The organism is Dokdonella sp. (assembly GCF_019634845.1).
Classification (GTDB): domain Bacteria; phylum Pseudomonadota; class Gammaproteobacteria; order Xanthomonadales; family Rhodanobacteraceae; genus Dokdonella_A.
On record NZ_JAHCAQ010000004.1, the window covers coordinates 114444 to 172114 of the forward strand.

48 protein-coding genes and 1 riboswitch (2 of these 49 cut by a window edge) are annotated in these 57671 nt (G+C 69.6%); of the genes, 18 read left to right on the forward strand and 30 right to left on the reverse strand.

The genetic code is table 11. From position 1 onward, the window contains the following. On the reverse strand, positions 1-1202 hold the 5' portion of the coding sequence (locus KF903_RS04255) for a prolyl oligopeptidase family serine peptidase (protein ID WP_291211723.1). It extends 883 nt beyond the left edge of the window; 1202 of the gene's 2085 nt are visible here — the first part of the coding sequence; its start codon is at positions 1200-1202; its stop codon lies beyond the left edge, outside the window. 322 nt (positions 1203-1524) lie between these two features. Here KF903_RS04255 and KF903_RS04260 point away from each other — a divergent pair, with 322 nt between their 5' ends. From KF903_RS04260 to KF903_RS04285, 6 genes are all read left to right on the forward strand, one after another. After that, positions 1525-1914 carry a BlaI/MecI/CopY family transcriptional regulator gene (locus KF903_RS04260; RefSeq protein WP_291211435.1) on the forward strand — a complete coding sequence of 130 codons (390 nt, stop codon included), beginning with the start codon at positions 1525-1527 and terminating at the stop codon, positions 1912-1914. Between the two features lie 2 nt (positions 1915-1916). Continuing rightward, on the forward strand, positions 1917-3596 hold the full coding sequence (locus tag KF903_RS04265) for a M56 family metallopeptidase (RefSeq protein ID WP_291211438.1): 1680 nt from the start codon (positions 1917-1919) through the stop codon (positions 3594-3596). 560 nt (positions 3597-4156) lie between these two features. Further along, positions 4157-4843 (forward strand): response regulator transcription factor, encoded by a 687-nt coding sequence (locus KF903_RS04270; RefSeq protein ID WP_291211441.1) that lies wholly within the window; start codon positions 4157-4159, stop codon positions 4841-4843. Beyond that, positions 4827-6155: a HAMP domain-containing sensor histidine kinase gene (locus KF903_RS04275; RefSeq protein WP_291211444.1), complete on the forward strand. Its 1329-nt coding sequence runs from the start codon at positions 4827-4829 to the stop codon at positions 6153-6155. The genes KF903_RS04270 and KF903_RS04275 overlap by 17 nt, the downstream gene beginning before the upstream one ends. Positions 6156-6441: 286 nt before the next feature. Then, complete coding sequence (locus KF903_RS04280) at positions 6442-7848, forward strand: choice-of-anchor Q domain-containing protein (RefSeq protein WP_291211447.1); 1407 nt, start codon at positions 6442-6444, stop codon at positions 7846-7848. Positions 7849-8040: 192 nt separating this feature from the next. Continuing rightward, entirely contained in the window at positions 8041-9360 is a 1320-nt protein-coding gene (locus tag KF903_RS04285; RefSeq protein ID WP_291211450.1) for a thymidine phosphorylase, read from the forward strand. Positions 9361-9364: 4 nt separating this feature from the next. On the opposite strand, the gene KF903_RS04290 is transcribed toward KF903_RS04285, so the two are convergent. From KF903_RS04290 to KF903_RS04300, 3 genes are read right to left on the reverse strand one after another with little or no spacing between them, the layout of a single operon-like run. Beyond that, positions 9365-9796, reverse strand: a complete 432-nt coding sequence (locus KF903_RS04290; RefSeq protein ID WP_291211452.1) for a cytidine deaminase — start codon at positions 9794-9796, stop codon at positions 9365-9367. Continuing rightward, complete coding sequence (locus tag KF903_RS04295) at positions 9793-10710, reverse strand: branched-chain amino acid transaminase (RefSeq protein WP_291211455.1); 918 nt, start codon at positions 10708-10710, stop codon at positions 9793-9795. The genes KF903_RS04290 and KF903_RS04295 overlap by 4 nt, the downstream gene beginning before the upstream one ends. 56 nt (positions 10711-10766) lie before the next feature. Then, a complete protein-coding gene (locus tag KF903_RS04300; RefSeq protein ID WP_291211458.1) occupies positions 10767-11306 on the reverse strand; it encodes a hypothetical protein in 540 nt (179 codons plus the stop codon). A gap of 259 nt (positions 11307-11565) precedes the next feature. On the opposite strand from KF903_RS04300, the gene asnB reads away from it, so the two are divergent. Next, on the forward strand, positions 11566-13263 hold the full coding sequence (gene asnB, locus KF903_RS04305; RefSeq protein WP_291211461.1) for an asparagine synthase B: 1698 nt from the start codon (positions 11566-11568) through the stop codon (positions 13261-13263). A gap of 61 nt (positions 13264-13324) precedes the next feature. Here the strand turns inward: asnB and metF are convergent, their stop codons facing one another. From metF to KF903_RS04320, 3 genes are all read right to left on the reverse strand, one after another. After that, positions 13325-14164 carry a methylenetetrahydrofolate reductase [NAD(P)H] gene (gene metF / locus KF903_RS04310; RefSeq protein ID WP_291211464.1) on the reverse strand — a complete coding sequence of 280 codons (840 nt, stop codon included), beginning with the start codon at positions 14162-14164 and terminating at the stop codon, positions 13325-13327. An 88-nt stretch (positions 14165-14252) separates the two neighbouring features. Further along, complete coding sequence (locus tag KF903_RS04315; protein ID WP_291211467.1) at positions 14253-14441, reverse strand: hypothetical protein; 189 nt, start codon at positions 14439-14441, stop codon at positions 14253-14255. After that, positions 14438-14716, reverse strand: coding sequence for a hypothetical protein (locus KF903_RS04320; protein ID WP_291211469.1), 279 nt, complete (start codon positions 14714-14716; stop codon positions 14438-14440). Before KF903_RS04320 ends, KF903_RS04315 begins: the two co-directional genes overlap by 4 nt. 93 nt (positions 14717-14809) lie before the next feature. Between KF903_RS04320 and KF903_RS04325 the strand changes: the two genes are divergently transcribed. The 4 genes from KF903_RS04325 to KF903_RS04340 all read left to right on the forward strand — a co-directional run bounded on the left by KF903_RS04325 (position 14810) and on the right by KF903_RS04340 (position 17050). Next, positions 14810-15364: a DUF3228 family protein gene (locus KF903_RS04325; RefSeq protein ID WP_291211471.1), complete on the forward strand. Its 555-nt coding sequence runs from the start codon at positions 14810-14812 to the stop codon at positions 15362-15364. Between the two features lie 45 nt (positions 15365-15409). Then, the gene (locus KF903_RS04330; RefSeq protein ID WP_291211474.1) at positions 15410-16252 is read left to right on the forward strand and encodes an EamA family transporter; all 843 of its coding nucleotides are present in this window, start codon (positions 15410-15412) and stop codon (positions 16250-16252) included. 76 nt (positions 16253-16328) lie between these two features. Continuing rightward, positions 16329-16649: an STAS domain-containing protein gene (locus tag KF903_RS04335; RefSeq protein ID WP_291211477.1), complete on the forward strand. Its 321-nt coding sequence runs from the start codon at positions 16329-16331 to the stop codon at positions 16647-16649. After that, positions 16646-17050 carry an ATP-binding protein gene (locus tag KF903_RS04340; RefSeq protein WP_291211480.1) on the forward strand — a complete coding sequence of 135 codons (405 nt, stop codon included), beginning with the start codon at positions 16646-16648 and terminating at the stop codon, positions 17048-17050. The genes KF903_RS04335 and KF903_RS04340 overlap by 4 nt, the downstream gene beginning before the upstream one ends. Positions 17051-17056: 6 nt before the next feature. Here the strand turns inward: KF903_RS04340 and KF903_RS04345 are convergent, their stop codons facing one another. From KF903_RS04345 to KF903_RS04390, 10 genes are all read right to left on the reverse strand, one after another. Next, the gene (locus KF903_RS04345) at positions 17057-18985 is read right to left on the reverse strand and encodes a SpoIIE family protein phosphatase (RefSeq protein ID WP_291211482.1); all 1929 of its coding nucleotides are present in this window, start codon (positions 18983-18985) and stop codon (positions 17057-17059) included. Then, positions 18982-20481, reverse strand: coding sequence for a GNAT family N-acetyltransferase (locus KF903_RS04350; RefSeq protein ID WP_291211485.1), 1500 nt, complete (start codon positions 20479-20481; stop codon positions 18982-18984). Before KF903_RS04350 ends, KF903_RS04345 begins: the two co-directional genes overlap by 4 nt. Continuing rightward, entirely contained in the window at positions 20468-21745 is a 1278-nt protein-coding gene (locus KF903_RS04355; RefSeq protein ID WP_291211488.1) for a hypothetical protein, read from the reverse strand. The genes KF903_RS04350 and KF903_RS04355 overlap by 14 nt, the downstream gene beginning before the upstream one ends. Beyond that, complete coding sequence (locus tag KF903_RS04360; protein WP_291211490.1) at positions 21742-24297, reverse strand: acyl-CoA reductase; 2556 nt, start codon at positions 24295-24297, stop codon at positions 21742-21744. Before KF903_RS04360 ends, KF903_RS04355 begins: the two co-directional genes overlap by 4 nt. Beyond that, complete coding sequence (locus tag KF903_RS04365; protein ID WP_291211493.1) at positions 24294-25475, reverse strand: hypothetical protein; 1182 nt, start codon at positions 25473-25475, stop codon at positions 24294-24296. Before KF903_RS04365 ends, KF903_RS04360 begins: the two co-directional genes overlap by 4 nt. Before the next feature lie 325 nt (positions 25476-25800). Then, positions 25801-27228: an adenosylhomocysteinase gene (gene ahcY, locus KF903_RS04370; RefSeq protein ID WP_291211496.1), complete on the reverse strand. Its 1428-nt coding sequence runs from the start codon at positions 27226-27228 to the stop codon at positions 25801-25803. 56 nt (positions 27229-27284) lie between these two features. After that, positions 27285-27375, reverse strand: a riboswitch (S-adenosyl-L-homocysteine riboswitch). Between the two features lie 47 nt (positions 27376-27422). Next, complete coding sequence (locus tag KF903_RS04375) at positions 27423-28082, reverse strand: serine/threonine protein kinase (protein WP_291211499.1); 660 nt, start codon at positions 28080-28082, stop codon at positions 27423-27425. 17 nt (positions 28083-28099) lie between these two features. Further along, the gene (locus tag KF903_RS04380; protein ID WP_291211501.1) at positions 28100-28624 is read right to left on the reverse strand and encodes a sigma-70 family RNA polymerase sigma factor; all 525 of its coding nucleotides are present in this window, start codon (positions 28622-28624) and stop codon (positions 28100-28102) included. A 96-nt stretch (positions 28625-28720) separates the two neighbouring features. Further along, positions 28721-29095 carry a hypothetical protein gene (locus tag KF903_RS04385; RefSeq protein WP_291211504.1) on the reverse strand — a complete coding sequence of 125 codons (375 nt, stop codon included), beginning with the start codon at positions 29093-29095 and terminating at the stop codon, positions 28721-28723. A gap of 129 nt (positions 29096-29224) precedes the next feature. Next, positions 29225-31444 carry a patatin-like phospholipase family protein gene (locus KF903_RS04390; protein WP_291211508.1) on the reverse strand — a complete coding sequence of 740 codons (2220 nt, stop codon included), beginning with the start codon at positions 31442-31444 and terminating at the stop codon, positions 29225-29227. Between the two features lie 191 nt (positions 31445-31635). Between KF903_RS04390 and KF903_RS04395 the strand changes: the two genes are divergently transcribed. Further along, complete coding sequence (locus tag KF903_RS04395; RefSeq protein WP_291211510.1) at positions 31636-32985, forward strand: hypothetical protein; 1350 nt, start codon at positions 31636-31638, stop codon at positions 32983-32985. 94 nt (positions 32986-33079) lie between these two features. Here the strand turns inward: KF903_RS04395 and KF903_RS04400 are convergent, their stop codons facing one another. From KF903_RS04400 to pdhA, 7 genes are all read right to left on the reverse strand, one after another. Then, entirely contained in the window at positions 33080-35851 is a 2772-nt protein-coding gene (locus KF903_RS04400) for a serine/threonine-protein kinase (protein WP_291211513.1), read from the reverse strand. After that, a complete protein-coding gene (locus KF903_RS04405) occupies positions 35848-36420 on the reverse strand; it encodes an ECF-type sigma factor (RefSeq protein WP_291211515.1) in 573 nt (190 codons plus the stop codon). The genes KF903_RS04400 and KF903_RS04405 overlap by 4 nt, the downstream gene beginning before the upstream one ends. Before the next feature lie 108 nt (positions 36421-36528). Continuing rightward, positions 36529-37728 (reverse strand): methionine adenosyltransferase, encoded by a 1200-nt coding sequence (gene metK / locus KF903_RS04410; protein ID WP_291211516.1) that lies wholly within the window; start codon positions 37726-37728, stop codon positions 36529-36531. Between the two features lie 118 nt (positions 37729-37846). Then, entirely contained in the window at positions 37847-38752 is a 906-nt protein-coding gene (locus KF903_RS04415; protein WP_291211518.1) for a COX15/CtaA family protein, read from the reverse strand. Positions 38753-38866: 114 nt separating this feature from the next. Then, complete coding sequence (locus KF903_RS04420) at positions 38867-40201, reverse strand: dihydrolipoamide acetyltransferase family protein (protein ID WP_291211520.1); 1335 nt, start codon at positions 40199-40201, stop codon at positions 38867-38869. A gap of 156 nt (positions 40202-40357) precedes the next feature. Next, complete coding sequence (locus KF903_RS04425; protein ID WP_291211522.1) at positions 40358-41338, reverse strand: alpha-ketoacid dehydrogenase subunit beta; 981 nt, start codon at positions 41336-41338, stop codon at positions 40358-40360. 2 nt (positions 41339-41340) lie between these two features. Beyond that, positions 41341-42426, reverse strand: coding sequence for a pyruvate dehydrogenase (acetyl-transferring) E1 component subunit alpha (pdhA, locus tag KF903_RS04430; protein ID WP_291211525.1), 1086 nt, complete (start codon positions 42424-42426; stop codon positions 41341-41343). Between the two features lie 365 nt (positions 42427-42791). On the opposite strand from pdhA, the gene KF903_RS04435 reads away from it, so the two are divergent. Next, complete coding sequence (locus KF903_RS04435; RefSeq protein WP_291211527.1) at positions 42792-44285, forward strand: oligopeptide:H+ symporter; 1494 nt, start codon at positions 42792-42794, stop codon at positions 44283-44285. 102 nt (positions 44286-44387) lie between these two features. Here KF903_RS04435 and KF903_RS04440 read toward each other — a convergent pair whose 3' ends face one another. Continuing rightward, positions 44388-45350 (reverse strand): ROK family protein, encoded by a 963-nt coding sequence (locus KF903_RS04440; protein ID WP_291211530.1) that lies wholly within the window; start codon positions 45348-45350, stop codon positions 44388-44390. Positions 45351-45564: 214 nt separating this feature from the next. On the opposite strand from KF903_RS04440, the gene KF903_RS04445 reads away from it, so the two are divergent. Beyond that, positions 45565-46929: a Gfo/Idh/MocA family oxidoreductase gene (locus tag KF903_RS04445; protein ID WP_291211533.1), complete on the forward strand. Its 1365-nt coding sequence runs from the start codon at positions 45565-45567 to the stop codon at positions 46927-46929. A gap of 6 nt (positions 46930-46935) precedes the next feature. Here KF903_RS04445 and KF903_RS04450 read toward each other — a convergent pair whose 3' ends face one another. Further along, positions 46936-47406 (reverse strand): MarR family transcriptional regulator, encoded by a 471-nt coding sequence (locus tag KF903_RS04450; RefSeq protein ID WP_291211536.1) that lies wholly within the window; start codon positions 47404-47406, stop codon positions 46936-46938. Positions 47407-47510: 104 nt separating this feature from the next. Here KF903_RS04450 and hppD point away from each other — a divergent pair, with 104 nt between their 5' ends. The 4 genes from hppD (at position 47511) to maiA (ending at position 51747) form a co-directional block, all read left to right on the forward strand. Then, complete coding sequence (gene hppD, locus KF903_RS04455; RefSeq protein ID WP_291211725.1) at positions 47511-48584, forward strand: 4-hydroxyphenylpyruvate dioxygenase; 1074 nt, start codon at positions 47511-47513, stop codon at positions 48582-48584. A gap of 68 nt (positions 48585-48652) precedes the next feature. Then, positions 48653-49954 (forward strand): homogentisate 1,2-dioxygenase, encoded by a 1302-nt coding sequence (gene hmgA, locus KF903_RS04460; protein ID WP_291211539.1) that lies wholly within the window; start codon positions 48653-48655, stop codon positions 49952-49954. Positions 49955-50072: 118 nt separating this feature from the next. Further along, complete coding sequence (locus KF903_RS04465) at positions 50073-51062, forward strand: fumarylacetoacetate hydrolase family protein (protein ID WP_291211542.1); 990 nt, start codon at positions 50073-50075, stop codon at positions 51060-51062. A gap of 22 nt (positions 51063-51084) precedes the next feature. Next, on the forward strand, positions 51085-51747 hold the full coding sequence (maiA, locus tag KF903_RS04470) for a maleylacetoacetate isomerase (protein ID WP_291211545.1): 663 nt from the start codon (positions 51085-51087) through the stop codon (positions 51745-51747). Between the two features lie 112 nt (positions 51748-51859). Here the strand turns inward: maiA and KF903_RS04475 are convergent, their stop codons facing one another. The 4 genes from KF903_RS04475 to KF903_RS04490 all read right to left on the reverse strand — a co-directional run. After that, positions 51860-52288 carry a CBS domain-containing protein gene (locus tag KF903_RS04475; protein WP_291211548.1) on the reverse strand — a complete coding sequence of 143 codons (429 nt, stop codon included), beginning with the start codon at positions 52286-52288 and terminating at the stop codon, positions 51860-51862. Between the two features lie 81 nt (positions 52289-52369). Continuing rightward, positions 52370-53311 carry a glycosyltransferase family 2 protein gene (locus tag KF903_RS04480; RefSeq protein WP_291211551.1) on the reverse strand — a complete coding sequence of 314 codons (942 nt, stop codon included), beginning with the start codon at positions 53309-53311 and terminating at the stop codon, positions 52370-52372. Positions 53312-53378: 67 nt separating this feature from the next. Then, positions 53379-54095, reverse strand: coding sequence for a monofunctional biosynthetic peptidoglycan transglycosylase (gene mtgA, locus KF903_RS04485; RefSeq protein ID WP_291211552.1), 717 nt, complete (start codon positions 54093-54095; stop codon positions 53379-53381). Between the two features lie 64 nt (positions 54096-54159). Further along, positions 54160-57671: the 3' portion of a S8 family serine peptidase gene (locus KF903_RS04490; RefSeq protein ID WP_291211555.1), read on the reverse strand. The gene runs 37 nt beyond the window's last position; 3512 of the gene's 3549 nt are visible here — the last part of the coding sequence; the start codon falls outside the window, past its right edge; it ends in the stop codon at positions 54160-54162.

Genomic DNA, 57671 nt, shown 5'->3' on the forward strand with positions numbered 1-57671 from the left:
TCGAGGAAATTGGTGACGTGCAGGAAATAGCTGTCGTCGTCGTCGGGATCCACCGCCGTGGCCGTGGCCGTGGACAGCGGCGGCGCGCCGGCCAGCGGCGCGCGTTGCCAGTCGCCGTGCGCGTTCGGGGTGAGCACTTCCTGGCGACTGGCGACGTTGTCGAGCAGGTTGAGGATCAGGTGGTGGCGCGTCCAGCTGTAGTTCGCCAGCGACGTGGTCGCGGTGGGCGCAAACAGCACCACGAGTTCGCGCTTGCCCGCCATGAAGTCGTCGAAGCGGGCCGCGAGCAGCGCGCCTGACGGGTAGGTCGTCCCGTTCACGGTCCACGCGTCGCGCAACTGGATCGTGAGCCATTCGCGATGCGCGTCGGCATTGGCGTCGAGCGGGATGTCGAGCCTGGCGAGCGTGCCGTCCTTGCCGCGCAGGAAGGTCTGGCTGGTGTAGAAGTCGATCGTGCGCGTGACGAACTCGCGCTCGAAGCCGGGCGTGAGATCACGCACCGCGCTGACGGCGAGATCCTCGTCGCTTCCTTCGTACACGAGCGTGGCCGCGGTCAGCGGCGTGCCGCGCTGCCATAGTTTGGCGATGCGCGGGTAGCTGGAGCGGGTCATCGAACCCGGGCCGAAGTCGGTGCCGACGAAGACGTGGTCGTGGTCGACCCAGGCGATCTGCGACTTGGCCGCGGGCAACTGGAAGCCATCCTTCACGAAGGCCTTGTCGTGCAGGTCGAACTCGCGAATCACCACGGCATCGGTGCCGCCCGGCGACAGCGACACGAGGCAGCGCCGGCTGTCGGGGCGCAGGCACTGCGCCCCGTGCCACACCCAGCTCTCGTTGTCGGCCTTGCCGAGTGCATCGACGTCGATCACGGTTTCCCAGCGCGGTTGCGCCTTGCGGTATTCGGCCAGCGTGGTGCGGCGCCAGACCCCGCGCGGATGCTCCTTGTCCTTCCAGAAGTTGTAGTAGCGCTCGCCGATCTTCTCCACGCCCGGGATGCGGGCGTCCGATTCGAGGATGCCGAGCACGGCCTGGCGTGCGGCCTCGAATTCGGGCGTGGCGGCGAATGCGGCGCGGGTGCGCGCGTTCTGCGCGTCGACCCACTCCAGTGGCTTGGTGCCGTGGATGTCCTCCAGCCACAGCCAGTCATCGTCGACTGTGGCAGGCCCGGTGGGGTTGGTCGTGGTGGTGGCGGCGGTAGGCATCGGGGTCGGCTGGCTGGCGCAGGCGGTCAGCAACGTGGCGGCAATGACAAGGGCAGGCAGCGGCAACTTCATGGCGGCTTCCGGGGTGGCTGAGCCCGCCATTGGGCCGCGCACCGCGCCAATTGTCCAGCGCCTGGCCGGCCGCGCGCGCCACCGATCGTACGAAGGACGTCGTTGACAAGCCGGCGGCGGCTGCTAGGATCGCTGGCGTGCGAGCGCGTCGGGTTCCAGCCGCCCCATGTGGAGGGTGCCAGCGTTGCTCTCGGGAGCACCCTCGTTGCAGCTGGCCACATCCACCCGCCGGATCGGAGAACCCTCGACCATGACCCGCCACGATGTTCCGCCACGGCCCACCGATGCGGAGCTGGCCATCCTCAACGTGCTGTGGGACCGCGGTCCGAGCACGGTACGCGATGTCCACGAAGCGCTGTACCGCGACGAAGGCGCCGGCTACACCACGGCGCTCAAGCTGCTGCAGATCATGTACGGCAAGGGTCTGGTGCTGCGCGACGATACCGAGCGCGCGCACGTGTTCCGCGCCGCGGTCAATCGCGAGCGCACCCAGAAGCGCTTCGTCGCCGACCTCGTGCAGCGCGTGTTCAACGGTTCGTCCTCGCAGCTCGTGCTGCAGGCCCTGGGCGGCCGCGGCAAGGCCACGCGGGCCGAACTCGACGAAATCCGCGCCCTGCTGGACCGCCTCGAAGGGAACTGACGATGGACGCGCTGATGCCATGGATCGATGCAATCGGCTGGACGCTGCTGCACTTCCTGTGGCAGGGCGCGGCGATCGGAGTGGCCTACGCGGCCGCGCGCAGCCTGCTCGCGCGCGAGGCCAGCGACGCGCGCTATCTGCTCGGCCTGGGCGCACTGGCCTTGCTTGCACTGACGCCCCTGCTCACGCTGGCGCGCCTGTGGCCGGCCGCGGCCGACGTGGCGCCCGCCGGCGCCGCGTGGCTCGACGCACCGGCGGCGTCGGCTGCAGCGGCCGGCATCGATCTGGCGGCACTCGTCGGTACGCTGCTGCCATGGCTCGTCGCGGCATGGCTGCTCGGTGTCTGCGTGCTGGCGGCGCGGGCCTTGCGGGAATGGCACCGCCTCGACCGCATCCTGCGGCGTGGCGCTGCGGCCCACGCGCGCATCGACGCGATGTTGGCGGCGATCAAGCAGCGCCTGCACTTTCCCCATCGCGTGCGCGCGCTGATCAGCGCGCAGGTCGACACGCCGATGCTGGTGGGCTGGCTGCGGCCCGTGATCGTGCTGCCTGCCGCGGTGGCGCTGGGCTTTCCGCGCGCGCAGGTCGAGTTGATCCTCGCCCACGAGCTGGGCCACCTGCGGCGGCGCGATCACCTGGTCAACCTCGTGCAGACCGCGGTCGAGACCGTGCTGTTCTATCACCCCGTCGTGCACTGGATCTCGCGCGAGGTGCGCAACGAGCGCGAACTGTGCTGCGACCGCCTCGTGCTGCGCACGCTCGATGGCGAAGCACATCAATACGCCCGCATGCTGGCCGCATTGGAAGAACTGCGCCTGGCCACGCCGATGATGCTCGCGGCCAATGGCGGCGAGCTGCTGGCGCGCGTGCAGCGCATCGTTGGCGTGGCGACGCCGCGCGTGGTTGCGGTCGAGGGTCGCGCCGCGGGGCGCTGGCTGCTGCTGGCCGGCGCGATGCTCGCCTTGTGGGCCGTGGTCGCGCATCGGCCCGCCGAGGTCCTGGTGGCGGCGGCGCCGGCTGCGGATTGGCTCGTTCCGCAGTGGTCCGCGCCGGTGCACGACGTCGCTACAGCGGTGGCGCCGCCGCTGCCGTGGCGCGCGGCGCGGGTCGCGCCCGATGCGGCGCCGGTGCCACCGGTGGTTGCCGCCGCCCCGCCCGCGACCGCCGTGGTCCGATCTGCGTCGCGCCTCGACGAGGCAGCCCCGGTGGCTGTCGCGGCCCGCCTGGCGGCATCGACCGCTGCGCTGCCGGTGGCCGCCGCGCCCGCCGCGCCCTCGATCGTGACGCCAGCCACGCCGCCGGCCGACCGCTTGACGCCGGCCCCGGCTGCGCCGGTGGCCGTGCACACGGTGGCGCCGGCGTATCCGGGCTCGGTGCTCGCCGCGCGCGTCAGCGTGGAAGCGAGTTTTGCCATCGCGCCCGACGGTTCGGTGCGCGACATCCGCCTGCACGGTGCCGCCGATCGCAGTTTCAAGCGCGCCGCCGAACTGGCGCTGCGCCAGTGGCGCTTCGACCCGGCCAGCCTCGGCGCCGATTCGGCGCGGCGCTATTCACAGACCTTCGTGTTCGCGCCGGCGATGGAGTTGGCCGGCGGCGACGGTTGCCAGCGCCAGACCGGGTCGATGCTGTGCCGCGCAGCGGCGACCGAGCCCGACGCCGGCGCTCGCGCGTCAGGCATCTGAGGTCGTTGCGATCAGCTCCGGCGCAGAAAATCAATGAGTTGGCGCCGCCCGCTCGCGCATTGCCCAGCGCATGCTTAACGTCGCCCTGAGTCGGATTTAACGCGACCTTAATCGCGCCGAACCTATATTCGAGCCACTGTAGTCCTGCTCGACACTCCTAAGTCAGGTCCTGTGACTGGCAGATTACGGTAATCGGGGCAGTAGCTTTTGACCCAAGGCAGGCGCGTTCCCCCAATGACGCCTCCTTGGGTCATTTTCTTTGGCCCACCGGTTGGTCGCTGCAACCTGGCGTACGGGCCCGCGTCGCTGCCTCACCTGCGCGCGGCTCCCGCACGGCGCTCGATGGGCGCATCCGGCGTGGCCGTGCGGGCCGCGCGAGTGGGCCGACCACGGTCCGCGTGCGCTGTTGCGGATCACGCCAGCGCACCGCATCCGGCGGGAACTTGTGCTGGCGCACGCGATCCGAGCCTGTCCCCGTGGTGGCCGGGTTGCGGCCGCGCGGCGCGCGGTTCCGCGATACCGCCGGCGACACTTCGCCGCGTCCTGCTAGAGTAGAAGCCATGCGCATCCTCGTCATCGAAGACAACAGCGACATCGCGGCCAACATCGGCGACTTCCTGGCCGACAAGGGTCATGTGGTCGATTTTGCCGGTGACGGCGTGACTGGTCTGCATCTGGCCGTGGTCAACGATTTCGACGTCATCGTGCTCGACCTCGGGCTGCCCGGCATGGATGGGCTCGAGGTCTGCCGCAAGTTGCGCCACGACGGCCGGAAGCAGACGCCCGTGCTGATGCTGACCGCGCGCGACAACCTCGACGCCAAGCTCACCGGTTTCGATTCGGGCGCCGACGACTACATGGTCAAACCGTTCGCGTTGCAGGAGCTGGCGGCGCGGCTCGAGGTGCTCGGCCGCCGCGGCAAGGGCAACAAGAGCCGCGTGCTGCAACTGGCCGACCTCAGCTTCAACCTCGACACGCTGATGGTCAATCGCGCCGGCAAATCGATCACGCTCAATCCGATCGGCCTCAAGCTGCTGCAGACGCTGATGGAAGCCTCGCCCTCGGTGGTGACGCGGCAGGAACTGGAAACGCGCGTGTGGGGCGAGGAACTGCCCGACAGCGACAGCCTGCGGGTGCATATCCACGGTCTGCGCGCGCAGATCGACAAGCCGTTCGACAAGCCGCTGATCCAGACCCGGCACGGCATCGGCTATCGCATGGTCGATCCGGATGCGCTACCGACGTAGGCTGCGCTCGCGCATCATCATTTCCTTCGCGCTGTTTGGTCTGGGCCTGACGGCGCTGTTTGCCGCGGCGACGATGTACATGCGCGCGCGGCTCGAAGACCAGCTCGTCAACTCGATGCTGCAGCGTGAGCTGCGTCACTTCGTCGAATTCAAGCGCGACAACCCCGAGCCCGACGCGCAATTCCCGATGTCGTTGATCCGGCTGCAGATCGTGCGCGCCGGGCGCACCGCAACCGTGCCGCTGGCGTGGCAGAAGTTCGACGTCGGCGTGTACGACATCGAGGAGTTCGGCCGCGAGGGCAAGCTGCGGCCATTCAAGCTCGCCGTCTACAAGGACGCCGACTACTGGGCCTACCTGTGGTTCGACGTGAGCACGCAGAAGCTCGGCGCGCGGCAGCTGCTGGTCGCCGTGGCCAGCGCGGTGTGCGTGTTCGCGCTGCTGTCGCTGCTGCTCGGATTCTGGCTGTCCAGGCGCGTCATGAGCCCAGTGACCGATCTGGCCCAGCGCGTGCGCGCGATGAGCCAGCGTGGCCAGCCCGGCTTGCTGCGCGCGCACTTCGCCAACGACGAAGTCGGCCAGCTTGCCGAGGCGCTCGACGACTATTCCGCGCGCCTGACCGAGATGGTCCAGCGTGACCGCGAGTTCAATGCCGACGTGAGCCACGAACTGCGCACGCCGCTGGCCGTGATCGCGAGCACCACCGAACTGCTGCAGGCGTCGTCCGACCTCGGCGACAAGCCGCGCGAACGCCTCAAGCGCATCGAGCGCGCCGTGCGCCAGTGCAGCGAGCTCATCGACGCGCTGCTGCTGCTGTCGCGGCGCGAACGCCAGGCACCGACCGATGGCGAGACCACCGACGTGGTCAGGGTCGTCGAACAGGTGGTCGATTCGCAGCGCCCGCACATCGCCAACAAGCCGGTGGCCGTGCGCGTCGAGGTCGATGAGCCGCTCGAAGTGGTGGCGCCCTCGTCGGTGGTCGCGGTGGCGTTGGGCAACCTGATCGGCAATGCCTTCAAGTACACGCCCGCCGGCGAGGTCATCATCACGGTCGGCCACGGGCGCGTCAGCATCGAGGACACCGGGCCCGGCATTGCCGCCGAGGACGCCGACAAGCTGTTCGAGCGCGGCGTGCGCGGCACCAAGGTCGGCAAGGGGGGTGGGCTCGGCCTGGCGATCGTGCGTCGCCTGTGCGAACTCTATGGCTGGACCGTCACGTTGGCGCCGCGCCCGCAGGGCGGCGCCACAGCGTTGCTGCGGTTCGAGCAGCGCCGCGAGGCCGGGCACGGGCCGGCCGCGACGGCACATCGCTAGCACCTGCCCGTCGATCGGAAGGCGCAAGCCCGATCGCGTGGCCTTGCGGCCTGCAGGAACCGCCCGGTGGCATGCATGGCGGGCGCGACCGGGGCCGTTGCGCGGCGGCGGTGTCGTCGGGCCGCGGCTTTGCGTCCAGGCGCCGCGGCTGGGTCGATTGAGATTTTGCGCGCCGTTGTGCGTTCTGTTTGCGCCGGGATGCAGCAAAGCCGCCGCTCCCGTTTCAGGGGGAGCAGCGATGTTCGATCCAATCCATTCAGCCCATGCAGGCTTGTGCCGCCGGCCATTGCAGGCCTGCTTCGCGGCCGTTCTGACCCTTGGCATGCCGACGGCGACCTTGGCCGCGACGCTATGGACGGTCGACAGCTGCAGCGAGGCCAACAGCGGCAGCGGTAGCACCGGCAGCCTGCGCTACGCCGCCGCAAACGCGGTCAGTGGCGACACCATCGACATGACCGCGCTGACCTGCAGCTCGATCACGCTGTCGAGCGGCGCCATCGTGTTCGGGCAGGACGACATCACGGTGAAAGGCCCGGGCAAGGCGGCGCTCACGGTCCATGGGAGCGACGACCGCGTGTTCCGTCATGACGGCCACGGCGCATTTGCCCTCAATGATCTGACCGTGGCGCACGGCTACGTGCATCCTTCGCTCGGCGCCGAGGCCAACGGCGGCTGCATTTCCTCGAACGGCAAGGTTTACCTGACGCGTGTCGGTGTCAATGCCTGCCGCGCGGCCGCCGTTGGCGCAGCGGCGCATGGCGGCGGCGTCTATGGCCGCGACGTGGTGTTTGCGAAATACAGCGACATTTCCGCCAATGTCGCCTCCGGGTCCGGAATCAGCAGCGGCGGCGGCGGGGTTTTCAGCTACCACGACATCGTCGTCGGGAGTAGCACCATCAGCGGCAACTCGGCGCAGGGCAGCAGCGGTGGCATGGGTGGCGGCCTTCGCGCCCTGCTCGGCAACACGACCGTCGTCGCCTCGACGATTTCCGGCAATTTTGCCAATTTCGGCGGCGGCATCTACGCGCGCAGCGGGGCCACCAGCCAGTCGAGCACGTTCACGCTGGTCAACAGCACTGTCTCCGGCAATGTCGCCGGCAGCGTTGTCGGTGGCGCATGGACGAACGCCGGGACGATCGAAGTCAAGAACTCCACCGTGGCATTCAACACGGCGGGTTCCGCGAAAAACGGCTTCAGGTACTACGCGGCAGGCTTCAACATCGACGACACCTTCGCCTTTTATACCGACATCAATCACTTTGCCTTCAAGGTAACGACGCTGCAAAGCTCGGTGTTTTCGAACAACACCAGCGGTACCACGACGCCGGTTGCCGACGACTTCGGCATCACGCGTTTCTCCAACTGGGAACTGGTGCCGATCAGCGGTGAGAAGAGCCTCGTGTTCGGAATGGCCAATCCGTGGCTCGCCTTGAACATCGACGTCGCGACGACGGGCGTATGCCCGCTGCTGGGGCCGTTGCGCGCCAACGGTGGTCCCACCAGGACGCACGCGTTGTTGGCCGGCAGTCCGGCCATCGACCACGGCAACAACACGGTGCCGTTCGCGACCGACCAGCGCGGTACGCCGTTCGTGCGCGTGTGGGGTGTGGCGGCCGACATCGGCGCCTACGAGGTACAACCGGACGACGCCCTGTTCAGCGATGGCTTCGACGGGCCTCCCACCTGTCCGTAGCCGCGCCGCCGTGGCCGTGTTGCGGGTCCACGACAAGCGGCTCCATTGCCGCTAGCCTTGCCCGGTCCCACCACCGAGGCCGTCCATGTCGTCGCCCGCCATCAGCCGATCCGGATTCGTCCCCACCGGCGGCGCAGCCGTCGCGCCGCTGCCGCCGGCCGTGCCGCGGCTGGCGCCGCCGCGGGCGCGCCCATGAGTGCGCCCCCGGCAGCCAGTCTCATCCGCGCCAAGCGCGTGGGCGGCAAGCTCGATGCCGCGCAGTGGCGCGCGCTCGCCAATGGCATCGCCGACGGCAGTTGGAACGATGGCCAGATCGGCGCGTTCGCGATGGCGGTGGCCTGGCGTGGCCTCGATGCCGACGAGTGCCGGCTGTTCACGCTCGCGCTGCGCGATTCGGGACGCTGCCTGGACTGGTCGACGCTGCCCGGCCCGGTGCTCGACAAGCATTCCACCGGCGGCGTCGGCGATTGCGTGAGCCTGGCGCTGGCGCCGCTGGTCGCGGCCTGCGGGGGCTACGTGCCGATGATCTCGGGCCGCGGCCTGGGTCACACCGGCGGTACGCTCGACAAGCTCGAGAGCCTTGCCGGCTACGACGTGCACCCCTCGCCCGCGCGCTTGCGCGAGGTCGTCGCCAGCGTCGGCTGCGCGATCGTCGGCCAGAGTGCCGATCTCGTGCCGGCCGATCGCCGCCTGTACGCGGTGCGCGACGTCAGCGCCACGGTCGATGTGCCCGAGCTCATCGTCGCCTCGATCCTGTCCAAGAAGCTCGCCGGCGGCGCCAGCGCGCTCGTGCTCGACATCAAGACCGGCAGCGGCGCGCAGACGCCCGACGAGGACGCCGCGCGCGCGCTCGCGCACCGCATGCAGGCCGTTGCCGCGGGCAGCGGCATGGCCCTGGCGGCCGCGCTCACCGACATGGGCCAGGTGCTCGGCCGCGAGGCCGGCAATGCACTGGAGGTGCATGCGATTGTCGACTTGCTGTGCGGTCGCCCGTGCTGCCCGCGTCTGCGCGAACTGGTGCTGGCGCTGTCGGCGCGCTTGCTGTGCCTGGGCGGCCTTGCCGCCGACCCCGCCGCCGCACGCGCGCGCCTGGAGCAGGCCTTGGCCACCGGCGCGGCCGCCGAGCGCTTCGCGCGCATGGTTGCCGCGCTGGGCGGTCCGACCGACCTCATCGAACATCCGCGGCGCCACCTGCCACAGGCGCCGCTGCAACTGCCGGTGCCGGCGACGCGCGCCGGTGTCATCGCGGCGATCGATGTGCGCGCACTCGGCGAGTGCGTGGTCGATCTTGGCGGCGGTCGCCGCAGCAGCGATGCGCGCATCGACCACGCGGTGGGACTTGCCGCCGTGCGCGGCGCGGGCGAGCGCGTCGCGGCCGGCGAGGCACTCGCGATCGTGCATGCACGCAGCGCCGACGCCGCCGCCCGCGCCGCCGCGCAGGTGGCCGCCGCGTTCCACATCAACGTGGCCGCGCCGCCCGCGGTGCCGCTGCTGCGCTGGCTGCAGGACTGAGGTTTCAGCGGGTCGGAAACACGAAGCGCCACGGCAGCAGCGCATCGGCGGCGACCTCGACCCAACTGGCGTCGGGCTGGCGGAAACTGACCGCTGCCGCGCCGCCGAATTCGACCAGCGCCTGGCGGCAGGCACCGCAGGGTGACACCGGCAGCGCCCGCCCGGCCTCGTCGAATGCGGCCACCGCGATCGCGGCCAGGCGGAAGGCCGCGCCTTCCGCCTGCACGGCGGTCGCAATCGCGGCGCGCTCGGCGCAACCGCCGACCGGATAGGCCGCGTTCTCGACGTTGCAGCCGGTGTAGAGCTGGCCGCTGGCCGAGCGCAGCGCCGCGCCGACATTGAGCCGCGAGTAGGGTGCATAGGCCTGGCGCGCTGCCGCGTCGGCGCGCGCGCGCAGCTCGTCCATGCCGTCAGCCGGGGCGGGCGCCTCGCTCATAGCGGTTCGAGCCAGCCCCAGCGATCCTCGGTCCTGCCGTCGAACAGGCCGAAGAACAGTTCCTGCAGGCGATGCGTAAGCGGGCCCGGCTTGCCGGCGCCGACCGGTTTGCCGTCGACCGAGCGGATCGGCGTGATCTCGGCGGCGGTGCCGCACATGAACAGCTCGTCGCACAGGTACAGGTATTCGCGCGGGATGTCGCGCTCGACCACTTCGATGCCGTGCGTGCGCGCCAGCGTGATCAGCGTGTTGCGGGTGATGCCGTTGAGCAGCGCCGCGCTCACTGGCGTGGTGTGCAGCGCGCCGTCGAACACGAGGAACAGGTTCTCGCCGGCGCCCTCGCTCAGCAGGCCGGTGGAGGCCAGGGCGATGCCCTCGCCGAAACCGAGCCGGCGCGCTTCGCGCGCGACGAGCTGGCCCGACAGGTAGTTGCCACCGGCCTTGGCACCGGCCGGGATCGTGTTCGGCGCGAAGCGCTGCCAGCTCGACACGCAGGCGTCGATGCCCGCTTCGAGCACGCCGGCGCCGAGATAAGCGCCCATGTCCCAGCAGGCCACCGCGACATCGGTCGGCGTCTGCGCCGACAGGCCGAAGCCGCCGAGGCCGCGGAATGCGATCGGCCGCAGATAACACTGCTGGAAACCGTTGGCCTTGACGATGGCGCGGCAGGCCGCGTTGATGTCGTCGATCGAGTAGGGCAGCGCGATGTCGTAGATCTTGGCCGAGTGGAACAGGCGCTTGTTGTGGTCGGTGAGGCGGAAGATCGCCGGACCCTTGCTGGTTTCATAGCAGCGGATGCCCTCGAACACCGACGAACCGTAGTGCAGCGCATGCGCCATCACGTGCACGGTGGCTTCGGCCCACGGCTTGATCGCGCCGTTGTGCCAGATGAACGGGGGGTATTGCTGCGCCATGGCCACGGCTCCGGACAGGGAACGCGAATGATAGCAGCGCGCCGCGTGCGGCCGGCTCAGCCATCGAGCCAGTAGCAGCCGGCCTCGTCGTAGACGCCAAAATGCACGCTGCGCTGGCCGCCCTCGGCGGCGCCGCCGGTGCGCAGGTCGAAGCCGTCGGGCGCCGCGTCGAGTGACAGCAGCGGCGCATCCACCAGTGCGCGCAATTCGGCCATGCGTTGCCGCGCCGCGCTGCCGCTGATGCCGGCCCACTGCATCGCGGCGGCGATCGCGTTGGCGTCGTGGCGCGCAATGGCCGCCAGCACGCGCTCGCGCAGCTCGGCAGCGCTGCGCGCGCATTCGTCGGCGCGTGGCCGTTCGGCCGCCGGCGCCGCGCCAGGCGCGCCGATCGCACTGGCCTCCTCGCCGCAGCGCAGGCCGCTGAACACGATTTCGCCGTTGTGGCCCACGCAGCGGTGCACGCGCTGGCCGGCGTCGGCGACGACCTGGCCCGGCAGAGCCGACGCGACCAGCAGCACCGCCAGCAGCAGGTCGCCGCGGCGTCGCCGCCAGGCGGTGCTTGCGCGGGCCGCGCCGACGTGGTCTAGTTGGCGCATGTCTTCGCCCATGCGCCCGATTGTGCCGCTCCCCGCCGCCGCTGTCGCGGCTGGCGTGCTGTGCAATCGTCGCAACAATAATCCGTGGCCGCCAAGCGGGGCTCGCGTGTAGGCGAAAGTTGCATACCGACACGATACGAAGGCCCGCTCGAATGCGGGCCTTCGTCGTTTCGGGGCCCGTCGCGTGGGGTTCGTCGCCGGAGGCGGCACGGAACGCCGCCTTCGTTTGCGCTTGCACGGACGCGACAGGAGAAACCTCATGTGTTCGATCTTCGGAATGTTCGACCTGCAACCGGGTGACGACCTCGCCGCGCTGCGCCAGCAAGCGCTGGAGTGCTCGCGGCGTCAGCGTCATCGCGGCCCCGACTGGAGCGGCGTGTACGTCGATGCCGGCGTGATCCTCGTGCACGAGCGGCTCGCCATCGTCGATCCCGCCAGCGGTGCACAGCCGCTGCGCTCGCGCGATGGCGCGCTGGCATTGGCCGTCAACGGCGAGATCTACAACCAGGCCGAGCTGCGCGCGGCGAGCGGCTACGACTTCACCAGCGGTTCGGATTGCGAAGTGATCAACGCGCTGTATCGCGAGGCCGCCGGCCAGCCACCGGCGCACTGGCTCGCGCGGCTCAACGGCATCTTCGCCTTCGCCTTGTGGGATGGCGACCGTGGCCGCTATCTCATCGCGCGCGACCCGCTTGGCGTGTGCCCGCTGTATTGGGGCCACGACCTGCAGGGTCGCCTGTGCGTGGCTTCGGAGATGAAGGCACTGGTCGACCTGTGCGCCGACGTGCGCGAGTTCCCGCCGGGCCACGTCTACGACAGTGCCGATGGCACGCTCGCGCGCTGGTATCAGCGGCCGTGGCGCGACCATGCGCACACGCGTGGCGTGCGCGTCGAGCCGGCTGCGCTGCGAGCCGCGTTCGAGGCCGCCGTGCATCGCCAGCTCATGACCGACGTACCCTACGGCGTGCTGCTGTCGGGCGGACTCGATTCCTCGCTCGTCGCCGCCTGCGCCGCGCGTTTTGCGCGCGCGCGCATCGAGGACGGCGATCGCAGCGAGGCCTGGTGGCCGCGCCTGCATTCGTTCGCGATCGGCCTCGACGGCTCGCCCGACCTGGCCGCCGCGCACATCGCCGCCGAGGCGCTGGGCACGGTCCACCACGCCTTCGTGTACAGCTTCGCCGAGGGACTCGATGCGCTGCCCGAGGTGATCCGCCACATCGAGACCTACGACGTGACGACGATCCGTGCCTCGACGCCGATGTTCCTGCTCGCGCGGCGCATCAAGGCGATGGGCGTGAAGATGGTGCTGTCGGGCGAGGGATCGGACGAGATCTTCGGCGGCTACCTGTACTTCCACAAGGCGCCCTCGGCGCAGGCCTTCCACGACGAAACCGTGCGCAAGCTCGACGCGTTGCATGCCTACGACTGCCTGCGCGCGAACAAGGCGATGATGGCCTGGGGCGTGGAAGCGCGCGTGCCGTTTCTCGACCTGGAGTTCCTCGATGTGGCGATGTCGATGGATGCCGCGCACAAGATGGCCGGTGTGCAGGCCGACGGCACGCGCCGCATCGAGAAGGCGGTGCTGCGCGAGGCGTTCGCCGGCGCGCTGCCCGAGTCGATCCTGTGGCGGCAGAAGGAACAATTCAGCGACGGCGTCGGCTATGGCTGGATCGATGGCCTCAAGGCGCATGCCGAGCAGGCCGTGAGCGACCGCGAATTCGCCGCCGCCGCCGCGCGCTTCCCCTACAACACGCCGGCGACCAAGGAAGCGTATTTCTACCGCGCGATCTTCGAGCGCCACTTCCCGGGCGCGGCCTGCGCCGCCACCGTGCCGGGCGGCAAGTCGATCGCCTGCTCGTCGCCGGCGGCACTGGCCTGGGATCCGGCCTTCGCCAACGCGGCCGATCCCTCCGGCCGTTCGGTTGCGGGCGTGCATGCAGCCGCAGTGGCGGGCTAGGGCCGCACGGTTGCCGCCCGGCGTCGCGCGCATCGGCGCCGGGGGGTGGTGGCGGTGCGCTTCAGTCGCGGCTGCGCATGCGCTCGAGCACCGCGAGCGTGGGCTTGCTGCGGTTGAGCGTGTAGAAGTGCAGGCCCGGCGCGCCGCCGGCGACGAGGCGGTCGCACAGCTCGGCCACCACGTCGGCGGCAAGTTCGCGGATCGCGTGCGCATCGTCACCGAGCGCGTGCAGGCGCTTGCCGAGCCAGCGCGGAATCTCCGCGCCGCACAGGTCCGAGAAGCGCTTGAGCTGGGTGAAGTTGGCGATCGGCATGATGCCGGGCGTGATCGGAATGTCGATGCCGAGCCGACGCACCGCATCGACGAAGCGGAAGTAGCCGTCGGCGTTGTAGAAGTACTGCGTGATCGCGCCGTCGGCGCCGGCATCGACCTTGGCCTTGAAGTGGCGCAGGTCGGCATGCGCGTCGTCGGCCTGCGGATGCACCTCGGGGTAGCACGCCACCTCGATGTGAAAATGCCCGTCGTGCTCGCGCCGGATGAAGTCGACGAGGTCGCTCGCGTAACGGAAGTCGCCGTGGCTGGCCATGCCCGAGGGCAGGTCGCCGCGCAGGGCGACGATGCGGCGGCAGCCCATGTGACGGTAGTCCGCGAGAAGGCTGGCGATTTCCGCGCGCGTACCGCCCATGCACGACAGGTGCGGTGCGGCGTCGAGGGCGTGTACCTCGCGCAGACGGCGGATCGTCTCGGGTGTGTAGTTGAGCGTCGAGCCGCCAGCGCCGAAGGTGCAGCTCACGTAGTCGGGGTGCAGCGACTTGAGCCTCGGCAGCGCGGCTTCGAGCGCATCGCGCTGCTCGTCGGTCTTGGGCGGAAAGAACTCGAACGAAAGTGGAACGTGGGCCATCGGTGGGTCCGTGCGGCGACAGGCGCGCACTATATCTCTTTGTGCGGATATAGAGATAGATGGCTGGGCCGGCGCGATGCGCCGCGGGCTAGAACCACACGATCAGGGCCAGGCTCAGCAGGCCGTACAGCACGATGACGGTCCAGAAGTCCGCCGGCTCCTCGTCGCGCACGATCTCGCGCAGGCGCCAGCCAGCCTTGGCGCTGACGCGGCCGCGCACGAGCGCGAGCACGACGTACAGGCCCAGCATTGCACCGAGCAGGTCGAACAGGCTCATTGGCGTGCTGCCACGAGCCACACGATGACCAGTCGCAGCAAGCCCAGCGCGGCCAGGACGAGGCCGCTCGGCACCGCGACGATCATGAGCAGGCCGAGGCCGATCGGATTGCCGTCGGCCGGCCCGAACCAGATCGCCAGTTGCAGCGGCAGGTAGCCGAGCAGGGCCAGCGCGAGGCCGCCACCGAGCATCCAGGCCGCGCCGCGCAGTTGCGTCTGGCGGCGCCGGGCGGCGTCGGACGATGGTGGCGCTGCGCGATGGCGCGATGGATTCATTGCGATCGTCCCGTGGCCGCGGCCATGCACGGCGACGCGCCGCGCGCTTGCCATTATGCTCGCGGTTTGCCCCCGCGCAGAGCGCCCGTGCCGATGTCGATCGTCCTTACCGAATTCGCGCGCGCGCGGCTGTTCCCGCGCGATGGACGCCGCACCGCGATCCAGGACTGCAGCGCCGAGGATTTCGTCGGCCACCTCAATCGGCAGCTGCCCGAGGTCGTGCTCGATGGCTATGCGCCATTCTGCAAGCTGCACGTGCATCGCAACTGGACCGCCACGCGCTGTTCGGTGATCGCGATCAGCGAGGCCAACCGCCACCTGCTGCGCAGCGGCTACGAGGCGCGCACGCGCGAGGAGCTCGCCGTGCTCGGGCGCTGGTTCGAGGGCGTCGAGCCGCCGCGCGCGACCTATCTGCTCCCGATCCTCTACGACCGCGCGCAACTGGCCCGCGAGGGCACCGCGATCGAGGCCGACTGGGGCATCGTCGGCTGCCTCTACACACTCGAGCCGCGCGAGATCCCGATGGCGCCGATCACGATGCTGCGCAATGCGCTCGGCGTCGCCGAGGGCGGCTCGGGCGTGCCGCTCGATCGCGCGGCCTACCGGCGCAGTGTCGAGTTCTGGGAGCGGCATGCGAACTGGCGCTGAGGCGGCCTGCGACTGCGCGGCGTGCCTGTCTGCGGGCGTGACGCGATGCTGAACCTTGCCGCCGCGGTCGTCTGCAGCGTGCTGGTGTCGGTGCTGCTCAAGCTCGCGCCGCGCTGGCGCATCGGCATCGATCAGGCGGTGGCGTGGAACTACCTCGTCGCCGGTGGCGCGAGCCTGGTGTTGCTCGCGCCGCAAGCCTCGCCCGAACTGCCCGCGCGGCTGCCGTGGCCGGTGCTCGGCGCGCTCGGCGTGTTGCTGCCGACGATCTTCCTTGTGCTGGCGCGCGCAGTGCGCGAAGCCGGCATCGCGCGCAGCGACGTGGCGCAGCGGCTGTCGCTGCTGTTGCCGCTGCTCGCCGCGTTCGTGCTGTTCGGCGAACGCCTGAGCGCACTCAAGCTCGCGGCTGCCGCGCTCGGGCTGGTCGCGCTCGCCGCGCTGACATGGCGCGGCGCTGACGCGGCGGCCGCGCCGCGCGGCAGTGCGCGGTGGTTGCTGCTGGTGTTCGTGGGTTTCGGCGTGATCGACATCCTGTTCAAGCGCCTCGCCGCGGGCGGTCTGGCCTTCGGCGCGGTCCTGCCGGTGGTATTCGCGCTCGCCTTCGTGGTTGCGGCCGCGATCGTGCTGCTGCGCCGGCGCCGACCCGACTGGCGCAGCGCCGCGGGCGGTCTCGTGCTCGGGGTCCTCAATTTCGGCAACATCCTGTTCTACCTGCGCGCGCATCGCGCCTTGCCCGATGCGCCCGCGCTCGTGTTCGCGGGCATGAACCTCGGCGTGGTCGCACTCGGCGCCATGCTCGGCCTGCTCGTGTTCCACGAGCGCCTGAGTCGCCTCAATCTGCTCGGCCTCGGCCTCGCGCCGGTCGCGATCGTGCTGCTCGTGCGCGGGTGAGCGCGGCAGTGCCTGCACCGTCGCGCCCGCCTGCCGCTATGCTGTGGCGATCGACGCGACCCTGGGTGCAGGCATCATGACGGCAGCTTTCCGCAGCGAGGACGAGGCGCAGCGCATCACGCTGGTGTTCAGTGGGCGGCTCGACACCGCCGCGGCGATGAACCTGCAGGACGCCGTACTGGCGCGCATCCACGCGGTCGCGCCCGGGCAGATTCTGCGTTTCGATCTCGGTGCGGTCGAGTTCGTGGCCTCGAGCTTCCTGCGCCTGTGCATCCAGGCCACGCGCGCGCTCGGCAACGAACGCTTCGAGCTGGCGCGGCCCACGCCGCTCGTGCGCGAAGTGTTCACGATGGCCGGGCTCGATCAGCACCTGCGCATCGTCGATCCGGGCGCGTGACCGACGTCGCGCCCGGCCACTGGCAGGTCACGGCCGACAACAGCGGCCTGGCGCGCCTGCAGCAGCAGGCGGCGGCCTGGCTCGACGGGGCCGGTGTCGCAGCGCGCTGTGCGCAGCACGTGCTGCTCGCGCTCGACGAACTGGCCGCCAACGTCGTGCAACACGGTGTGGGGGCGAGCTGGATCAGCCTGCGCCTGGCGCTCGACGCCGACGCCATCGAGCTCGAACTGCACGACGATGGCGTGGCTTTCGATCCGACCGGCCATGCCGTCAGCGCGGCTGCCGCGCCGACGCTCGGGGGCTATGGCCTGAAGCTCGTGCGCCAGCTGGCGTGCGCGTTCGAATATGCCCGTGCTGCCGACAATTGCGTGCGCCTGCGGTTGGCCTGCGAGCGCGACTGAGTCGCGTCAGGCCGTGGCACTGCGCCGTACCGCAAGCAGGGTGATGTCGTCCTGCGGCGCGCCCTGGCACCAGGCGAGCACGTCGTCGACGATCGCCGCGGCCAGCGTTGCCGGAGCCTGGCCGGTGTTGGCGCCCAAACGCGATTCGAGGCGCGCCTGGCCGTACAGATCGGCAATCTCGCCCGCTTCGGTCACGCCATCGGTGTAGAGCAGCAGGGTGTCGCCGATCGCCAGCCGTGCCTGCGCATCGACGTACTCGACCGCATCGAACGCGCCGACCAGTGCGGCATGCCGGGCCAGGGATTCCACTTGTCCATCCGCGCGCAGCAGCAGTGGCGGCGGGTGACCGGCGCAGGCATAGGTGAGACCGCCGTCGCGCCAGCGGTAGTGGGCCAGCACGAGCGTCACGAACATGCCGTCGTGGCCAGCGCTGGCGAGCACGTGATTGAGCACGGCCAGCGTCTGCGCCGGCGACTGGGTGCGGGCAGAGAAGTCGCGCAGGTGGGTGCGTACCATCGCCATGTACAGGGCGGCCGGCGTGCCCTTGCCGCAGACGTCGGCGATGACGAGCGCGACGGTATCGGCGTCGAGCAGCCAGGCATCGTAGAAGTCGCCGCTCATGAGCGTGGCGGGTTCGCACAGGCCATGGAATTCGAAGCCCGGCAGCGGGCCGCTGGCGCGGCTCCACTCTGGCCACGGCGGCGGCAGCAGGCGCTGCTGGATCTCGCGCGCGGCGGCCAGTTCGCCCTCGATGCGCTGGCGTTGCGCGGTTTCGCGCATGCGTTCGGTCTGGCTGCGCGCGAGCGCATCGAGCATGTCGTCGAAGGCGTGTGCGAACTGGTGGATCTCGTCGTTGCCGGCGCCCAGTCCGGTGCGCTGCGCCGCATCGCCCTGCTCGACGGCGCGCGCGACGCGGCGCAGCGCGTCCAGTGGCCGGGTCAGGCGCCGCGTGAGCCAGGCCAGCGTCACCAGCACGAGCAGCAGCGTGGCCAGCGATAGCGCCAGTTGGTGCGCGAGCTGGGCGCGGGCATTGGCCAGCACGCGGTCTTCCTCGAGCAGGCCGACGAGGCTCCAGCCGGTGTCGCCGACCGGCGCCCACGACATCCACAGCCGGCCGTTCGGCAGGTTCGGGGTGTCGAGCTGCATGAGCCCGCTTTCGCCGCGCAGCATGGCGCGCCCGGCGGCCTCCAGTTGCGGCAGTGCGAGCTTGTGCGCGATGTCGAAGATGCCGCTGCCGGGCGCCTCGATGTCGCCGCTGCGCGTGAGGTAATTGCCGTGCGCGCCGACGAGGCGGCTGGCACCGCCCCACGGGCTGCTCCAACCGGTATCGAACGCATCGAGCGCGATGTCGGCGGTCACCACGGCGGTGCTGCCGGTGTGCGTCTGCCATGGCACCGAATAGGTGACCATGCGCACGTCGCCGATGCCGGTGTCGAAGTAGGGCGCAGTCCAGTATGGCTGGCCGCTGCGCCGCGGCTCGACGAACCAGTCCCGCGTGCTGTAGTGGACCTCGCCGTCGTCCTGCTGCAGGCGCGTGAGTCGCCCGCCGATGCGGCCGACGTAGTACACGTGCGCATCCGTGGCCGGCGCGAAGGCGATCGCGCTGCCGTAGATGTCGGGGCTTTGTCCGACCACGCCGCTGAGGATGTCGAGCAGCGTATCCGGGTCGTGATCGAGATGACCCGAGGCGAGGAACCAGCCGGCCGAGCGCGTGGCCTGCATCACGGCGGCCAGGCGCGCGGCCAGCGCGGTGGCGCGCTGGCGCGTGACTTCGACCAGGAAGCTGCGCGCCTGGCGCTCGGCCTCGACGCGGTCGTCGTGGTAGCCCACGTACATGCGCACGCCCTCGCTGGCGACGAGCAGCAGCGCGAGTGCAACGATGAGACGCGCATGCAGGCGTGTCGCCAGGCGACCGAGCCGGCGCAGCGCCTTCATGCGGCGGGCGTGCCGTGTTCGCGCATCATCGTGCGCAGGCGCTGGCCGAGGTCGGAGTGGATCTTGAGCGCGTCGTAGTCGAAGCCCGGATCAGCCACATGGTTGTAGATGAGCTGGTCTTCGGCCGGCGTGGTGCCGGGCCAGATGCCGCTGAATACGAAGCCCAGCGCCTCCAGGGCGTCGCTCATGCGCGCGCTGTGCGCATCGGCGAGCGGCACTTCGAGCTCGACCACCGCCATGCGTTCGCGGCGCAGTTGTGCCAGTCGCGCGCGCAGCAGCGGCAGACTGTCCTCGCCCCAGCGCACGATGCGCAGCTGCGCCAGCTCCAGTCCGGCATGCAGCGCCGCATCCATGCTGCCGTGTGCGGGCAGGCTGGCGCCGGCATGTTCGGCCATGATCCACTGCAGCGGAATGCCAAGTCCGGCATAGATCGCCTGCAGTGCGGCGCGCTGCGTCGGTGCCGCGGTGATGCGGCGAGGCGTTTGCGCGCTGGCATCGAGATAGCGCACCGCGAGCATGCAGCTCTCGCGCTGGGGCAGGCTCTCGGCGATGCGGCGAAAACGCAGCGAGGCCGGCGCGTGTCCCGGCAGCAGCGCGCAGTCACGGAAGCCGAGCTCGTGCATGAAGCGCTGGGTGTAGGGATGGGCGGTCACCGCGTTGGTGAACAGCAGGCGCAGGCCACGCTGGTAGGCCACATCGAGCAGATGGTCGCCGAGCCGGCGCGCCACGCCCTGGCCGCGGTACTGCGTGCGGGTGACCACGATCGCCAGCTCGGCGCGCTCGGGCCGCTCCGGATCGCTGACCAGCGCGGCATGGCCGGCGATGCGGCCCGTGCCGGTGACCGCCAGCGCCGACTGCAGCGCGCCGCTGCGATTGAGCGCGATCACGCGCTCGGGAAAGTAGATGTGCTCGTAGGGATAGGAATAGCCGTAGGCGTCGTGGATCAGGCGACTGACCTCGAGCGCATCTTCCTCGCGCAGCGGGCGGATCGCGGCGATGGCGTCGTCGCTGGTGCCGACCTCGGCCGGCAGCACGCGCTCGCCGATCGGCTCCAGCGCGTGGTACTTGAGCAGTCGCGTCTGCTTGCCGCCGCGGCCGAGGTTGCGATACTCGACCTCGTCGAACGCGCTGCGCATCAGATGCATGCCGAGCCCGGCCTCGACCTGCGCCTGCGGCTCGCGCGCGGGGTCATAGGCGGTCACCCGCGTCGGGTCGAACGGCAGACCCTGGTCGTCGATGAGGATTTCCAGGCCCAGCACGTGGCGCTGCAGCGTGACGTCGAAATGCTGCAACTCGTCGGGCGCGAAGGCGTGGCGCACGACGTTGGAGACGGCCTCCTCGACCCCGAGCTCGATCTGCGCCAGGCCGCGTTCGTCGAAGCCGAGCGCCGCCGCGTAGCTGCGCGCGAGCGCGCAGGCCAGCGCGCTCGCGCCGGCCTCGTTGGTCAAGCGGAGCCGGCAGGCGCCGGCTGCCAGGCCCGCCTCAGCGCTGCTCATGGCGACGGTCGATGACGCGCTTGAGCTTGCCCGAGCGCTCGTTGATCTCGAGCGAGCCCGGTGCCGTCCATTCGATCGCGAGCGGATGGATCAGATCCTGCGCGATGAGGTCGGGCAGCATCGGTCGCTCGGCATGCAGGCGCTGCACGATGGCCGCGCCGAGCGTGGCCTGCTGCGCGGCGGCGGCCTCGCTGGCGAGGCGCAGCGTGAGGCGGTCGCGGTGCTGCGCGTGCTCGACCACGAGCTGGAAGTCGGTGGCGCCAAGCGGGTCGTGGAACATGCCGAGCACGCGCCGCACATCCTCGATGTAGAGGGTGGCCGGACCGACCCGGGCGCCTTCCTCGCTGCGTCCCATGAGGCGGAACCGGCGGTCGGGATTGCTGCCCGCCGGCTCGCTCCAGCAGGCCATGTCGCCGGCCGGGTAGCGGATGATCGGCATCAGCAGGCGCGTGAGGTTGGTGACCACCACGCGCCCGACCTTGCCTTCCTCGCGGATCGGCGTGCCGTCGACCTCGTCGATGATCTCGATGATCGCGTAGCGGCTGAACATGCGGTGTTCGTCGGGGCCGCAGGACTCGTCGTCGTAGCCGAGCAGGCCGGCATCGACGCTGGCGTAGCCGACCGAACGTGCGCTGGCGTTGGGGAAGGCGCGCGCCAGCGTGGCGCGCTGGTCGGCGTACATCGACTCGCCGCCGAACAGCAGGCGGCGCACCGCCGGGGCGGTCTTGCCGGCCGCGATGTAGTGCGTGGCCAGCGTCAGCAGCGTGGTCGGCGTGCCGACCAGGGTGGTGAGTCCGAAGTCTGCCACCGCGTGCTCGACGGTGGCCGGATCGGCTCGTCCCGACAGCGGCAACTGCAAGGTGTTGGCACGCGCATGGTCGAGCGAGCGCATGATGAAGATGAACGAGGAATACAGGTCGCCGACATAGAACAGGTTGGCGATGCGCTCGCCCTCCTGCAGGCCGCCGGCATCGAGCCCCATGCCGAACACGCCGGTGAAGGCTTCCCATTCGACGCGGCTGTAGATCGAGAACTTGGGCTCGCCGGTGGTGCCGCCGCTCTTGAACACCATGCCGTCGTGCAGCGGACCGGTCAGCAGGCGGTTGTCGCGTTGCGTGTTGGCGGCCCAGAACGACTTCTGCTCGACCACCGGCAACTGCTCCAGCGTCGGCCGCGACGGCAGCCCGGCATAAAGCTCGCGATAGTAGGGCGACAGTTCGCGCGCGACGGCGACGAGGGTGTCGAGCTCGTGGTGGCTGATCATGCGGGATTCCTCAGATCGACGATGGACTTGAGCTTGCCGGTGACCGGTGCTGCGACGAACTCGCCCAGCGCGGCGCCCACGACCGTGAGCGTGCTTGAGGCGAGCGCGCCTTCGACTTCCTCGCGCAGGATCGGGTCGCCGGCCAGCAGCAGCGTGCGCAGGGCGGACACGTCGGTGGTGGCAGCGGCCAGCACGCGCACGCAGATGCGATGCAGGCGGCCGTCATGGCTCAGCTCGATCTGCAGCGGGCCGCTGTAGCCGGCCTCGGCCAGCGTCTGCACGAAGCGGTTGTAGCTGAGGTAGTCGCCCACGCGGAACACGTCGCCACAGCGGCCGAGCAGCTCGAAGCGCGGCGCCGCGCGCCCGCAGGCGCAGGGTGCTTCGATCCAGCGCCCCATGTCGCCGATTTCGTAGCGCTCGACCGGCGCCACCGCGCGTCGCAGCGAGGTGAACACGAGGCGGCCCGGCTGCCCCGCCGCCACCGGGCGGTCGGCGTCGAGCTGAAGGATCTCCAGGTACTGCGACTGGGTCAGCACGTGGTAGGTGGTTTCGTCGCAGTGGCGGCACTGGTAGCCGAGCGGGCCCGCGTCATTGCTGCCGTACGAGGCGGCGCGGATCAGTTCCACGCCGAACTCGCGCGTCAGGCGCTCGCGCATCGCCGGATCCATGTGCTCGCCGCCGAAGAACAGCTTGCGCACGCCGCGGTAGTCGCGCAGCAATGGTGCCTGTTCCTCGAACAGGCGACCCAGGTAGAACGGCATGCCGAGCAGGGTGTCGACCTTGCGCGCGACGATCGTTCGTGCGACCTCGCCCAGATCCTCGATGCCGGCCATCGGCAGTTGTACCGCGCCGAGGTTTTCGAGGATGGACCAGAAGCTGATGAAGCCGCCATACAGGTGCCCGGCCATGAACAGGTTCATGCAGCGGTCGCGGTCGGGTTCGAGGCCGGCCGCGCGCAGGCCGTCGGCCGCCGCGCGCATCTGTGCGTGGTAGTCCTCCCAGCTGTAGGCCGAGAACTTGGGCGCGCCCGAGCTGCCACCGCTGCGTACGAGCAGGTGCGCCTGCGCCGGATCGGGTTGCAGCGCGACGAAGGCGGCCTTGTCCATGACCGGCGTGCCGGGCCGCAGCGGATTGGCGGGCGGGGTGAGCTCCTCGAAGCTCGACACGTCGCGCAGCGCGGGGCCAAGCTCGATGCCGACGCGCCGGCTGTAGCGCTGCAGCGCGTAGACGCCGTCGTGCGGTTCGCCGGCATAGCCGCCGAGCTGTTCGCCCACGCGCGTCACGCGCGTCACGCCGGCGGCGATGAGCCGCGTCGACAGCGCCGCGATGCGCTCGATCGGTGCGGCCAGTCCTGCCGTCTGCAGCCAGCGCCGCATCGGCCGCAGCGTGTCGACGATCTGCGCCGGCTGCAGCGGCTTGATCCAGATGCTGCGGAACAGCGGCGAGGCGCGCAGCGCCGGATGGTCCTCGGCAAACACGCGCCAGGCGCGCCCGGGCGCGCTGATGACGCGCGTGGTTCCAGCCCAGGCGCCTTCCAGCTCCGCCAGCAGATGCGCGGTGGTGATGTCGGCCCATTCCTGTTGCTGTGGCTGGGCGCCCGCTGCGCTCGGCATACGCGCGGCGACGCGCGCGAGCACCTGCGCGAAGCGCTCGGCAAAGGCGAACAGTTCGGCCCGGTCGGACACCTCCACGTACAGGCACTGCGGGCTCGAACAGGCCTGCTGTTCGAGCAGGCACACTTCGCTGGCGGCGGCCTCGAGCACGGCTTCGTCGGCCAGGCACTGCGCGGCGAGGTAGGCGAACGAGATCTTGTGGCCCCAGTCGACCACGCGGCAGCCGCTGGGCGCCAGCGCGGCGATCGAGGCCACCGCGGCCTCGCCGCCCCAGGCGGCAATGCCGTCGGCCAGCGCGAACAGCGGCTTGAGCCGCTCGATCTGCCGCGAGGGCACCGCCACCACGCTGATGAACGGCGCCAGCGTGCCGCTGGCATCGCAGTCCAGCAGGGCGGCCAGGAGCTGCTGCGCGAATGGCGGCGCCTGGCCGCTGGTCTTGAGCACGTTGAGGTTGCCGGCAAGCAGCCCCTCGACCACCGATAGCGGTGCCACCGTCGCCACGTTGCCGGGCGCCACGTGCACGAGCAGGCCCAGCGGCGCCCAGGCCTCGAAGGCGCCGTCGCCGGCGTCGATGCGGCGTGGCACGTGCGGGCGCAGGCTGCCCAGTTCGCGCCGCAGCTTCTGCCGCAGCGCCTCGGGGGTAAGGTTGTCGCGCACTGCAGCCAGCGCTTCGCGGGCCTGCTGCGCGTCGGTGGCCGGATCCTGCTGCAGGGTCTGCAGCAGTGCCGCCACCAGCGCCGCATCGTGGCCGGGGCCATCGCCCAGGCGCGAGCACAGCGCGTCCGCTGCCTGCAGCAGCGCGGCCAGTGGCGCGGTGCGTGACAGGTCGTGGTGCAGGTCGCCGGCCAGCGTGGCGAGCCGCGCATCGAGCGCGGCATCGTCGAGCCACTGGCCCTGCCAAAGATGCGGCGTGCGTGGATCGGGCAGGATCGCGTTCATGCCGCATTCCCCTTCAGCAGTTCGGCGGCGGCCACCGCGCAACTGCGGTTCTTGCCCTGGCCGGCGCGGCCGAGCAGGTCGAACCACGGCGCCGCGAGGCCGCAGCCGCAGGTCTCGCCCGGATACCAGGCGGCAAGGTCGCCCATCAGCACGCTCTGCGTCGGCGCCGCGGTGAAGTAGGGCGCGAGGAAGTGCAGGAAGCCGGGCTGGCCGGCCGGCAGCACCGCGAGCGTGGCCACGTCGCGCACCACCACGCGCGACCACACCGGCACATGGAAGCGGTGCCGCGGGCACTCGACATAGGGTACCGAATGCTCGACCGAGCCGAAGCCGTCGCGCACGAGCGCGGTGGGGATGCCGAGCTGTTCCTCGATGCGCGCCTGCAACTGCGCCTTCGGGATCGCCTTGTCGGCCTGGCCCTTCCAGCCGCCGCCGAAGAAGGTCATCGAGCCCGGCGCGAGCGTGAGTGGCGGCAGGCCCAGCGCGCGCATGCGTTCGAGCGTGGCGTTGACGAAGGCCGGGAAGCCGAAGATGCGCACCGGCAGTCCCTGCTCGGCAAAATCCTGCAGGGCGCGGATCGTGCCGAAGATGTCGAACTCGTGGCCGCCGCTGCCGGTCGCGCGCAGCACGTAGCGCGCGTCGTGCGCCGGCGCGTAGCGCATCAGCGAGTGATCGGTCCACGAGGTCCCGGTCTTCATGTTGGGCTGCGGCTCGTAGCTCACGAGCAGGTAGTTGACCGCTGTGTCCTGGATCCAGCCGTAGTGGCGGAAGATCTTCTCGACCATGGCCTGGCCGGCGCCAATCGACCAGGCATCAAAGAACATCTGCGACTTCTGGCCCGTGGTGCCCGATGAGGTCAGGTGCAGCACCACGTCCTCGGGCGCGACCGAGCAGACCTCGTGGGTCTTGAAGAAATTGGCATGGATCGGCGGCAGCGCGGCGCAGTCGGCGATGCTCGCGACGCGGGCGTCGCGCAGTCCGTGCTGGTCGAGCAGGCGGGCGTAGAACGGGTTGCGCTGGCGGTGCCAGTCGAGGATCTCGTTCATCGCGGCCAGGAATAGCGCATCGGCTGCCGCGCCGTGGGCATAGGGTTCATGCAGGTCGCCCAGCGCCTGCACCTGGGCCAGTCGGGCCGGGTCGGGCACGCGCGGTGGGGAGTGGTCCGCCGTCGGGGTCATCGTCGCTCCGTTGCTGGTGGCGCGCCCATGGCGCGTTGCGGACGGGGCAGACCGCCGGGCCACGTCGGCGGCGTCGCGGCGATGCTGCCTCCACCGCCGCTGCCGCGCACGAGCCGACCCACCGCCAGACCAGGTTCTTGCGCGACTGCCCCTGCCGATGCGCGCCCGCGATGTCGGCATAGGCTAAACCTTTTCGCGCCGTCGCGGCCAGTGCGCGCCGACCTCGCTGCGGCGCGCACGTCGGCGCGTGGCTGCGTGACTCGCCACAACGCAAAACGGGCGCCTCGCGGCGCCCGTTTTTCAGACTGCGATCGACGTCGACCGCTCAGTAGCGGTAGTGGTCGGGCTTGTACGGTCCTTCCACCGGCACGCCGAGGTAGGCGGCCTGTTCGGCGGTGAGCGTGGTCAGCTTCACGCCGATCTTTTCCAGGTGCAGCCGCGCGACTTCCTCGTCGAGCTTCTTGGGCAGGATGTAGACCTTGGGCTCGTAGCGGTCCTTGTTCGCCCACAGGTCGATCTGCGCCAGCGTCTGGTTGCTGAAGGAATTGGACATCACGAAGCTCGGATGGCCGGTGGCGCAGCCGAGGTTGACGAGGCGCCCTTCGGCGAGCAGGAAGATGCTGCGACCGTCCTTGAACGTGTACTGGTCGACCTGCGGCTTGATGTTGGTGTGGCGGATGCCGGCCAGCGCCTTGAGCGCGTCGACCTGGATCTCGTTGTCGAAGTGGCCGATGTTGCAGACGATGGCCTGGTCCTTCATCGCCTGCAGGTGGGCCAGCGTGAGCACGTCCTTGTTGCCGGTGGTGGTGACGTAGATGTCGCCGCGGCCCAGCGTCGATTCGACGGTATTGACCTCGAAGCCTTCCATCGCCGCCTGCAGGGCGTTGATCGGATCGATCTCGGTGACGACCACGCGGGCGCCATAGGCGCGCAGGGAATGCGCCGAACCCTTGCCGACGTCGCCGTAGCCGCACACCACCGCGACCTTGCCGGCGAGCATCACGTCCATCGCGCGCTTGAGGCCATCGGCCAGCGATTCGCGGCAGCCGTAGAGGTTGTCGAACTTGCTCTTGGTGACCGAGTCGTTGACGTTGATCGCGGGCACCAGCAGCTTGCCGGCTTCGGCGAGCTGGTAGAGGCGATGCACGCCGGTGGTGGTTTCCTCGGATACGCCCTTCCACTCCTTGACCACGCCGGCCCAGAAGCCGGGGCGCTCGGCATGCACGCGCTTGAGCAGGTTCTTGATGACCTGTTCCTCGTGGTTGCCCGACGGGGTGTTGACCCAGTCGGAACCGTTTTCGAGTTCGTACCCCTTGTGGATCAAGAGCGTCACGTCGCCGCCGTCATCGACGACGAGCTGCGGACCCTTGCCGCCGGCAAAGCTCAGCGCGTCGAGCGTGCAGTCCCAGTATTCCTCGAGCGTCTCGCCCTTCCATGCGAACACCGGGGTGCCCGAGGCGGCAATCGCGGCGGCGGCGTGGTCCTGGGTCGAGAAGATGTTGCACGAAGCCCAGCGCACGTCGGCGCCGAGATCGCGCAGCGTCTCGATCAGCACCGCGGTCTGGATCGTCATGTGCAGCGAGCCGGTCACGCGCACGCCCTTGAGCGGCGCCTGCGGCGCGTACTTCTTGCGGATCGACATCAGGCCCGGCATTTCATGCTCGGCGATGTTGATTTCCTTGCGGCCCCAGTCGGCCAGCGTGATGTCGGCAACCTTGTATTCGCCCATGGCGGGCTTCGTCACAGCGTTCATGTGCAACTCCGGTTCGGTCAGGCTCGCGCGGCGGACATGCCGGCGCGATGCGTGAGGGTCAACGGGCGCAGTTGCAGGGTGGAGCTGGATGCCGGCCGAGCCTGATTCCGGAACCAGTGGCCCGGACTTGCAGCGCCCCTCGACGGCGAGGGGCGTCATTATATCGCTGCTTCGCGATGGACGGATATATGGGCTCAGGTGCGCTCGAAGCGCAGCAGTTCGTCCAACTGCGCCTGCGCCTTGCGCAGGCTGCCGCCGCTGAGGCTGGCGTCCATTTTCGCGCCGAGCGCGGCACGTTCGGGGCGGCGTGCCCAACGATGCAGCCACGCGGTGCCGAGCAGGCCGGCGGCGCCGAGGCCGTAGCCGATCCACAGCATCGACGGTGCCGTGTGCGCGAGGTCCACGCCGCGCAGTCCGGCCAGCACCTGCAGGATCGCGATCCACAGGAACCACCAGGGCAGGCCAACGACCATGCCGCTGCGGATGTACAGCTTGCGCAGCCGGGCCAGCCGTTTCTGGATTTCCAGCACCGGCTCGGCGTGGTCGATGCGGCCGATCTGGCCGAGCACGATGCCGGCGCTGACGATCGCGAACACGCCGTAGGCATGCACGATCACGCCGGCGACGATCACGGCCGCGTGCTGCGGCTGGCTGGCCCACAGCAGCGTGGCCAGCGCGATGAACGGCAGGCCAAGCAGCAGCATCTGCGCGAGCTGACCCCAGAACAACGGGCGCAGGCTGCCGCGCAAGCGGTCGACGCGGCCCGCGCGGAAGATCGCCAGGTTCAGTGTCGACTGCCGTTCCAGGCTGCGATCGAGCGCTTGCCAGGCAGGTTTGAGGTCATCGAGTTCCATGGTCGTCTCCGTGGTTGTCAGGTGGCGGCGGCGAGCTTGTCGCGCAGGCTCGACTTGAGCCGCCCGATCTTGGTCGCCACGTTGGTTTCGGTCAGGCCGAGAATCTCGGCAATCTCGCGCTGGCTGCGTTCGTCGAGATACAGCAGCAACAGCGCGCGGTTGAGTGGATCGAACGAGTCGATCAGGCGGTACAGTTCGCGCACGCGCGCAGCGGACTCGGCGTCGGCTTCGTCAATCGCCACCTCGTGGTCGGCTGGATCGAGCGCCTGATGATGCTGGTCGTAGCGACTGCGCTCGCGCAGGTGCGAGATCGCCACGTTCAGCGCGACGCGGTACATCCAGGTCGAGAACGCGCGCGTACCGTCGTATTGCGGAAACGCGCGCCACAGTTGCGCGGCGATTTCCTGCGCCAGGTCCTCGCGGTTCTGTGCGCCGCGTGCATAGCTGTTGGCCACCTTGAACACGACGCCGCGGTGGCGTTCGAGCAGGGCCTGGAACTGTTGTTGCCGCGCCTGCGCCATCGTCAGTACCGCACTGGTCATGGACCTCACTCCGGGTTGTCTGCCGGAATGATTCGCGCCGGGGCGCGAAATATCACACCCGATGGCGGCGCCTTGCCGCAGTCGTCGGTGGCGGTCTCAGCCCGGCCTGGGGAAGAACGGATCGAGGTCGAAGATGCGTTCGCCGCCGGGCTCGGTTCCGGCCGTCACCGTGATGCCGATGCCGTCGGCGGTGGTCGCGTACTGGCCGTCGAAGCCCAGCCGCACCTCGACCCGCGTGGCGGCATCCAGCGGCAGTTCGACGATCCGGAAATCGAGCTCCTGGCCATCGTCCCAAACCGACACGCGCAGGCGATCCGAACCCTCGCCGCGGTCGACGCTGCCGGTGGCCGTGCCGCGCACGATCACCTCGACGCGCGCACGCCCGTCGGCGCCTGCGGCACGCTGCACGCCGGCCACGGCCCAGCCATCGCGCGTGACCGTGCTGGATGAACGGTTGCTTGTCTCCGACATGATGCACCCCTCGAGCAGTGGATCGCCGCCGCCCGGCTTGGCTGCGGGCGACGTGCTGGCGACGCTAGCGGCAAAGGCCGGCCGCGGCAATGCGTGCCTGTTCGCGGGCCGCGGCCGGCGCGCCGGTTGCTAGTGATCGGGTCGCAGCAGCGAGCCGAAGGTGAGGTAGAACGCGTTGTGGCTGCCCTGCGCATGGCCATAGCCGAGGAACATCGGTCCCAGTGGCGTATCCATGCCGAGGAACAGGCTGCCGGCGAAGGCCATGTCACCCAGGCGCACCTGACCGGGCTCGTTCCACAGGCCGCCGGCTTCGAGACTGCCGCCCAGGTACACCGGCACACTGAACAGCGCGCTGGCGTCGGTCAGGCGGTGGTAGTAGACCGTGCGCGCCAGCAGCGTCTGGCGCGCGAAAAGCTCGTACTCGGTATAGCCCGACAGATTGCCCAGGCCGCCGAGCGGGCTGTAGGCCGCCACGAAGTCAGCGCCGCCATGCGCCAGGTTGCCGCGCAGGCCGAACAGCAAGTGGTCGCTGCGCGTGGGCGACCACGCGTGGTCCCAGCGCAGGCGCGTCAGGTTGGCGGTGTCGCCGCTGCTGAGCTGGTGTGGCAGGTAGTCGTGTGACAGATCCAACCGTGTGCCGCGACTCGGGAACCCTCCGCTGTCGAGGCTGTCGTGCGTGAGGCGGAGCTGCAGGCCGCCCAGATCGTTGCGGATGCCGGGAATGTCGGTGCCGATCTTGAGCTGCGCGCTGGAATGGATGTACTCGAGCGTGGCGCCGAACTGCCAGTGCGGGCTGGGCGAGTACCCCAGTTCGAACGCCGCCGTGGTGTTGCGCAGGCGGTACTGCGCCACGTCGACATGGCCGCCGAAGCGCAGCGGAAAGTTGAACGCCGAGTAATCGAAGTAGGGTGAAACGTGGAACTGGCCCGCGCTGCCGAACGGCTGGCGCAATTCCGAATGCAGGCCCGTGATGCGGCCCAGTTCGACCCGGTTGCGCCACTCGCCGCCATGCTGGTTGAGGCCGGTGAAGTTGGCCTCGCCCGTGAGCTGGTAGCCATTGCGGCCGGCGAAGTCATCGGACAAGCGCAGGCCCGCACGCAGGAAGTTGGGCCCCCAGCCCTTGTCGACCGGTACCACGAGCAGACCGGTCTCGTCGCCGCGCCGCTCGAGCGTATAGGTGATGCGCTCGTAACTGCCTTCGCCGAATGCGCGGCCGATCTCGTGCTCGGTGCGTCGCACGTCGAACGGCTGTCCGACCAGCGGCGACAGCCGATTGTCGACGTAGCCGGCGGTGCGGCTGCGATTGCGCTGCACGTCGAGGAAGGCGATGAGCGGTGCATCGAACGGCCGCGTGCGATGGCGCGCCTGGAACGCGGCGTAGCGCTCGGCATCGACCGCATAGCGGCGCAGTTGCGGCAGCGCGGCTTCGGCGGCTGCCTCGCCGATCGCCACGCCCCGCTGCGCCTGATCGAAGTCGGCGCTGCCGAGGTCGCCCAGGTCGGGCCTGATCAGCAGGTCGTCGGCACCGAGCGTGGCGATCTGGGCTTCGGTCTGCCGCCGCATCAGCGCGGTCAGCATCTGGTTGGCGATCGCGAACGGCGAATTGAGCTTGTCGTCGGGCGCCAGCACCGCGCTCACGTCGACCGCGATGATGCGCGTGGCGCCCATGTCGCGCGCGGCATCGATCGGCAGGTTGTCGGTGATGCCGCCATCGACCAGGAGCCGGCCATCGATGCGCATCGGCGCAATCGCGCCCGGCACCGACATGCTGGCGCGAATCGCCAGGGCGAGGTCGCCGCGCGCGAACACCACCTTCTCGCCGCGTCCGATGTCGGTGGCAATGGCGCGGAACGGGATCGGCAGCGCGTCGAACTCGTCGACGCCGATGACCGACAGCAACAGCCGGCGCAGGATCAGTTGCAGCTTCTGGCCCTGGATCGCGCCGCGCGGGAACGCGATGCGGCCGTCCTTGAGGCCCAGCTCGACGGCTGCCACGAAGCGCAGGTCGTCCTCCTTGCGCCGCATCGGCAGGTCCTCGCGCGAGGGGTCGTCGCGGAACGTGTCCCTCCAGTTGATGCTGTCGAGGGCGGCCACGATCTGCTCGGAGTCGTAGCCGCTGGCGTACATGCCGCCGACGATCGCGCCCATCGAGGTGCCGGCGATGCAATCGATCGCGATGTGTTCACGCTCGAGCACCTTGAGCACGCCGATGTGGGCGGTGCCGCGCGCGCCGCCGCCGCCAAGCACGAGGCAGGTGCGTGGCGCGGTGGTCGAATCAGCGGCGACGGCGGTTGCGCCGGGAGTGGCGGCGAGAACGAGAACGAGGCAGGCGAAGGCAGCAAGGCGCATGGGATCGCGGGTCGCGGCAGCACGGGGTGGGGCATTGTGGCGCGATTGCGTGTGCCGATGTAATGGCGCCGGCGCGGTCGTTGCCGTGGCTGACTGCGCGCCGGCTGCGCGTCGTGCCTGGGCGCACCGTTGCGGGAATCGGCACCGCACCGCGTAACAGTCTGGCAAATCCCCTGCCGCCGGAGAGCGCCATGCACCGCCCGTTTGCCATTCATCCGTCGTTCCATGCCGTCGCGTTGGCGGTATTGGCGTCGTTGGCCGCTCCGGCCCACGCCGAGTTCGTCTACGGCCGCGTCGTGCCCGGCGCTGGCCTGCAACCCAACAACGATTCCGAAGCGGTCGATGTGTCGGCCGACGGGCGCACCGTGGTGTTTTCCTCGGCCGCCACCAACTGGGGGCCCGACGATGGCTTCCACGGCACGCGCGCCATCGCGGTCGACCTCGACCTGGGCGTGGTCGAGACGGTGTCGAAGACGAGTACCGGCGTGGCATTCCGTGGCGAAGCGCCGGTGGCTTCCGCCGATGGACGATACGTCGCCTTCCTCACCTACGGCAGCCTGTTCGGCAGTGGCTGGCAGGTCGTGCGCAAGGACCGCCAGACCGGCGAGATCCAGGTCGCCAGTTCCGATGCGGGCTGGACCCCGGCCAACAACTACGTGCAGGATGATGGCGTGGCGATCTCGGCCGACGGCCGCAGCGTGGTGTTCGTCGCCTCGTCGAGCAACCTCGGCGTGGCCACCGGCGGGCGCGATCAGGTCATCGTCAAGGACATGGTGAGCGGACAGGTCAAGGTGGCCTCGGTCAAGAGCGACGGCAGCCCTTCGGACGGTTACTGCAACATCGTCCCGCGCATGGTGTCGGCCGATGGCCGCCATGTGGGGATGAACTGCGACGGCACGCTGGTGCCGGGCGTGACCGGTCGCCAGACCTGGGTACGCGACCTGCAGACCAACACCACCGAGCTCGTGAGCCGTGTCGGTGCGAATGGGCCGGCGAGCACCGCCTTCACCTACGGGCTCGCGATGTCGCCGAGCGGCCGCTTCGTCACGTTCCGCAACGCCTGCTACGGCGGCCTCGGCCAGGCGGGCGGCACCTGCGATGGCAACAGCGGCGTGTACCTGCGCGACCGCCAGACCCAGACCACTTATCCCGTGCCGCGGCCGGCCGTGATTCCGGCCAGCTACGCCAACTACTGCCAGGCCTCGTCGGTGTCGGACATCGGCACCATCGTCATGGCCTGTGCGTACAAGTCCGACGGTACCAACCAGCGCTCGCAGGTGTTCCTCTACGTGCCGGGCCAGAACAACCTCGGTCAGGGCACGCACGAGCTCATCAGCGTGCGCGGCAACGACGGCCAGCCCGGCAACGGCGACTCCGGTTACTCGCTGGCGGTCAGCGCCAATGGCCTGTCGATGGTGTTCGAGTCGAAGGCGAGTGATCTCGATCCGGGCGACACCAACGGCCGCAGCGACATCTTCGTCTTCGCCGACGAGTCGGTGTTCACCGACGTGATCTTCGCCGACGGTTTCGAGCAGCCCTGAGCTTGTAGCCGTTCAGCGCTGCGCACGCAGCAGCGGCGGCAACTGGGCGCGCAGCGCCGCGCCGCGCTGCGCGAGTTCGGCCAGCGCCGTGCGGTCACCGCCGGCGGCGCGCGCCTGCAGCCCGAGCAAGTCGAGCTCGGAGGCGAAGTGGGGGGGCGTAGCCGGCGACATGATCGGCGCGCAGTCCATCGAGCAGCGCACGCGCTGCAGCCGCGTCGCCGCGCAGCAGATCGACGCGAGCGAGCACGACGGTGGCGTGGGCCCGGAACGGATGCGTGGCGGGCAGTATCGCCAGCGCCGCCGCATGCGCTGTGTTGGCCAGCGCGAAGGCCTCATCGAGCGCGCCGGTGCAGGCGAGCACCTGCGCGAGGCGGGCGCCAAGGAGGATGACTTCGGGATGCTGCTCGCCGTAGCGCGCGCGCTGATGCTCGAGCGCGCTGCGCAGCAGCGGGATACCCGCTGCGGTATCGCCGTGCATCGCCAGCGTATAGCCCAGATCACGCCGTGCCACGTCACCGCTGGCGTTGTCGGGACCGAGCGCGGCATCGGCGAGCGCGAGCGCCTCGCGGTCGTGCGCAATCGAGCCCGCGTAATCGCCGCGGCGGGCTGCCAGTCCAGCCAACGCGATCATGGTCGGCACGAGCTTGCCGTTGTGTTCGCCGAAGAGGCGCCGGTTGCCGGCGAGCACGCGCTCGAACAGCGCTTGCGCCGCGTCATCCTGACCGCGCTGCGCGAGCAGGGTGGCCAGCGAGTTGAGTGCCAGCAAGGTCTGTGGGTGGTCGGCGCCGAGCTGCTTTTCGTCCAGTGCCAGCGCCGCGCGATACTTGGGCTCGGCGGCATCGGGCTGGTCCGACTGGCGCAAGGCATCGCCCCAGTTCATGAGAACGCTCGCCACTGCCGGATGCTCGGGGCCGAGCAGCTTTACATACAGCGCATGCGCGGCGGCCAGCGCATCGAGCGCGGCCGCGTAGCGGCCAGCGCCGGTCAGCGCGACGCCCAGGTCCTGTTGGGCCTGCGCCACCGCGGTGTGCACTTCGCCATGCAGCGCGCGCTGCGCCGCGAGCACGGCGCTGAAGCGGGTCACGGCGACTTCGAAGTCACCGCGCGCATAGGACAGTTCCGCCAGCACGTCGCTGTCGCGCGCGCTCGCGACCGGGTCGGCCAGTGCGGCGTCCTGTGCCAGCGCCGCCTGTGCCGAGCGCTCGGCTGAGTCGAAGTCGCCGAGGTCGGTCAACACCTGCGCCTGCAGCGCCAGGCCGCGGCTGCGCAATCGGCGTGCATCGACCGGCACCGAGGCCAGCACCGTGGCCACCAGGTCGGCTGCCTCGTGCAGCTTGCCGTCGAGGCGCAGCGCATCGGCCAGGTCGACGCGAAGCCCCAGCAATTGCGCTGCGGCGACGCGGGGCTGTTGTGCCAGCGTGGCCTCGGCACTGCGCAGGCGCTGCAGCGCCGTCGCGTAGTCGCCAACGCGACGCGCCACCTCGCCGAGCGTGGCATCGATGTCGGCCCGCAGCAGTGGGTCGCTGTCCGGTGCAAGCGCGACACGGCGTGCCGCTTCGGCCAGCAATTCGCGTGCCGTGACCGGCCGCCCCTGGGTCAGGTCGGGATCGGCGATCATGAACATGTCGACGAGCAGGCCGCGCACGGCCTCGGCGCGCTGGGTCTGGCGGCTGGCGATGCGCGCCTGCCACCAGGCCACGCTGGCGCCGGCGAGGAGCGCCAGCGCAACCAGTGTCGTGGTGGCCGCGCCAACCACGTGGCGGCGCAGGAACTTGCCCAGGCGATAGCGGCGCGTGGCGGCACGGGCGCGCACGGGTTGTTGCAGCAGGTGGCGCTCGATGTCGTCGGCAAGGCCATCGGCCGAGGCGTAGCGGGCAGCGGGGTCGTTGGCGAGCGTCTTGGCGATGATCGCATCGAGATCGCCGCGCAGGGCGCGCTGCAGCGGGTGCGGTGCGAGCGATGACGCGAGCGGCGGCGTTGCCTCGGGCATGCGCTGCCCGCGCGGCCACGGGCGCGCCCCGGCGAGCAGTTCGAACAGCACGATTCCGAGCGCGAAAATGTCGCTGGCGACCGTCGCCGGCTCGCCGCGCAGTTGCTCGGGCGCGGCGTAGTCGGGCGTGATGCCGGCGGTCGCCAGTGCTTCGCCATCGGTGGCTCCCGTGGCGCCGCTTTGGAGCAGGCCCGCGACGCCGAAGTCGAGCAGCTTCACCGCGCCGTATGCGTCGACGAGGATGTTGGATGGTTTCAGGTCGCGGTGCACGACCAGGCGCGCATGCGCAAACTGCACCGTGCGGCAGGCGCTCGCGAGCAGCGCGAGGCGGGCGCGCAAGCCGAGCTGGTGGCGGTCGGCATGGCTGGTGATCGGTTCGCCGACCACGTATTCGAGCGCCAGCCATGGGCCGGCATGTGCGTCGACGCCGACATCGACCAAGTGGGCAATGTGCGGGTGTTCGAGCGTGGCGAGGATCGCGCATTCGCGGCGGAAACAATGGCGCGCCAGTGCGCCGTCGAAGTCGGGGTGGATGATCTTGAGCGCGACCTGCTGGTGCACATCGGGGTCATCGCGCTCGGCCAGCCACACCACGCCCATGCCGCCGCGGCCCAGCTCGTGCACGAGGCGGAACGGACCGAGCCGATCGATGGAGGCGCGTGCGCTGGCGGGCGCCTTGGCATCGAGCGGCAGCGGATCATCGAGCATGGGCTGCGGCGCGGCATCGGCGGCGAGCAAGGCAGTGAGGTCGGCGGCCAGCTCCGGTTCCCGCGCGCGCAGGTCCTCGATCAGCGCCGCGCGGGCTGCGGCATCGAGCTCCAGCGTCGCGTCGAGCAGCGCCGACAGGCGCGCGTAGCGAGCGGCATCGAGGATCATGGCGCGGGTGCCGGCGCGGTCTCGAGCAGGTGTGCGAGCAGTGCGCGTGCCTTGCGCCAGTCGCGCTTGAGCGTGCGGTCGGTAACCCCGAGCAGTGGTGCGATCTCGCTCAGCGCCAGTCCGCCGAACACGCGCCATTCGACCAATTGGCACAGCCGCGCATCGCAGGCGCCGAGCTGGCGCAGTGCCTGGTCGAGCGCGAGCACGCGGTCGGGGCCAGGGTGCTCGTCGTCATGCTCGTCGAGCATGACGGCGCCGTGATCACCGCCGCGCCGCTGCGCCTGGCGGCGGCGCGCATGGTCGACCGCGATGCTGCGCATGGCGCTGGCGGCGTAGGCGTAGAAGTGACCGCGATCGGGGAAGCTCGCCTTGCTGCCGAGCAGCCGCAGGAAGGCTTCATGGACCAGCGCGGTCGTGCACAGCGTCGCGTCGGCGGCAGAGGCGGCGAGTCGGCTGTGTGCGATGCGGCGCAGCTCCCCGTAGATCAACGGCGCCAGTTGCGCGGCGGCCCCATCGTCGCCAAGGCGCGATGCGGCCAGCAGGCGGGTGATGTCGTCGGGCGAGGTCATTGCCGTTCCGCGCGGGTACAGCGCGGCGCGAGTATGCCACGCGCCGGGGTGCCGTCGGCGAATGCGGACGAGCCGCATTCACGGCTCGTCGCGCCCGGACTTGCGGTGCTACTTGAGGCCGGCGGCCTTGCGCAGTTCGGCGGCCTTGTCGGTCTTCTCCCACGAGAACGCGGTGAAGGTTTCGCCGCTGGGCAGCTTCACTTCGTGCGGGCTGCGGCCGAAGTGGCCGTAGCTGGCGGTCGCCTGGTACATCGGATGCACGAGGTCGAGCATCTTGATGATGCCGTAGGGCCGCAGGTCGAAGTGGTTGCGGATGAGCTTCTCGATCTTGTCGTCGGCGATCCTGCCGGTGCCGAAGGTCGTGACCGAGATCGAGGTCGGGTGCGCCACGCCGATCGCGTACGACACCTGCACCTCGCAGCGGTCGGCAATGCCGGCGGCGACGATGTTCTTGGCCACGTAGCGCGCGGCATAGGCGGCCGAACGGTCGACCTTGGACGGATCCTTGCCCGAGAACGCCCCGCCGCCATGACGGGCCCAGCCGCCATAGGTGTCGACGATGATCTTGCGGCCGGTGAGGCCGCAGTCGCCAACCGGCCCGCCGATCACGAACTTGCCGGTCGGGTTGATGTGGTACTTGGTGCCCTTGTGCAGCCACTTGGTCGGCAGCACGGGCTTGAGGATGTGCTCGCGCACGGCCTCGATGAGGTCCTTCTGCTTGACCGACGGATCATGCTGGGTCGACAGCACGACGGCATCGATCGCGACCGCCTTGCCGTTCTCGTAGCGCAGCGTGACCTGGCTCTTGGCATCGGGGCGCAGCCATGGCAGCGGCGAGTTGCGCTTCTTGCGCACCTTGGCCTGCTGCTCGACGAGGCGATGCGAGAGATGGATCGCGGCCGGCATGAAGGTGTCGGTTTCGCTGGTGGCGTAGCCGAACATGAGGCCCTGGTCGCCGGCGCCCTGTTCCTCGGGCTTCTTGCGGTCCACACCCTGGTTGATGTCGGGCGACTGCTTGCCGATGAGGTTGAGCACGCCGCAGGTGGCGCCGTCGAAACCGACGGTGGAGCTGTCGTAGCCGATGTCGAGGATGACCTTGCGCGTGAGTGCTTCGAGGTCGATCCAGGCGCTGGTGGTGATCTCGCCGGCGACGATCGCCACGCCGGTCTTGACCATGGTCTCGCAGGCCACGCGCGCGCGCTTGTCCTGCACGAGGATGGCATCGAGCACGGCGTCGGAAATCTGGTCGGCAATCTTGTCCGGATGGCCTTCGGAAACCGATTCGGAGGTGAAGAGGTAGCTGCTCATCGCGGCGACATATCCTTCAATACGGATGGATGGATAAAACGAAGCGGCGCATGATACACGCCGCGGCCCGCCGTTGCACAAACCCCGCGCGGTCGTTGCCGCGCCGTCAGGAACCGGTTCAGGCCCACCGCGCGAGCCAGCCCAGCAGCAGGGCGGCGGCGAGATTGTGCGCCAGCGCCTGCGCCAAGCCGACGGGCAGCAGCGCGCTGGCGAGGAGCAGGAGTTCCAGCGCGACGAGCACCGCGAGCGGAGTGGTGCCGGCGTGTGCACGCTGCCGCCAGGCGGCCCAGTCGAGGCGCAGCAGTGTCAGCAGCGCCAACAGGCCCGCGCCGCGATGCAACAGCTGCAGCCAGGCGTCGCGTTGCAGCAGGCCCGGTCCGGCGCCCGCGGTCGGCGCAAACCAGGGATTGACGATCTGCCAGTCCCAACCGGCGACGCGGGCAGCCTCGAGACACTCACGCCAGCCGTCGCAGCTCGGCGGCAACGCGGTGGCACTGGCCAGTGCGCCGAGCACGATCGCGAGCAGCGAGGCGAGCAGCGCCCACGCGGCCGGGCGCCGCAGTCCGCCGTGACCGGCGGCGTCGTCGCGACTCGCGAGCGCCAGGCGCAGGCACAGCGCGAACATGGCGAAGCCGCCGAGCAGGTTGCCGAGCACCACCGCCGGCGCCGTGGAGCCGCGGCTGGCCATGCCCAGAGCCGCCAGCCACAGCGTGCACGCCACGATGCCCGAGGCGAGGCGTGCCGCGCGCCTGAGCACGGGTCGCAGCAGCAGGGTCGTGGCGAGCAGCATGAAGGCGAGCACGAGCAGCGCGCTGGCGCTGACGCGGTGCGCCGCGCGCGCGATCGCGATCGCGTCGGCGAAGTCGGCGCCGGCGAGCGGTGTCTGCGCGAGTCGGATGAATGCGCTCAGGCCGATGACGCCCAGCATGAGCAGCGCGGTCAGCAGCGCCAGGCCGTGCGTGAGCCGGCGTCGCCGCGCGAGGCGGGCGGCAGGGTCGGAGGCGATGGGATCGGTGGGCGACATGGTGCGGCCGTGGCAGATCGCGGAACCGGCAATGGTGCGGCAGGCGGCGTCCGCGAGCAGCCACGCGCGGCCGCACCGCACCGGAGGCTTGCTTCCGGCGCGGCGCGGGTGGCCTTACTGCGGCAGCGCCAGGTCGTCGAGGATCGCCTTGAGGAAGCGCGCGGCCTCGCCGCCCGTGCAGGCGCGGTGGTCGAAGGTCAGCGAGATCGGCAGGCGCCGGTGCACCTCGATGCCGCCGATGACGGCGACCACGTCGTGGCTGAGTTTGCCCACGCCGACGATGGCCACGCATGGCGGCACCACCACGACGGTGCCGTAGCGGCCGGCGAACATGCCGAAGTTCGACAGGCTGATCGTGTAGCCGCTCAGTTCCGATGCCGCGATCGAGCGATCCTCGACCTGCGCACGCAGGCGGTTGATGCCTTCACGCAGGCCGCGCGCATCGAGCAGGTGCGCGTTGCGCAGCGCCGGCACGAACAGGCCATCGGGGGTGTCGACGGCGATGCCCAGATCGACGTGCGGATGGCGCGTGAGCGTGAGGTTCTGGTCGTCGAACCACGCATTGAGCGCCGGTTCGGTACGGCAGGCGGCGACGATCGCGCGGATCGTGCGCGAGGTGATGTCCTGCTTGCCGAGCCAGGCATGCAGGTCGGCGTCGTCGACGATCGTGGTCTGCACCACGCGATCGCGCGCGTCGGCCATCACGCGCGCCATGTTGCGGCGCACGCCCTTGAGCTGCTCGGGCTGGCCGGTTGCGGCGACGCCCGGCGGCGCGGTGCGCATCGGCTTGCCGCCGAGCGAGACCGTGCTGCGCTGCGCCGGCTGGGCCGGCGCCGCCGGCATGCTGGCGACTGCCACGGGCGCGCTGGCCGGTGCGGCGCCGAGCGTGGCGGTGCCGGCCGCGGCGGCGTTCTTGACGTCCTGCAGGGTGACCACGCCGCCGGCGCCGCTTGGCGTGACGCGCGTGAGGTCGACCTTGAGCTTCTTCGCCATCGCGCGCACGGCCGGCACGGCCTTGACGCCGCCGACGCTGGCGACGGCCTCGCTGCGCACCTCGTTGCTGCTCTGCACGGCGCCGACCACGGTGCCTTCATCGGCGCGTTCGCCGCCAGTGGCAGGTGCCGCAGCCGCTGGCGCGGCGGCGGCCGGCGCCGGCGCGTGGTGATGATGGGCCGCGGCGTTGTCGGCGCGCTGCTTGCCCTTGGGGTCGAGTTCGAAGTCGGCCAGCGGCGCGCCGGTCACGATCACGTCGCCGGCCTTGCCGTGCTGCCGGAGCAGCTTGCCGGTGACCGGCGAGGGCACCTCGACCACGGCCTTGGCCGTTTCCATCGAAATCAGCGGCGCGTCGAGCTTGACGCTGTCGCCTTCCTTGACCAGCCACTCGACGATGGTGGCGTCGGGCAGGCCTTCACCGAGATCGGGAAGATGGAACGTCTTTTGTTCGGCCATGGCGTCGAATCCGGGAATGGGGAAATGGGAATGGAGTATGGGGTGGTCGGGAGCGGACTCGGGACCGCTCGCGGGCCGCGTCGATCGGTGTCGGCGTGATGCCGCCTGGACCGATGTCGGCAGTGCCTGCGCCGTCCCGCGCCGCGCTCCCGCGTCTCAACTCGCCGCCAGCGTCCGTCTGGCGGCAGCGACCACGCGCGCCGTGCTCGGCAACTGCTTGCCTTCGAGCCGGTACAGCGGCGTGTGGATGTCGTAGCCCGTCACGCGCTCGACCGGCGCGAGCAGGTTGTACAGGCATTCCTCGGCCACGCGGGCGGCGATCTCGCCGCCGAAGCCCGCCGTGCGCGGCGCCTCGTGCACGATCACGCAGCGGCCGGTCTTGTTGACCGACTCGGCGATCGTGTCGAAGTCGAGCGGCGTCAGCGTGGCGACGTCGATGACCTCGGCGCTGATGCCGTCGGCGGCGAGCTGGTCGGCCGCCTCGAGGCATTCCTTGACTTGCGCGCCCCAGGTGACGAGCGTCACGTCGCTGCCGTCGCGCAGCACGAAGCACACGTCGAGCGGCAGTGCCTCGCCATCGTCGGGCACCTCTTCCTTGTACTGGCGATAGATGCGCTTGGGCTCGAAGAACACCACCGGATCGGGGTCGCGGATCGCGGCCAGCAGCAGGCCGTAGGCACGTGCCGGCGACGAGGGCAGCACCACGCGCAGGCCCGGCACGTTGGCGAACAGGTGCTCGTTGGCCTCGGAGTGGTGCTCGGGGGCGTGGATGCCGCCGCCCCACGGCGCGCGGAACACGGCCGGACAGGTGATGCGACCGCGCGTGCGGTTGCGCATGCGCGCGGCGTGGCAGACGATGTGCTCCATCATCGGATAGATGAAGCCCTCGAACTGCGCTTCGGCGATCGGCTTCATGCCCTGTGCGGCCAGGCCCACCGTGAGGCCGGCGATCGTCAGCTCGTCGAGCGGCGTGTCGAGCACGCGCAGCTCGCCGAACTTCTGCTGCAGGCCCTGGGTGGCGCGGAACACGCCGCCGTTGACGCCCACGTCCTCGCCGAGCACGACCACGCTCGGGTCGCGCTGCATTTCGTAGGCCATGGCCTGGGTGACTGCTTCGATGAGGGTGATCTGGGCCATGGTCAGTGCGCCTGCTGTTCAAGGGACAGCGCGAACTCGCGCTGCTTCTCCAGTTCGGCCGGAAGTTCGGCGAAGGTGTAGTCGAACATCGCGCCGATCGGCTGCGCGCCGGTCTGCAGGTAGGCGTTCACCTCGTTGTCCATCCACTCGTCGCACTCGTGGTGCCAGGCGTCCTCCTTCTTCTGGTCCCAGGCCTTCTTGCCTTCGAGCCAGTTGCGCAGGCGCTTGACCGGATCCTTGTGCCAGGCCGCGTCGACCTCGTCCTTGCCGCGGTAGCGGCGCGCGTCGTCGGCCGTGGTGTGGTCGCCGAGGCGATAGGTCACCAGTTCCACCACGCTGCCGCCGTCGCCGTTGCGGGCGCGCTCGATCGCATCGCCCATCGCCTTGCGCACGGCGATGATGTCGTTGCCGTCGACCTGGATGCAGTGCAGGCCGGCGGCCAGCCCCTTCTGCGCCAGCGTCTGCGCGCCGGTCTGGTACTTGCGCGGCACCGAGATCGCCCACTGGTTGTTGACGATCGCGGCCACCAGCGGCAGCTCGCGCGCGCCGGCGACGTTGATCGCGCCCATGAAGTCGCCCTTCGACGAGCCGCCGTCGCCGATCGTGCACACGGCCACGCGCTTCTCGCCGCGGATCCTGAAGGCGAGCGCGCTGCCGGCCGCGTGCAGGCACTGGGTCGCGATCGGCACCGACCAGGAGAAATCGTGGCGCGCCGGCTCGTTCTGGTAATCGTTGCCGCGCTCGTCACCGCCCCAGTACATGTAGACGTCGCGCGGACGCACGCCGCGGTAAAGCTGCGCGCCATACTCGCGATAGCTCGGCGCCAGCACGTCCTCGGGCCGCATCGCGCTGCCGATGCCGACGTGGGCGGCCTCGTGGCCCAGGCACGAGGCATAGGTGCCGAGCTTGCCGGTGCGCTGCAACGCGATCGACTTGGCGTCGAAGACGCGCGTGGACACCATGAGCTTGTAGAGCTCGACCATGTGGTCGAGGTCCTTGGTGAATTCGGGCAGGTCCTTGCGGACCGGTTTGCCGTCGACATCGAGGTATTGCAGATATTCGATTTCGAACTTGGCGGCGATGCTCAAGGAAGCCTCCAATGCGCTGCGCGGGCCGCGCCGCACCCGCTCGCCGCAGCAACGGACGCGGGACGACGCAGCCGGGCCAGGCGTGCGTGGACTCAACAACGGGACAGTACGCAAGGCAGCGGGCTTGGCAAGGCCGGGCGCAGCAATGCGTCACGTGCAAAACCGGCGAAGTTTATCACGAGCCAACCCGCTGCCCGGCTGCGCGGCGGCCGTGCGCGCCGGCACAGCGTCCCATGCGCCGCGGTATGTGCGGCCCCGCACGGTCCTCGACGCCGGTCACGTTGCGCTGCCGTTTGACGGCTGCGGCGGCAGCGGTTACACGTGACACCCTTTGCCACTGCTCGTCTGGACTTGCCGGGGAACCCATGGCCACCACCACCGCGACTTCCGCTGCTCCCGAATTCCCGCAGATGCTCGGCCATCCACGACCGTTGTGGATGCTGTTCATGACCGAGTTCTGGGAGCGCTTCGCGTTCTACGGCATGCGCTGGGCGCTGGCGCTGTACATCGTCGCCCAGTTCTACGCCGGTGACAGCGTCGGCGAGGCGCCGGCCAGCAAGCTCTATGGCGCCTATCTCGCGCTCGTGTACGCGGCGGCGCTGTTCGGCGGTTACGTGGCCGATCGCGTGATCGGCTACCAGCGCTCGATCCTGCTCGGCGCGGTGGTGATGGCGGTGGGCCTGTTCATGGTGATGGTGCCCAACGAAGTCGTGTTCAAGATCGGCCTGGCCACGATCATCGCCGGCAACGGCCTGTTCAAGCCGAACATCTCGACGATGGTCGGCCAGCTCTACGCTCCGGGCGACGCGCGGCGCGACTCGGGTTTCACGCTGTTCTACATGGGCATCAACGCGGGCGCGTTCGTGGCGCCGCTGTTGACCGGCTGGGCCGCCGAGCACCTGTTTGGCGGTTCGCCGCAGATGCCGGCCTACAAGGCCGTGTTCATCGCCTCGGGCGTGGGCATGCTGGTGAGCCTGGTGTGGTTCTGGATCGGGCGCCAGCAGTTGCGCGGCATCGGTCGTCCCGCCGCGGGCACCGAAAGCATGCTGCGCGTGCTGTATGTGGCGCTCGGTGTGCTGGCCTCGATCCCGGCGATCTTCTTCCTGCTCACCATCGACGCCGCGCAGTTGCAGTGGCTGCTCAGCGCGCTGTTCGTTGCGCTGTGCGTGCTGATCCTGCGCGAGGGTTTTGCCGACGGCGCGGTGGCGCGCGACAAGGCGATCGCGATGCTCATCATCTTCGCCTTCAACGTGCTGTTCTGGATGTTCTTCGAGCAGGCCGGTTCGTCGTTCAACTTCCTCGCGCAGAACATCGTCAACCGCGATTTCGGCGGCTGGATCTTCCCGGTCGGCTGGTTCCAGTCGGTGAACTCGCTGGCGATCATCACGCTGGCTCCCGTGATTGCCTGGATCTGGGTCAGGATGGGTCGGGCCAATCCGTCGATCCCGCGCAAGTTCGGCCTCGGCATCATCTTCAATGGCCTGGCCTTCCTGCTGCTGATGTTCGCCCTGTCGAGCCTGGTCAGCGACGCCGGCAAGATCCCGTTCTGGACCTTGTTCATGGTCTACGTGATCCAGTCGGTCGGCGAGCTGTGCCTGTCACCGATCGGCCTGTCGATGGTGACCAAACTCGCACCGCTGCGCCTGGTTGGCTTCGGCATGGGCGGCTGGTTCCTGTCGACTGCGATCGGCAACAACCTGTCGGGCATTTTCGCCGGCCACGTCAGCGGCGAAGGCGGCATGACGACGGCGTCGGCGCTGGAAGGCTACACGTTCGGTTTCTGGGTGCTGATCGGTGCCGGTGCCTTGCTGTTCCTCATCGCGCCACTCATCAACCGGCTCATGCACGGCGTGAAGTGACGGCGTCGCAGCGCCGGCGATTCGTCGCCGGGCGCGCCGGCGACCACCGCGCGATGCGCAGCGGGCAGCGGCCGGCGTGGCGAAGGTCGAGCCGCGACGGCCTCAGCCGCCGGCATGGTGTTGGCGTGCCAGCAGCGCCGCGCCGCGCGCGCCGCCGGCGTCGCCGAAGCGCGCCGGCACGATCGGCGGCACGCGCACGCCGCTGAACAGGTGTGCGGCCGTCGCGGCCGGCAGCTGTGCGTAGAGCGCGGCGTGGCGCGACAGACCGCCGCCGAGCACGATCACGTGCGGGTCGAAACCGAGCACGAGAGTGGCCATGGCCTGACCGAGCAGGTCGAGGTGGATCGCGCAGGTGCGTTGCGCCAGCGCATCGCCCGCCTGCGCGCGCGCGAGCACGTCGCCCGCATCGACGGCGTGGCCGCCGAGCAGGCGGTGCAGTTGGGCCAGGCCGCTGCCCGACACATAGCGTTCGAGGCAGCCGCGCAAGCCGCAGGCGCAGTCGAGCAGCGGCAGCGCATGTCGCTCGAGCAGGGACGCCGGGATCGACCAGTGGCCCCACTCGCTGACCAGGCCGTTGTAGCCGTTGACCACCTTCCCGTCGACGCAGTGGCAGCCGCTGGCGCCGGTGCCGAGGATGACGCCGAGCATGCTCGCGACGCCGGCCCCGGCGCCGCCATTGGCCTCCGACAGCGCGAAGCACTGGCAGTCGTTGGCCAGCGCCAGTGGTCGCGCAAGCCGTCGGCCGAGATCGGCCACGAGTGGTCGCTGTGACAGTGCCGGCAGGCTCGAGCAGTGTTGCAGGCCGGACTGGCGGTCGCACCGGCCGGGCAGACCGATCCCGACCGCGCTGGCCGGGCGGCCGAGCTCGCGTTCGCCGCTCTCGACGAGACCGGCCACGGCGGCGACGAAGGTTTCGTAGCGATCCCGCGGCGTGTCGATGCGGTGGCGGAACAGCTCGCCGAAATCGGCATCGAACATGGCCAGCTCGATCTTGGTGCCGCCGATGTCGAGTCCGCACCACAGCGCGGGTTGCTGCTCGGTGTCGCGGCGGTTGTGCTGGATCACGGAGGGTGTCTGGTCTGGGAGCGGAACGCGCGCCGGCTCGGCCGTGGCGCGCGGGTGGCAACGGTGTGGCGTTGGCGCGCCAATGTCAACGCGGCACCGCGCCGGTGTCGGCAGCGCAGTGCCGGGCCCGGCGCGGCTTTCCGCACGGGCGGCGTTGCTGGCATGCTGGCCGTCCGCGGCTGCACGCCGCTGCCGCTCCTGTCACGAGGTCCCGATGAATCGTCGTGAATTCCTGCGAATGGCTGCCGCCAGCGGCCTGATGGCCTCGGTGGTCGGCATGACGCCGGCATGGGCGCGTCGCGGCGAGCGGGTGCGGGTGGCAATGATCGGCACCGGGTTGTGCGGACAGTCGCAGCTGGGCCCGCTGCTCAGTCGCGACGACGTCGAGCTGGTTGCGATCTGCGACACCCAGCAGGTCATGCTCGACCATGCGCTCGCGATCATCGCCAAGGCCGGCCGCCGCAAGCCGCGCGTGGTCGGCGGCAACGGCGACAGCCATGCTTGGCAGAAGCTGCTCGATCCCAGAACGATCGACGCCGTGTTCATCGTGACGCCATGGGAATGGCATGCGCCGATGGCGATTGCGGCGATGCAGGCGAAGGTGGCGGTGGCCTGCGAAGTCGTCGCCGGCATCACGCTGCAGGATCACTGGGACGTGCTGCACACCCAGCAGCGCACCGGCACTCCCTACATGCTGCTCGAAAACGTGTGCTACCGGCGCGACGTGATGGCGGTATTGCAGATGGTGCGCGCGGGCCTGTTCGGCGAACTCGTGCATCTGCAGGCGGGCTACCAGCACGATCTGCGCGGCGTGATGCTCAACTCGGGCAATCCCGACGAACCCTACGGCAGTGGCGTGGAATACGGCGCCAAGGGTTTTTCCGAGGCGCAATGGCGCACCCAACATTCGATCGATCGCAACGGCGACCTGTACCCGAGCCATGGCATCGGTCCCTGCGCGATGTACGCCAACATCAACCGCGGCAACCGTTTCACCCACATCAATGCCTTCGCGAGCAAGGCGCGCGGACTGCACGAGTACATCCTCAAGCATCCCGGTGGCGGGCCCGGCCATCGCAGCGCGCAGGTCGTGTTCAAGCGCGGCGACGTCGTCACCACCACGCTGCGCTGCGAAAACGGCGAGACGATCCTGTTGCAGCATGATGTGTCGCTGCCACGCCCGTACTCACTGGGCTTTCGCGTGCAGGGCACCGACGGGTTGTGGATGGACGTCAACCGGTCGATCCACATCGAAGGGCGCAGTCCGCCGCACAAGTGGGAGGATGCGCAGAAGTATTTCGACGAATACGACCATCCGCTGTGGAAGAAGCATGCCGCCAAGGCGGCCGGTGCCGGCCATGGCGGCATGGACTGGTTCGTCGTGCACGCATTCATCGAGGCGCTCAAGGCCCGTGCGCCGATGCCGATCGACATCTACGACGCGGTGACCTGGAGCGCGATCACGCCGCTGTCGGAGAAATCGATCGCGACTGGCTTCCAGACGCTCGAGTTTCCCGACTTCACCCACGGCCAGTGGCGCCAGCGCAAGCCGATCTTCGCCTTCGACGATCGCTATTGAGACCGCTCAGGCGCCGTGTGCGGCGCTGTGCTCGGCGCGCAGTTCGAGTTCGTCGAGGCGATCGAGCAGGCGGAACAGCAGTTCGCGTTCGCTGCGCGACATGCCGGCGAGGATCAGTTTTTCGTAGCCCAGCGCGAGCGGCACGATCTGCTCGTAGATCGCCTGGCCGGCAGCCGACAGGCGCAGCACCGAGCGGCGGCGGTCGTGGTCGGCGAACTCGCGGCGGAGGCGGTCGGCCGCCAGCAGGCGCGCGACCGCGCGGCTCACCGCCACCTTGTCCATCGCGGTGCGCTGCGCGACTTCGTTGGCCGACAGGCCCGGGTAGCGGCCCAGCACCGCCATCACGCGCCACTCGGTCACGCCCAGGCCGAAGCGCTGCGAGTACTCGCGCGCGAGCGTGTCCGAGCTGCGGTTGGCGAGCACGCTGAGCCGGTAGGGCAGGAACTCGTGCAGTTCGAGCGTGGTGCGGTCGGGCATGGCGGTCGTGCTGCGTGGCGGCTTGAGATGGTTGCAAGTGCAACTATAGAATGAATGTCCCGCCGTTGAGGAGTAGCCGCATGAGCGCCCCCGCCAAGTCCGGCATGCAGCCGACCACGTTCGACAACCCGATGGGCATCGACGGCTTCGAGTTCGTCGAATACACCGCACCGGCCGCTCAGCTCGGGCATCTGCACGACTACTTCAGGAAGTTGGGCTTCGTGCAGGTGGCGCGCCACAAGACGCGGCCGATCCACACCTATCGCCAGGGCGATTGCACCTTCCTCGTCAACGAGGATCCCGATTCGTTCGCGGCACGCTTTGCGGCCCAGCACGGTCCCAGCGCCTGTGGCTTCGCGGTGCGCATCAACAAGCTCGCCGAGTGGGCGCGCGTGCAGGCGCTCAAGAACGGCGCCGAGGCCTTCGACACCCGCGACGAAGTGACCAAGGCGGTGGCGGCGCCGGTCATCAAGGGCATCGGCGGCTGCATGCTCTATCTCGTCGACCGGTACGACGACAAGGGCACGATCCACGATCCCGACTACGAGTACCTGCCCGGCGTGCCGCTCATGCCCAAGGGCTTCGGGCTCACCTTCATCGACCACCTCACCCACAACCTCTACCAGGGCAACATGAACAAGTGGTCGGACTATTACGAGCGCCTGTTCAATTTCCGCGAGATTCGCTACTTCGACATCAAGGGCGCCAAGACCGGCCTGCTGTCGCGCGCGATGACCGCGCCCGATGGCATGGTGCGCATCCCGCTCAATGAATCCTCCGATCCGAAGTCGCAGATCAACGAATACCTCGACCAGTACAAGGGCGAGGGCATCCAGCACATCGCCTGCTTCACCGACGACATCTACGCCACGGTCGAGCAGATGCGCGCGGCCGGCATCAGCTTCCTGCACACGCCCGACACCTATTTCGACGTCGTCGACGAACGCATCCCCAACCACGGCGAGGACCTGCCGCGACTGCGCCGGAACAGCATCCTGATCGATGCCGATCAGGAAACCAAACAGCGCCTGCTGCTGCAGATCTTCACCGAGAACGCGCTGGGGCCGATCTTCTTCGAGATCATCCAGCGCAAGGGCAACGAGGGCTTCGGCGAGGGCAACTTCCAGGCCCTGTTCGAATCGATCGAACGCGACCAGATGCGGCGCGGCGTGCTGTAGGCGACGGCGGCGCTGCCGCGACCAATTCGGCTCCCGCGCCGTGCGGGGCCCTGCAACGGGTGCATGTCATGACGATGGCGCAAAACGGATATCAGACGGGCTTCGGCAACTGGTTCGAGACCGAAGCGGAGGCCGGCACCTTGCCGATCGGGCGCAATTCGCCGCAGCGCGTGGCGCACGGCCTGTATGCCGAGCAGTTGACCGGCACCGCGTTCACGGCGCCACGCCATGCCAATCGCCATGCCTGGCTGTATCGCATCCGGCCCGGCGCCGTGCATGGCCGCTTCGAACCGTTCGCGCTGCCGGCCTTCCACAGCGATTTCGGCCTTGGGCCGGTCACGCCCGAGAAGCTGCGCTGGAGCCCGCTGCCGCTGCCGCAGGCGCCGCGTGACTTCATCGAGGGCATGTTCACGATGGCGGGCAACGGCGGCCCGGCGCTCGGCACCGGCGTCGGCGTGCACCTGTATGCGGCCAACCGCGACATGCACGACCGTTATTTCTGCAACGCCGACGGCGAGATGCTGATCGTGCCGCAGCTCGGTCGGCTGCGCATCGACACCGAGCTGGGCGTGCTCGAGGTGGAGCCGCAGGAGATCGCCATCGTGCCGCGTGGCGTGCGCTTCCGCGTGGCGCTGCCCGATGGTCAGGCGCGCGGTTACGTGTGCGAGAACTACGGCGCGCTGCTGCGCTTGCCCGACCTCGGACCGATCGGCAGCAACTGCCTGGCCAACCCGCGCGACTTCCTCACGCCCAATGCGGCCTACGAGGATCGCAGCGGTGACTTCGAACTCATCACCAAGTTCCAGGGCGGCTTCTGGCGCGCGCCGATCGACCATTCGCCGCTCGACGTGGTCGGCTGGCATGGCAACTACGCGCCGTGCAAGTACGACCTGCGCCGCTTCAACGTGATTGGCTCGATCAGCTTCGACCATCCCGATCCGTCGATCTTTCTCGTGCTGCATTCGCCCAGCGACACGCCCGGCACCAGCAACATCGACTTCGCGATCTTCCCGCCGCGCATCCTCGCCATGCAGGACACCTTCCGCCCGGCCTGGTTCCACCGCAACGTGGCCAGCGAGTTCATGGGTCTCGTGCATGGCGTGTACGACGCCAAGGCCGAGGGTTTCGCGCCGGGCGGCTGTTCGCTGCACAACTGCATGACCGGGCATGGCCCCGATGCGGCGACGTTCGACAAGGCCAGCGCCGCCGACACCAGCAAGCCCGACTACGTCACCGACACGATGGCGATCATGTTCGAGACGCGGGCCGTGATCCGTCCGCTGCCGCAGGCGCTGGCGGCTGCCCATCGCCAGGTCGACTACCCCGACGTGTGGATGGGGCTGCGCAAGCACTTCACGCCGCCGCGCTGACACCGATCCCGACCGCGCCGCGCGCGCCGCGCCGCGCGCGGCGCCGGCGGGCGTGTCGCCACCGCCTCCGGCCATGGCACGATGGCCTCCCGTTGACACACCGCAGGAAGGATTGCCGATGAAACTTGCCTCCCTCAAGGAAGGCGGCCGCGACGGTACGCTGGTCGTGGTCAGTCGCGATCTCGCGCGCGCGGTAGCCGCGAGCGGCATCGCCGCCACGCTGCAGGCCGCGCTCGACGATTGGGAACGCGCCGCGCCGCGCCTGAACGCGCTGGCCGAGGCACTCGCCGCCGGCACCGCGGCGGGATCGTTCGCGCTCGACATGGCTGCGCTCGCGGCGCCGTTGCCGCGCGCCTACGAGTTCGTCGATGGCAGCGCCTACCTGCCGCATGTCGAGCGCGTGCGCCGCGCGCGTGGCGCACAGGTGCCCGAGAGCTTCTACGTCGATCCGCTCATGTACCAGGCCACCAGCGCCGGCTTCTACGGACCACGCGATCCGATCCTCGTGCTCAGCGAGGACTGGGGCGTGGACCTGGAGGCCGAGGTCGTCGTCGTCACCGACGACGTGCCGATGGGTGTGTCGGCGGCAGCCGCGAGCAGCCACATCCAGCTCGTGGGCCTGGTCAACGACGTGAGCCTGCGCAACCTCATTCCGGCCGAGCTCGCCAAGGGCTTCGGCTTTCTGCAGTCCAAGCCGCGCTCGGCGCTGTCGCCGGTGCTGGTCACGCCCGACGAGCTGGGTGCGGCCTGGCGCGGTGACAAGCTGCATCTGCCGATGCGCACCTGGATCAACGGCCAGTGGTTCGGTGCCGCCGAGTGCGGTGTCGACATGCAGTTCGATTTCGCCCAACTCGTTGCCCACGCGGCCAAGACGCGGCCACTGTCGGCCGGCGCCATCGTCGGTTCGGGCACGATCGCCAACGAGGATACCGCCAAGGGCGCTTCGTGCCTGGCCGAGCAGCGCACGGTGGAGACCCTGCGCGATGGCAAACCGAGCACGCCGTTCCTGAAATTCGGTGATACCGTACGCATCGAGATCACCGATGCGCAGGGCCGCAGCATTTTCGGCGCCATCGAGCAGGTGGTCACCAACGCAGCGGCAGGCTGATACCGACGACGGGGGAGACACGATGGCGACCGCGAGCGAATTCGTTCTGTACGATTACTGGCGTTCCAGTGCCTGCTATCGCGTGCGCATCGCGCTCAACCTCAAGGGCATGGAGTACCAGATCAAGCCCGTGCATCTGCTCGACAATGGCGGCGAGCAACATGCGGCCGAGCATCACGCGCGCAATCCGCTGGAAACCGTGCCCGTGCTCATGGTCGGTCGCCGCGCGATCCGCCAGTCGATGGCGATCATCGAGTACCTGGAGGAAACCCAGCCACGCCCGCCGCTGCTGCCGCCGGCGCCGCGCGAACGGGCGCAGGCGCGTGCGCTGGCACAGCTCATCGCCTGCGACGTGCATCCACTGGGCAACCTGCGCGTGACGCAGCAGCTCGAGCGCCAGTTCGGCGCCGACCAGGCCGCACGCGAGGCGTGGATGCGCCACTGGATGGGGCTGGGCCTGCGTGCCTTCGAGGAAATCCTCGTCGCCGACGATGCGCGCGGCATGTTCTGCAGCGGCGACGCCCCCGGCATCGCCGACATCTGCCTCGTGCCGCAGGTCTACAACGCGCTGCGCCATCAGCTCGACCTGGAGCCGTTCCCGACCATCCGTGCGATCTACGACCACTGCATGGCCGAGCCCGAATTCCAGGCGGCGCGGCCCGAGAACCAGCCCGGCGCGGCTTGAGGCCGTCGCGCGCCGGCCTGCGGATCGTGGCGGGCGGTCGGCGACCGTCGGCGCGGGCTTTGGCTTGAGGTAGCCAACGCGCGCTGGCGCGGCCACACGCCCGGCGTGGGGCTCAGCCGGCGATGTAGCGGTGCAGCTGCTCGATCTGTTCGCCCTGCTCGCTGATGACGGCCTTGACGAGGTCGCCGATCGACAGCACGCCAAGCACCCGGTTGCCTTCCAGCACGGGCAGGTGGCGCACGCGGCTGTCGGTGCACAGGCGCATGCAGGTGTCGACGCTGTCCTCGGGCGACACGCTGACCACGGCCGTGGTCATGACGTCGGCCACGGTGGTGTCGTTGGAAGTGCGGTTGTTGAGCACGACCTTGCGCGCGTAGTCGCGTTCGGAAATCACCCCGACCAGGGCGTCGCCCTTCATCACGAGCAGCGCACCGCAGCCGCGCTCGGCCATCATGCGCAACGCCGCGCGCACGGTTTCGTCGGGGGCGATCGCGTAGATGCCGCGACCCTTTTCATCGAGCAGGTGCTTGACCTGGAGCATGTCGACCTCCGCGTTGAAACGGCCGAGTGCCGTGGCGTGCCAGTCTAGCGCCACCGCCGCGCGTCTGCTCGCGCCGGCGTGTCAGGAGTGGTTGGGCGGGGCGACGTACTCGTCGACCAGGTACAGCGGACGCTGCTTGGCCTCGACGTACAAACGCCCGAGGTACTCGCCGATCATGCCCAGCGCCATGAGCTGCACGCCGCCCAGAAACAGCACCACCACCATCAGCGAGGGATAGCCGCGCACGGGATCGCCCAGCAGCAGCGCCTTGCCCAGCACCCACAGCCCGAACAGGAACGCCGCCAGCGAGGCGGCCAGGCCCACATAGGTCGCGAGCTTGAGCGGTGCGCCCGAGAACGAGGTGATGCCGTCGAGGGCAAAGTTCCACAGCCGCCAGTAGTTCCACTTGCTGGTGCCGGCGTGGCGCGCGTCGCGGTGGTAGACGATCGACAGTTGGCGATAGCCGACCCAGGTGAACAGGCCCTTCATGAAGCGCTGGCGCTCGCGCACCTGGCCCAGCGCGTCGAGCACGCGCCGCGACAGCAGGCGGAAGTCGCCGGTGTCGCGGGGGATCGGGGTCGACGACAGCCGCTCCATGAGTCGGTAGAAGCCGGCTGCCGTGAACTTCTTGAAGCCGCTTTCGCCGGCGCGCGAGGCGCGCGTGCCGTAGATCACGTCGTAGCCTTCGCGCCAGTGCGCGACGAAGGTCGGGATGAGTTCGGGCGGATCCTGCAGATCGGCGTCGATCACCACCGCGGCACCGCTCGTGACATGGTCGAGACCCGCGGTGAGCGCGAGTTCCTTGCCGAAATTGCGTGCCAGGCGCAGCGTCGCCACGCGCGCATCGCCGGCGCGCAGTTCGCGCATGACCGCGTAGGTGTCGTCGCGGCTGCCGTCGTCGACGTAGAGCACGGCGCTGTCGAGGTCGCGCAGGCCGTCGAGCACGGCGCCAAGCCGCTTGTGGAAGTCGCGCAAGCCTTCGCTTTCGTTGTAGGCGGGCACGACGATGGTGAGATCGGGCATGGCAGGGCAGCGTGACGTTGCAGAGCCCGCATGCTAGCCCAGCGCCGCGGCCACCGAAATGCGCGCCTCAGCGCGGCAGGTAGCCCGTACCGCCAAGGGCCTGGGTCTGTTGCTCGATCCACGCCGCGCGCCGCAGCACGTAGGCGCTGGGCTTGTCGACCCTGAGGCGCAGCGGGTTGGGCAGCACCGCGGCCAGCAGCGCCGCCTGTCGTGCGTCGAGGCGGGCCGGTGCCACGTGGAAGAATGTCTCGCTGGCAGCGGCGGCGCCGTAGACGCCATCACCGAACTGGGCGATGTTGAGGTACATCTCGAGGATGCGGCGCTTGGGCCACAAGGTCTCGATCAGCACCGTGAAGTACGCCTCCAGTCCCTTGCGCACGAAGCTGCGACCGTTCCACAGGAACAGGTTCTTGGCCACCTGCTGGCTGATCGTGCTGGCGCCGCGCAGGCGCGCACCATCATCGGCGGCATCGAGCGCCTTCTGGATCTGGACGAAATCGAAGCCATGGTGGTCGGGAAAGCGCTGGTCCTCGGCCGCGACCAGCGACAGCGGCAGCAGTGGCGACACCTGCGCCCAGTCCACCCAGTGGTAGCGCAGGCGATAGGAGGCGTCGCCGCGCCACTTCGCCTGCAACCAGTCCTGCGCCATCACGGCCGACAGCGGCGCCGGCACGAAGCGCAGCGCAACCACGCTCACGATGCCGAGCACGAGCCACGCCAGCATCGCCAGCGCCAGGCCTCGCAGCCAGCGTCGCCACCACGGTCGCGCGCGGGTCCTGGCCATGGGGTGCGGACCGATCCGGCGCGGATGACCGCGCCGGTTCGCTCATTGCCCTTGGGTCAGCGCATCAGTGGCAGACGTAGTCGCCGCTGACTTCGCCCAGCTCGAAGCCGCTGGCGAAGATCACATCGGCGTCGGGCGTGGTGGGGTCGGTCAGGCGCACCTCGTCGAGCAGGAAGCCCGGGTAGCCGGCCGCCGGGTCGGACGACATGCGCCAGCGCAGCCGCACGGTCTGGCCCGCATACGCCGACAGGTCGCGGGTGAACGGCTTGAACACCGCCGTCGCCGTGTCATTGTTCGGATCGGCGTTGTTGCTGGCCGTGCTCACGCCACTGAAGGCGCCGTGCGTGTTGGCGAAGCCACACGAATTGACCGGCGGGTTCTGGGTCTGCGCGAAGCTGCTTGGATAACCGCCATCGGGCGGCAGATCCTGCCAGCTCGCGCCGCCATTGGTGGAAATCTCCATCACCACGCCATCCCACTGGTATTCGAGGTTGTACTGCGCCTTGAAGCTCAGCGTCGTGCCCGGGTTGAGTTTGAGCGGCGGCATCGTGATGCTGGCGCAGGTCATGTCCGGGTAGGGCTGGTCATCGCCCGCGTTGCGGTAGCTGAAGCTGCCGTTGCTGGCCGCGGTGTCGGTCACCTGCCATGGCGACTGCAGATCCATGTAGCTGTGCGTGTCGACATCGTCGAGGAAGGTCGCCGGATCGGGGCCATCCACCCCGCTCGGGGTGATGTTGACCACGCGCGACAGCAGCGATGAATTGCCGAAGCTGTCCTGCGCCGACAGGCGATAGAAATACGGCGTACCGTTGCTGACCGTGCTGTCGGTGAGGCTCGTGGCGGCGAGACTGCTGGCGATCACCTGGGGCGACCCGAAGTAGGGGTCGGTGTCGCGCTCGACCGTGTAGGTGACACCGCTCGCTGCCGGGCAGTTGGCCGCGGCCGCCGCCCAGCCGAGTACGGCACTGCAACTGCTGGCCACGCCGCTGCCGACCAGCGACTGGCCGTCGAAGCTCGGCATCAGCGCGCAGACATCGTCGGACACGACCTCGACGCAGGCCGAAGCATCGCCTTCGACGTCGCCCTGCACACCGCGTACCTTGTAGGCGTAGCTGTAGCCACCGATCGTGGTGTTGTCCACCAGCGGTGCCGCGGCACCGGCGGCGACCATGCGATAGTCGCCCGCGGCCGCGCTGGCGCAGGTGCCGCGTGCGCGGTAGAGCTGGAAGCCCTGCGCGCCGCTGGCGCTGCTGAAGCCGACCGTGATGCCGCTGCTGCCGTTGCTGGTGGCCGTGACCGCAGTCGGCGCCGCGAACGGTGCGGGATCGGGAATCGCAAAGCGTCCCGATACGGCCAGTGCATAGCCCTGGCGGTCGGAGCCTTCGACGCCATTGCCGGGCACGTTGCCGGCCTTGACGCGGAACGTGTAGGAGCCGGCCACCGGTGCCGCCAGCCGGACCTGTTCGACCGTGTTCTTGTGGTCGGCGCTGCCGCCGGGCTGGGACTCGTTGCCGGCGATCACGTTGCCGAGCCAGCTGCCGGCGGGGCCGACCACTTCCAGGTCGAGGTCGTTGATGAGGGTGGCGGTCGCGCCGGGCGCAGCGTCGACATCGAACCAGACCAGGGTCGCGCGCAACTCGGAGCCGGCGGCGACGTTGGCGATCGTGTACTCGTTGACCTGACCCGTCTGCAGGCCGGCAGCGTTGGGGCGTTCGAACAGGCGCAGGCGGCGGCTGTCGTCGCCATCGGCCATGGTGTCCTTGAACCACAGGTTGCCGTCGAGCCAGGCGCGCCCCCAGCCGGTGCCGGTATTGGGCCAGCCGGCAGCGGCATTCGTGCTCACGTTGGTGCTGTTGAGCAGGATCGCCTTGAGCGCCGCGCCGGTCGGGTTGTAGGCATCGGCGGCGTGCTTCTCGCCGCGCGGGTAGAAGCCGTCGGCAAAGAACTGGCGCGCCAGCACGGCATTGCCGGTGATCGTTGGCGAGGCCATCGAGGTGCCCGACATGTTGGCGACGGCGGGTGCCTTGATGGTCATGCTGAAGGTCGTTTCGTTCTTGGCCGAAACGATCGCGCTGCCCGGCGCGGCGATGTCGGGCTTCATGCGGCCGTCAGCGGTGGGGCCCGAGTTCGAATAGCTGGCCTTGACGAGGCTGCCACCGTGGCCGAGCGCGGCCACCGCGAGGCTGTTCTTGGCGTTGGCGGGCGAGCCGGTGGCCATGGCTCCGGCCACGTCGTTGCCGGCTGCGACCACCACCAGCAGATCCTCATCGCTGCGCGAGGCGCGGTCGAGTGCGGCGTCGTTGCCCTGGTAGGTGCCGCTGGTCTTGGCGCCCCAGCTGTTGTTGTGCACGCGCGCACCGCCGGCATAGGCCTGGTCGAGCGTGCCGCCGAAGTCACTGATGATGATCGAGGTCGCCGAGGCCGGGCCGGCATCCTGGAACAGCAACTGCGCACCGGGCGCCATGCCATCGGCCAGATCGTGGTTGGGCAGCAGCGGCGTGGCCGGCAGGTAGCTGACGGCGCCGAACGTGCCAGCCGCGTCACCGAGCACGGTGCCGGTCACATGGGTGCCATGGCCCGAAGTGAAGTCATAGTCGATCGGGCCACCCGGCTGCAGCCAGTAGGCGATGATCTTGTTGTTCGGATGCAGCGTGCCGATGTTGGGCAGCAGCGGCGGTGGGTTGTCCGACGGCGTGATCTCGGTGTGCGCGCCGAGCCCCTTGTCGAGCGCGGTGAACCAGGCCGCATTTGGCGAGGTGCCGCTGTCGGCCACGGCCGCGATCTGGCCGGTACCGGTGATGCCGTGGTCCCACAGCGGACGCGGGCCGCAACCGGGGCCGCTGCCCGCGCAATTGGTGGTGTTGTTGCCCTGGATCGCGCCGGCGCTGGCCGAATTCATCGTCGTGGTCGCAGCCCATGGCGCGATGTACGACACGCCGTCGATCGCGCTGGCCACTTCGATCAGCGTATCGAGACTGGCGCGGCTCACCGCCGCGCGCACGTAGGGCAGCGCCTGGGCGCGCTCGCTGCGCATCGTGATCGTCACTCCCGGGACCTTCTTGATGAGTTCGGCGGCGATGTTGGCCGACGACACGCCATCGAAGGCGTCGATCTGCAGCTCATGGCTGCCATCGTCCTGCAAAGCGGGGGAGTTGCCGCGTGCATCGAGCCACAGACGGGCGTCGAGCTTGAGCGCGGGCTGCAACGGGCCGGCCCAGCGCACGGCGGGTTGCGCGAGCACATCGCGCAGACCGGCGCGACCCAGCCGCACGTAATAGGCGTTGTTGGGCAGGTAGGCGAGGAATTGCACGCCCTGGCGCACCAGGGCCTGCCGAGCCTCGGCCATGGACTTCGCATCATTGAACTGCACGATGGCGTAGGCCGACGCCGCAACGGGTGCCGCGGCGCCAATGCCGCGGGCGTCGACCGCCTGCTGCACAGGGTCGAAGATGCCGGCGCGCGTGATCAGCAGCGTCGGGTTGGTGCGCGCACTGTCGATGGCCGCAACGTCGACTCGATGGGCGGTGACCAGCGTGGCGGCGGGTGCGGCGGCTGCGATGGCAAAACCGATGGCAG

Coding starts and splice junctions, on each gene's coding strand:
- KF903_RS04260 (WP_291211435.1), top strand. CDS start 1,525: ATGACCCGCCACGATGTTCCGCCACGGCCCACCGATGCGGAGCTGGCC.
- KF903_RS04265 (WP_291211438.1), top strand. CDS start 1,917: ATGGACGCGCTGATGCCATGGATCGATGCAATCGGCTGGACGCTGCTG.
- KF903_RS04270 (WP_291211441.1), top strand. CDS start 4,157: ATGCGCATCCTCGTCATCGAAGACAACAGCGACATCGCGGCCAACATC.
- KF903_RS04275 (WP_291211444.1), top strand. CDS start 4,827: ATGCGCTACCGACGTAGGCTGCGCTCGCGCATCATCATTTCCTTCGCG.
- KF903_RS04285 (WP_291211450.1), top strand. CDS start 8,041: ATGAGTGCGCCCCCGGCAGCCAGTCTCATCCGCGCCAAGCGCGTGGGC.
- KF903_RS04290 (WP_291211452.1), bottom strand. CDS start 9,796: ATGAGCGAGGCGCCCGCCCCGGCTGACGGCATGGACGAGCTGCGCGCG.
- KF903_RS04295 (WP_291211455.1), bottom strand. CDS start 10,710: ATGGCGCAGCAATACCCCCCGTTCATCTGGCACAACGGCGCGATCAAG.
- KF903_RS04300 (WP_291211458.1), bottom strand. CDS start 11,306: ATGCGCCAACTAGACCACGTCGGCGCGGCCCGCGCAAGCACCGCCTGG.
- asnB (WP_291211461.1), top strand. CDS start 11,566: ATGTGTTCGATCTTCGGAATGTTCGACCTGCAACCGGGTGACGACCTC.
- metF (WP_291211464.1), bottom strand. CDS start 14,164: ATGGCCCACGTTCCACTTTCGTTCGAGTTCTTTCCGCCCAAGACCGAC.
- KF903_RS04315 (WP_291211467.1), bottom strand. CDS start 14,441: ATGAGCCTGTTCGACCTGCTCGGTGCAATGCTGGGCCTGTACGTCGTG.
- KF903_RS04320 (WP_291211469.1), bottom strand. CDS start 14,716: ATGAATCCATCGCGCCATCGCGCAGCGCCACCATCGTCCGACGCCGCC.
- KF903_RS04325 (WP_291211471.1), top strand. CDS start 14,810: ATGTCGATCGTCCTTACCGAATTCGCGCGCGCGCGGCTGTTCCCGCGC.
- KF903_RS04330 (WP_291211474.1), top strand. CDS start 15,410: ATGCTGAACCTTGCCGCCGCGGTCGTCTGCAGCGTGCTGGTGTCGGTG.
- KF903_RS04335 (WP_291211477.1), top strand. CDS start 16,329: ATGACGGCAGCTTTCCGCAGCGAGGACGAGGCGCAGCGCATCACGCTG.
- KF903_RS04345 (WP_291211482.1), bottom strand. CDS start 18,985: ATGAAGGCGCTGCGCCGGCTCGGTCGCCTGGCGACACGCCTGCATGCG.
- KF903_RS04350 (WP_291211485.1), bottom strand. CDS start 20,481: ATGAGCAGCGCTGAGGCGGGCCTGGCAGCCGGCGCCTGCCGGCTCCGC.
- KF903_RS04355 (WP_291211488.1), bottom strand. CDS start 21,745: ATGATCAGCCACCACGAGCTCGACACCCTCGTCGCCGTCGCGCGCGAA.
- KF903_RS04360 (WP_291211490.1), bottom strand. CDS start 24,297: ATGAACGCGATCCTGCCCGATCCACGCACGCCGCATCTTTGGCAGGGC.
- KF903_RS04365 (WP_291211493.1), bottom strand. CDS start 25,475: ATGACCCCGACGGCGGACCACTCCCCACCGCGCGTGCCCGACCCGGCC.
- ahcY (WP_291211496.1), bottom strand. CDS start 27,228: ATGAACGCTGTGACGAAGCCCGCCATGGGCGAATACAAGGTTGCCGAC.
- KF903_RS04375 (WP_291211499.1), bottom strand. CDS start 28,082: ATGGAACTCGATGACCTCAAACCTGCCTGGCAAGCGCTCGATCGCAGC.
- KF903_RS04380 (WP_291211501.1), bottom strand. CDS start 28,624: ATGACCAGTGCGGTACTGACGATGGCGCAGGCGCGGCAACAACAGTTC.
- KF903_RS04385 (WP_291211504.1), bottom strand. CDS start 29,095: ATGTCGGAGACAAGCAACCGTTCATCCAGCACGGTCACGCGCGATGGC.
- KF903_RS04390 (WP_291211508.1), bottom strand. CDS start 31,444: ATGCGCCTTGCTGCCTTCGCCTGCCTCGTTCTCGTTCTCGCCGCCACT.
- KF903_RS04395 (WP_291211510.1), top strand. CDS start 31,636: ATGCACCGCCCGTTTGCCATTCATCCGTCGTTCCATGCCGTCGCGTTG.
- KF903_RS04400 (WP_291211513.1), bottom strand. CDS start 35,851: ATGATCCTCGATGCCGCTCGCTACGCGCGCCTGTCGGCGCTGCTCGAC.
- KF903_RS04405 (WP_291211515.1), bottom strand. CDS start 36,420: ATGACCTCGCCCGACGACATCACCCGCCTGCTGGCCGCATCGCGCCTT.
- metK (WP_291211516.1), bottom strand. CDS start 37,728: ATGAGCAGCTACCTCTTCACCTCCGAATCGGTTTCCGAAGGCCATCCG.
- KF903_RS04415 (WP_291211518.1), bottom strand. CDS start 38,752: ATGTCGCCCACCGATCCCATCGCCTCCGACCCTGCCGCCCGCCTCGCG.
- KF903_RS04420 (WP_291211520.1), bottom strand. CDS start 40,201: ATGGCCGAACAAAAGACGTTCCATCTTCCCGATCTCGGTGAAGGCCTG.
- KF903_RS04425 (WP_291211522.1), bottom strand. CDS start 41,338: ATGGCCCAGATCACCCTCATCGAAGCAGTCACCCAGGCCATGGCCTAC.
- KF903_RS04435 (WP_291211527.1), top strand. CDS start 42,792: ATGGCCACCACCACCGCGACTTCCGCTGCTCCCGAATTCCCGCAGATG.
- KF903_RS04445 (WP_291211533.1), top strand. CDS start 45,565: ATGAATCGTCGTGAATTCCTGCGAATGGCTGCCGCCAGCGGCCTGATG.
- KF903_RS04450 (WP_291211536.1), bottom strand. CDS start 47,406: ATGCCCGACCGCACCACGCTCGAACTGCACGAGTTCCTGCCCTACCGG.
- hppD (WP_291211725.1), top strand. CDS start 47,511: ATGCAGCCGACCACGTTCGACAACCCGATGGGCATCGACGGCTTCGAG.
- hmgA (WP_291211539.1), top strand. CDS start 48,653: ATGACGATGGCGCAAAACGGATATCAGACGGGCTTCGGCAACTGGTTC.
- KF903_RS04465 (WP_291211542.1), top strand. CDS start 50,073: ATGAAACTTGCCTCCCTCAAGGAAGGCGGCCGCGACGGTACGCTGGTC.
- maiA (WP_291211545.1), top strand. CDS start 51,085: ATGGCGACCGCGAGCGAATTCGTTCTGTACGATTACTGGCGTTCCAGT.
- KF903_RS04475 (WP_291211548.1), bottom strand. CDS start 52,288: ATGCTCCAGGTCAAGCACCTGCTCGATGAAAAGGGTCGCGGCATCTAC.
- KF903_RS04480 (WP_291211551.1), bottom strand. CDS start 53,311: ATGCCCGATCTCACCATCGTCGTGCCCGCCTACAACGAAAGCGAAGGC.
- mtgA (WP_291211552.1), bottom strand. CDS start 54,095: ATGGCCAGGACCCGCGCGCGACCGTGGTGGCGACGCTGGCTGCGAGGC.